The sequence below is a fragment of the Chthonomonas sp. genome (assembly GCF_035294165.1).
GTDB lineage: Bacteria > Armatimonadota > Chthonomonadetes > Chthonomonadales > Chthonomonadaceae > Chthonomonas.
Window position 1 is genome coordinate 57,672 of the sequence record NZ_DATGLN010000075.1, and the last position, 40,883, is coordinate 98,554.

Here is a 40,883-nt window from a genome sequence, read left to right on the forward strand (position 1 = left end):
GGACGGGAGTGGATGCGGGAGGATGGGGCAATTTTTGTGAGCATTGACGATGGGGAGCAGGATGTTCTCCGCAAAGTAATGGGGGCGATTTTCGGAGACGAAAACTTTGTCAACAACATCATCTGGCAAAAAAAGTATGCGCCTCAAAACGATGCCAAGTGGCTTTCGGACAACCACGATTTTCTGCTTCTCTTTGCAAAAAGTAAAGAAGCATGGCGCCCTGGGCTCCTTCCAAGAACCGAGGCACAGGACAAACGCTACCAGAATCCCGATAATGACCCACGAGGTCCTTGGATGTCCGACAATTTATCTGTCAAGACCTATTCTCCTGAGTACGATTTCCCCATCACAACACCATCGGGAAGGGTGGTGAATCCCCCACCCGGAAGGTGTTGGTTTACATCTAAAGAAAAAATACAAGAACTCATCGCTGATAACCGGATCTGGTTTGGTCCCGATGGGAATGGCGTTCCCCGCTTGAAACGGTTTCTCTCGGAGACAAAACAAGGTATCACGCCACTCACCATCTGGAGCTACAACGAAGTCGGGCACAACCAGGAGGGCAAGCAAGAACTCAAAGGGATGCTCTCGGAATCGGACGAAGTATTTGGTACCCCGAAGCCCAGCCGCCTTCTTGGTCGTGTCATAACCATTGGCGCCAGCGGCGAGAACAATGCCCTTATCCTCGACTTCTTCGCCGGTTCGGGCACGACAGCGCACGCGGTCATCAACCTGAACCGCGAGGACGGCGGCAAGCGGAAGTACATCCTGGTCGAGATGGGCGAGTACTTCGATTCGGTGCTGGTGCCCCGCATCAAGAAGGTTGTCTATTCCAAGGACTGGAAGGATGGCAAGCCCGTCTCCCGCGAGGGCATCAGCCACATGTTCAAGTACATCCGCCTCGAGTCCTACGAGGACACGCTCAACAACCTGGAGCTCAGGCGCACCGAGGTCCAGCAGCGGCTTCTCGAAGACCACCCCGCCTTCCGCGAGGACTACATGCTCCGTTACATGCTGGACGTGGAAAGCCGCGGCAGCGCCTCGCTCCTGAACATCGAGCGCTTCGAGGACCCCTTCAGCTACAAGCTTGACATCGCCACCGGCACCGCCGGCGAGACCAAGCCCACGGTGGTGGACCTCGTCGAGACCTTCAACTACCTGATCGGCCTGCGGGTGAAGACCATCGACCAGATCGGCGGCGTGCGCGTGGTTACGGGCACGAACCCGCAGGGCGAGCGCGTGCTCATCCTCTGGCGCAATACGAAGGAGCTGGACAACGATAAGCTGGATGCGTGGTTCAAGAGACAGGGCTACAACACGAAGGATCAGGAGTACGACGTCATCTACGTGAACGGCGACAACAATTTGGAAAACCTCCGCCGCCCGGACCAGACCTGGAAGGTCCGGCTCATTGAGGAGGAATTCCAGCGGCTGATGTTTGACGTGGCTGATTTGTGACAAGGAGACCTGGAGACCAGGCGACATGGCGAAGATAGCCTCACACAAGGAGTTAACGGTTTGGAATAACGCTATGGATGCAGCGATGAAGATTTTCGAGATGACAAAGTCGTTTCCGGTCGAGGAAAAGTACAGCATGGTGGATCAGATGCGGCGCAGCTCGCGTTCCGTCGCGGCAAATCTCGCGGAGGCGTGGCGAAGGCGGCGATACGAGGCAGCCTTTACAGCAAAGCTTAACGACGCAGAGGCAGAAGCAACGGAAGTCCAAACATGGATCGAGTTAGCACAGCGTTGCGGATACATCGATCAGGAGACGGCAACGGAGTTGGATGAGACCTACGAACACATCATCGGACAGATCGTCACCATGATTCGTCAACCTGGAAAGTGGACATTGGATCGACGATCAGGAGGCGAACGCTGATGAGCCGAAGGAGCGCATCATCTGGTCGCCAAGTCTCCCAGTCTCCCGCTCTCAAATTCGAGCAGCGATTGGTGCTTCATCAGTGGCTGCTGGGCCTCTTCGGTATGTCGAGCTTCGAGCGCCTGGCCGCCAACCTGAAGGCCCCGGAGCTGGAGGGCTTCGACGAAAACAACGCCAGCCGCTTCTATCACGTTTTGAGACTGCGAGACTGGGGGACAGAGAGATGGGGAGACGGTGGGACAGGGCGAGGTGGAGACAGGGAGGGCCAGATCACCGGGTCGCCAAGTCGCCAGGTCTCCCCGTCCGACTTGCTGGCCTACGACCAGAACATCGTGCGCCATTGGAAGCAGATCACCGAGCGGCGGAACCACGGAGGACCGTTCCTCTACCCGAAGTACTTCCAGTACCTGGCGCTGCTCTTCACCGAGATCTACCTCGACCGGTACTTCCGCGACGCGGAGGGGTTGCTTGCCAACCTCAACGCCCACGTGGCGACCTTCAACGCCTCCGCGCCGGAAGCAAGCCATATCGGACCGTACACCGGGCAGGACCTCAACAAGCTGGCCTTCTGGATGGCGACCGGAAGCGGCAAGACGCTGCTCATGCACATCAACATCCTCCAGTACCAGCACTACCTGCAAGCTCATAACCGTGAGCGTGAGCTCAACCGGATCATCCTGCTCACCCCCAACGAAGGGCTCTCGCACCAGCATCTGGAGGAGTTCCAGCTTTCGGGGATCGAGGCCGAGCTCTTCTCGAAGGAGGGTCGGGGCCTCTTTACCGGCCGCGCCGTGGAGATCCTCGACATCCACAAGCTTCGCGACGAGATGGGCGAGAAGACCGTGGCCGTGGACGCCTTCGAGGGGAACAACCTGGTCCTGGTGGACGAAGGCCACCGCGGCACCAGCGGCGCGGAAACGGGCGCCTGGATGCAGAAGCGGAACCAGCTCTGCGAGAACGGCTTTTCGTTCGAGTACTCCGCGACTTTCGGACAGGCGATGAAGGCGAGTGGGAACCGCACACTGGAGCAGACCTACGCCAGGTGCATCCTCTTCGACTACTCGTACAAGTACTTTTACGCCGACGGCTACGGCAAGGACTATCGCATCCTGAACCTGGCCGAGGACTCAGACGAAGCCATCCGCCACCGGTATCTCACCGCCTGCCTACTTTCGTTTTACCAGCAGCTCAAACTCTATCGGGACAGGGCGCAGGAGTTCCGGCCGTTTCTCATCGAACGCCCGCTCTGGGTCTTTGTGGGTGGCAGTGTGAATGCGGTGCGATCCGAAAACAAACGCAAAGTCTCCGACGTCGTAGACATCCTTCTCTTCCTGGCAAGTTTCGTTCGAGAGCGTGGCGACAGCGTTTCAGTCATTGAGCAGCTCCTCCGGGGACGCTCCGGCTTACTCGATGCGCGCAAGCGGGACATCTTCGCCGGGGCGTTTCAGTATCTGAACACCCTTGGTCTCACGCCCGATCAGGTCTTCGACGACATCCTGCGCGTGCTCTTCAATGCGTCCACGACAGCCGCGCTGCACGTGGAGAATCTCAAGGGCACGGACGGCGAGGTCGCCCTTCGGCTGGGCGACAACGAGCCCTTCGGCGTGATCAACGTGGGCGACGCCTCGGCGCTCTGCAAGCTGTGCGAGGGACAGAGGGAGCTGATCGTCACGGAGAAGGCGTTCTCCGGTTCCCTCTTCCGCGCCCTCAACGATGAGGCATCCACGGTCAACATCCTGATCGGGTCCAAGAAGTTCACCGAAGGCTGGTCGAGCTGGCGGGTCAGCACCATGGGCCTGATGAATATCGGGCGGAACGAAGGCCCGCAGATCATTCAGCTCTTCGGTCGCGGCGTCCGGCTCAAGGGCAAGGATTTCTCGCTCAAGCGCAGTCGGAGGCTGGAGGGTGTAAGCGCACCCAGGAACATCGAGACCCTAGAGACGCTCAACATCTTCGGCATCCGCGCGGACTACATGCGCCAGTTCAAGGAGTACCTCGAGGACGAAGGCCTGCCGGCGAACGAGGACCGGATCGAGTTCGTGCTCCCCGTGATCAAGAACCTTGGGAGCAAGAAGCTGAAGATCGTGCGGCTCAAGGAGGGCGTCAATTTCAAAACAAATGGTCAAAAGCCGGTGCTCGACGGCGAACCACCGGAGTTTTTGAAAAAGCACCCGGTCGTTCTCGACTGGTATCCGAAGCTACAGGCCATGGCCAGCGGCGCTGGGAGTGCAAGCACGCAGGCGGCGGAACGCGATCGCTGTTCCTTCGAAGAATCGCATCTGGCGTTCCTCGACTTGGACGCCATCTATTTTGAGCTTCAGCAGTTCAAGAACGAGCGCTCCTGGCACAACCTGACTATTCCGCGTGACTGCGTTGCCTCTCTCCTGAAGCGGAAGGAGTGGTACACGCTGTACATCCCTGGTGAGGAGATGGAGTTCCGTTCGTTACAGCAGGTGTCGCGCTGGCAGGAGATTGCGACCGCCCTTTTGAAGAAGTATCTGGACCGCTATTACAAGTTCAGGAAGCAGGAGTTCGAGGGCAAGCATCTGGAGTATCAGGAGCTGTCCGAGCACGATCCCAACTTCGTGAGCGAGTACCGGTTGCTCATCGAGCGGTCGCGCGCGGACATCCTCCAGAAGCTGGAGGAGATCAAGGGGTTGATCGAAAGCGGAAGTCTCAAAGAAGCAGAGTTCTCCAGGCTGGCTTTTGAACAGGGCTCATTCAAGGCAATCGCTTTTGCTGGTCATCTCTACCAGCCGCTCATCTACGTTGGCGACAATCTCATCGAGGTCAAGCCCGTGGTGCTGGAGAACGAGGGCGAACGCGATTTTGTTCTGGATCTTCAGAAGTTCTGCGAATCGAGTAAGGGCAAGGACTTCCTCAAGGGAAAAGAGCTTTACCTCCTCCGCAACCTGAGTCGTGGACGCGGCATCGGATTTTTCGAGGCGGGTAACTTCTATCCCGACTTTATCCTCTGGCTCCTGGTGAATGGCAAGCAATATGTGAGCTTCATCGATCCCAAGGGGCTGCGAAATCTGGAAGGCCCGAACGACCCAAAGATCCGCTTCCATCAGACCATTAAGGAACTCGAGCAACGGTTGGGCGATCCGACAGTTATCCTAAACTCATTCATCATCTCCAGCACGCCCTACCAAACGGTTTCGTGGTGGAACTCCGGGATGACAGAAGAGAGCCTTGAGGCGTGCAACGTCCTCTTCCAGTGCAAGGCTCCAACCACATACATCGAGAAACTGCTGCAGAAGCTCCTGTCGCCGAATAATGTGGCAACGTCGGCATAGTTGCCGTTTGGGGGTGGGCGGTTATCAGCGCCAAAGCGAGCGCTCCCAAGGAAGCGGGCAGACCTGAAAGAAATACTTCATAGCGCACGGTTGCGCGAGGGGGCGCTCCGGCTTCAGTCTTAGCGAAGCGTTATATCCTGTGCGCGACGGACAGAACAGGCATCCTTCATCCTTCAAAAACCGGTGAGAGTTTCGTCTGCTTCCTCTTGAAACGCCTAGGAGGACGTTTCCGCAGGAGGCAGCAGCTCCTCCAAAGTCTCCTCTTCCAGGAGTTGCAGAGTGGCGGCCATCACCTCTTGCGTTTGTGCTTGCACCGTGTAGAACATCGCCTCGCGGAAGAGGCGCTGAGCCGGGTTAGAAAGCAGGTTGGCCGCTCCGCTGCTGGCCGCCACGGCGGCATGGGCGGCGCGGACGGCCAAGCGGATGGCATGGGCACGCAGGCGAACCGCTTTTTCAAAGAAATCCGGCTCGTTGTTGCGTGCGTTCCACTCCGCAATGGCACGACGGGTGCGGGCAAGCTCTTGGGTGAAATGGTCTGCGGATTGGTGAATGGCCGGTAGGGGGCGTTTTTCCGCCAGGCTGCAGAGCAGGCGCACGGCTCCCGCGGCGCAGCCTATGGGGAGCGCTGTGCCGCCCAAAACGCCCTTGCGGTCGTTGCAGCGCAGGGTCTCTCTATCGGAAAAGTGCAGGCGATGGGCTTCGGGCACGAAGAGGCCTTCAAGGGTGAGGGTAACCGTTGCCGAGGCGTTCATGGCGCAGAGGCGCAACGGCGGAGAAGCCTGATAACGGCCCCAATCCCCATCGGGTGGTGTAAGCCCCTCGAACAGTTCCGGAAACTCCTCTCGGTTCGCCGGCACCCACACGTAGACGAAGCGCTCGTCCGGCAAAGTGGCGCCGAAAACGACCTGGTTCATGAGGCCCCATCCGGTAACCCATGGGGCGGTACCGTAAAGGCGATAGCCGCCTGGCACAGGTTCCGCGCGTAGCACGGGAGGCCCGGGGCGACGTAGGTGGGCAAAGGAGACACCGCACAGCATCCGTCCCGCGGCAAGCTCCGGCACGAGGCGCTCTTTGAGGGCGGGGTTCGGCCCATTGGCGATCATGCGTGATGGGCCGTGATGTTGCGCCTGCACGAAGGTGGTAACGCCGCAGGCGGAGGCGAGTATCTCGGTGATGGCCCGCTGCGTCTCGCCCGAGACGTTGGATCCACCGTACTCTTTGGGCAACGCAATCCCCAAGAGGCCGGCTTCGGCTAGGGCACGAAAATTCTCTCGGTTGGGGCCGTCGGCCTGGTCGCTTCTCTCCGCGTTGGGCAACAGAACCTCTTCGGCAATTTGGCGTGCTTTGGCGATAAGCTGTTCTTCTTCGGGGGTGTGGTGGGCGCTTTCTGGGGTCGGCAAGCCCACCGCATCCTCTGTGTTATCTGCCGGGCCACAACTGCCGGAAGCCATCGCTTTTGTCTCCTCTCATCGTGCCATACTGCTATTTAAAGTTTACCTGCTCCAATGAAAAAAATCTCCTAGAGCGCAGGCCTCTCCTTATAGACTTTATGTGGCCTGAAAGCAAAAGAGATGCCTAAATTTACGAACCGTTTCTACTTTTTGGCCTCTGCGTTGGCAACGTCTTCGTATTCTGCCTTAAGCGTCTGGTCAATAAGATGAAGCCACCTCATCAAATAGGCTCCTTGCCGTCGGGTTTCTGGCGAGGGGTAGTGGTCGTAGACAACACGTACCTTCCCATTGGCATCTTTAAGGTAGGTCTCCCCATAAGACATTCTGTCTATGTAGAGAGTTGCTATTACTCCGCGCAGCAACCCCAGTTTCTGAGGGTCTATCAGTTTCAGGTCTGGTACAGGCCCGTTCCAATGGTTGGCTTCGGCCTGGTGATAGACCGTCATCGCTTTCGGCCCTGCCGTCTCCTTCAACATCGCCTTAATCAATTCCTGATCGCTTATGCGGGGAATGCCGGAGTGAGGGCTATCATCAAGGTAGGCAATGCCATAAAAAGGATTATGTGAGTAGACCCATGCCTCTTTCAACAACCACTCTATGCGTTTTTTAACCGGGTCTGCTATCCATGCTCTTCGAGCGGCCTCGTACTGTTCGTAACTGACATTCTGTGGTTCCGGCCGCATAATGTATTTGTACCACAGCAGCATTCCGAGTTTGAAGGCGGAGGTAGGGTCTTTTTTCGGGTCGAAATCGGTGGCTTCCAGCTTTTGCAGTTCGGCATCCCAGTATTTTGGGCTGCACTGCATGAGGCCTATCCAGGCATAGATCGAGTTGGGATGGGTTTGGAGGTAGCTTTGAAAGAGCTTTTCGGCAGCATCGAAGGCATGTTTCTCTTCGAGGATTTTGAAGGCTTTGCGTAAGGTCCTATCCTGCATCATGGGATAGAGACGCACGCAACCAAGGCAGGCCACATCATCAAATGTCCCACCAAAAAATTTGCCTGGCAGGCCGATTTTATTGCCATTGGGCAGTATAATAGTGCCTGTCCAATCGGGCTTGTAATGTTTGAGGAGTTCTGCTGTGCTATTTGGTGTGTTGGTTTGGCGTAGTGTGGGCGCTTGGCCGCCCAATAGCCTCAGGGCGAGGAGCAGGCACAGTGCTATAACCGCAAACGATTTTATGTGTAGCAGGTTTCGCCTTGCTTTCATGGTTTATCTCCTTAATTCGTGGAAACCTCGGCAGGCCTAAGGCCTGCCGAGGAAAAAAAGCAGTTCAATGGAAATGCATGACTTTTTGGACGTGGTATCCTGCCACAGGAATGTTGAGAACCACGCCTGGAATATCTACTATTTGGGCGTACCAGGTTGCCTCTCCGGAATATCCATGCGCATCGTAGACGGGGCAGGTGCCACCCTCTTCATGCCAAACCAGACCAACCCAGATTTCAACATATGTATGAGGATCGATATTAACTTCTACAGTTGATTCTTGCGTATAGTCCTCCTCCTGACTGAAATTGAGATTGATGGCTGTTTGTAATGCCAATTTCTCAAGCGGACCTAACTGAAAGTTGATCGAGCCGCCGTTTGTGAGCTTCAGGTCAACAGTATTTTTGTATGTCTGCTTTTGTGCCTGGTCGGATTGCCGGTTGTCGAAAAAGCTAATAAGCTTCCAATCATTTTTAATATCCTGTGGCTGCCAACCTAGTGGTTCCCCATCTAAAATATCCTGAGTGATCGGATGGCATACCGTCTTTTTGGGGTCTCGTATCCATTCGCTTTTGTCGCCGTATTTGAAGTGGAAATTCACGTAGACGTTGCCGGTAGCGCTGGCCTGTTCGCCGTTGGAATCCGGCGTCGAATCCGTAAGGCGCACGAATGCATGGGTTGTTACCGTGCTCATCGAGTTGCTTTGAACGTCGTGTTCGAAATATTCAATGCCCTTTGGCCCGATGGCATCCTCAAAGAAAAGTATAGGCTGTCCAGGTGGAAAGTCCGCGGCGGTTTGCAAGTGATCCGGACTTGCATTGAAAAAACCATCCTGATTAATGTTGAGCAGAGTTTCAATCCATTCATATGTGCTGTTGGCACCCCAGCCGCCCACGGGCGACGCCGTGTAAGTGATAGTAACTCTGTTTTGCTTTATGAGGCTGGCAGGAAACGGTGTCCAGTCCGGCTTCACGGTGTTTTGAACCAGCTTGAAGCTGTTGGGGCAGGGGTCGCCATCGTTTTCGGGCAGATCGGGCACCCGAGTCGGTACGTTGTTAATAAGCTCACGATGATAGGTGGCCCCTAAGCTGGTGCTTACATACACCCCACGTGTGTCCGGCTGAACCCTTACATTGAAGTTCAAGAACCCACCACACCCCACAGGGGTTACGCTGGGAGACCAGGAGGCTTGAATCTGCCCCGAAAGCGGGATTTCGAACTTGGCTATGCCCGCTGAACCATCAAGATGCACCAGGTGCTCCCCCTGCCGGTAGCCGCTGACAGCGGTATCGGTATCGTTTGTCACCAAATCGTCGCCCCATCCGTCGTTCACATCGCCTTGGCCATTTGGCCCTGCACTATAATCCGCGTGACAATCCTCTAAAACCCATAGGTCTTTAGGGGCGTTCGGAAGCGGAAGCCCCGTCATGGGGTCTTCCCAAATAAACATTCCGTAGAGAATTCCTTTAGTCGAGTATTGGGCGTTGAGATTAGGCCCTGAGCTGCCCGTGCTAAAGAAGTAGCTTCCGGAAGCCGAGAAGATATAGCCCATGCCAAGAGGGTCTATTCTATAGGGGAAGGAATAAGGCGGTGGCCAGGGGGCTTTATCCGTCATAGGGGTGGGATTGCTTGCCGGAATGATAGATGAGTCGATCTCACCTACGGGGAGATAATAGGGACCAACCCATGCTCCAAAAGGCGATCCAGGCGGGTAGGGGCCGGGAGGTGGATATTGGGCTAGCGCATGAGGGGAGACGGAGAGGTAAACCAGGATGAACAAAGCTGCGATCGTGCCCTTAAACCAGAAGGTGACTACGGGGGGTGGGCAGCATAACACCCTGCAACTGTGACTTCTTACCGTTTAGGTAATAGGCGTTCATGAGGATGTATCTCCTTTGTTTTACAGAATAGGTAGCTTCTACGGTAGAAGCTACAAACCTATTATAACATAGTGTCTTATTTGCGTCAACACTTTTTTTGCCTTCTTAAAGTTCAGCTTTTGACAGAGGGAGATGTAGCGAAGCAGAGTGTATGTAAAGCATCTAAGAATCTGGAGCAAGCAGACGAAGGCGGTGGATACGACGGGCTTTAAGGCCGGGCACCTGCTGACCAAGCGCCTCGACCACCTCGTTGGGGCGCACGTTGCCCGTCTCCCCCATGCCGAGGCGCATGATAAGCACAAACTGGTTGTTCCGAAAACTCTCCGGCTTAAGCTGAAGCGTATGAAGGTAGGGCCTTATGTCTACGGTGCGCGACTTTCCCTCGCGCTCGCGTGCGATCGTCACCTGGGGTTGGGCGAGTAGGTGGGCAATTGCCCGCTCTATCGTTTCGAGGGGTATCGGTTCCGGGGTGCTGCAAACCACCTCGTAATCGGCACGGTCTAGCTCGCCGAAAAGGTTGCGCTCCTGTTGCTCTTCCGAAACGGGAAAGCACCGAATAATCCGAATGCCGGGCGGAAGAACGGCATTAAGCCGCTCTTGCACCTCTTGCGGTGGAATAAGCTCTGTTAGCTCCAAGGCCACCCGCTCCTCGGCTCCGGTAACGCCCACGCCTAAGGCGGAGGCAAACGAGAGCCGTTCCCGCGGATTAAAACCGCCGGAGAACGCAATGGGCAGGCCCGAGCGCCGAATGGCCCTCTCGAATGTGCGCAGGATGTCGAGGTGGCCTAGCCAGCGGACAGGCTCCTCTTTGGTAAAAAAGAGAATATAACGTGGCATAAAGCTGACCCATGAAAAAGAGCGGAGGCAAAACGCTTCCGCCCTTCTTTACCAGATGTAACCGGTTGGTGCTAGCTCTTATTTGTTTTCGATTCGTGGTCTTTCTTGTAGGCGGCCTCCGCCTTGGCAAGCTGCTCCTTTGGGCTGAGCTTGGCGAACGCGCCAGGGCAGCCGCCACAGCAGAAGTGAACCCGATAATGGCCCACAACCACCGGCTTGCCGGCCTGCATCTTCGGGTCTACCTTATCGCCCGTGATGGGGCAAGTCCACACATCCACAATGGCCGGCTTTTTGGGGGCGGGCTTTTTCGCCGGAGCCTTTTTGGCCGGCGGGGCTGCAACTGCTACGGAGACGCTAAGGGCAGCGAGCAAGGTTGAGAACAAGGCTGTTTTCTTCATAACGAACTCTTGACCTCCTTTGTCGGTTTTGCCCATGGAGCAAAAACCAACATGATGGATTAAGGATTTAGAACCTTCTTCCGCTTGCAGACAGAGGCAAGCGAAAATATGTGCCACAACAACAGTTTACCGTAAAACCATGTTGTGGCACAACCATTTCAAATTACGGTTTGGACAATGCCTACGTTACAGGTAAGGGCTTCAGCCCGCCGCAGGAAAGGGAGGTACCCGCAGGGGAGGCTTGTGCCCACCCTTCAAGCAGACCAGGCGGAGCGTTCCCTGGCTCTACGGAGTGTAAGCTTGACAAGCGGACGCTCGAAACGTTATAATAAAAGCTCGGTAGAGGTAAGCCGAGATAGCTCAGTTGGTAGAGCAGCGGACTGAAAATCCGCGTGTCACAGGTTCGATCCCTGTTCTCGGCACTTTCCTCCTTACCATCTGGACTTTTCGCTTTGTGTGGTTCAGGGTTCGACTCGAAACGAGTCGAACCCGTATTTCTTGCATGGTAATTTCCGCTGCTTTTGGGGAATAACTCTTCTAGAACCGCAGATTGTTGAATTGTGTTGTAGGAGAGACCCTCTATGGCAAACCTCGCGATCGAGGTGCGATGCGCGCGTTTGGGAGAGCTTTTGGTTGAAACCGGCCTCATCAATACCCAACAGCTTCAAAAAGCCCTGCAGGTGCAGCAAGAGACCGGCAAGTTCCTCGGTGAAACCCTTGTTTCGCTTGGGTTCATCTCGCCCAACGATCTCGGCCCGTGTTTAAAAGCGATAACGGGCTTTCCTTTTATCCACTTAGGTGAGACCTATGTAGACCTAGGCGTTGCCCATGCCCTTTCCGATGCAGTGGCCAGACGCATGAAAGCGCTCCCTTTTCAGAAAAAGCAGGAGGGCATCTGTGTGGCGCTGGCCGATCCCCTCGATGTGAGCGCTCTAGACGAGCTGCGGCGACGCTTTAATCAACGCATCCTCCCCTACCTAGCCCTCGAATCGGACCTCCTAGAGGCCATAGAACGCGTCTATCGGCAGCGCCCAAGGGCGGCCTCAGTACTGCAAGAGATGGATGGCCAGACGCCCGAGGCGGAGTTGAGCACGGACGAGCTGCTCGGGATGGCTGAGGACGCCCCCATTGTGCGCTTGGTGAACGGCCTTATTCAAGACGCCATCGCGGGCGGCGTAAGCGATATCCATATCGAGCCGCAGGAGACCACGGTGCGGGTGCGGTTTCGCCAAGATGGATTGCTTTATGACCAGATGACCTTGCCACGAGGGCACTACGCGGCCGTGATCTCGCGCATTAAAATTTTGGCCCATATGAACATCGCGGAGAGGCGGCGCCCTCAAGATGGTAGGTTTGTGATGCACGGAGAGAACGGCGAAGTTTATGACCTACGCATCAGCACCATCCCTGTTATCTACGGCGAAAAGGTGGTGATGCGTCTGCTAAAAAAGACCGGTATCCTCACCAGCCCCGACAAACTAGGGCTTTTGCCGGAACAGCGGGCCATTTTCGATAAGATGACGCGCCAGGCCTACGGCATTCTTCTGGTCACCGGCCCCACCGGCTCAGGAAAGACCACGACACTCTACTCTATTCTCAATCGCATTAACCAAACGGAGCGCAACATCAGCACCATTGAAGACCCGGTGGAGTACCATCTTAACGGCGTCAACCAAATGCAGGTGATGCCCCAAATCGGTATCACCTTTGCCAGTGGGCTGCGCGCTTTGATGCGCCAAGACCCCGATGTGATTATGGTGGGCGAGATACGGGATAAAGAGACGGCGGAGACGGCCATTCAGGCCGCTCTCACCGGCCATCTTGTGCTTTCCACCTTGCATACGAACGACGCGCCCGGAGCCATCGTTCGGCTTCAGAACATGGGCATCGAGCCGTTTCTTATCAGCTCGGCACTTATTGGGGTGATAGGCCAAAGGCTCGTGCGCACCGTTTGCCCGCATTGTCGAGAGCTGTTTCCTCCTCCGCCCGGCCTACTGGATTCTTTGGGGATTCGTTTGCCCAACGGCTTTCGACCGGTGCTGGCGCGGGGGGCAGGCTGTCCACGTTGTGGAGGGCGCGGCATGAGAGGGCGCACGGCTCTGTTCGAGCTAATGCCTATGAGCGAAACATTGCGCCAAATGGCGCTTCAACAGCGGCCCGGTAGCGACCTGCAGCGGCAGGCCAAACTCGAAGGCATGATCACCATGCGAGAGGCCGGCTTACGGCGGGTTGTTGAGGGCATTACCACTCCGGACGAGCTAAGTCGCGTTCTGACGGTAGAGCATGGAGAGGGAAACTAGAGAATTGAAGGTAGGGGTATAGGCCTGGTGCCTACTCTATCCCTCCTGCCCTATTTGGGCATGGTTTGAATAACGGTTTAAGTACTGGCAATATGTCTCAACTGCTCCCATCGTACTAAAGGCACAGAGAGCGCGATCTTTACGATGTCGGGGTCGAATTGGGAGCCGCTACATCGCTCTATCTCCTCAAGAGCGCTTGCTAGGGAGCAGGCACTACGATAGGGCCGATTGCTTGTCATGGCGTCGAGTGCATCGGCAATGGCAAAAATTCGGGAGCCAAGCGGAATCGCCTCACCGCGCAGCCCGTGAGGATAGCCGTTGCCATCCCAAGCTTCGTGGTGATGGAGAACGATGCGGGCGGCACCCCGCAGGCTCTCGATACGCGCACACATGTTGTAACCGATGATGGAGTGCGTCTGCATTCTCAGGCGCTCCTCGGAGGTCAGCTTCGTTGGCTTTAGCAGAATCTGATCTGGAATGCCGATCTTGCCGATGTCGTGCAACAAAGCCCCACGCTCAATGTGGTACATTTCCGTTTTCGGAACGGCCATTCTTTCTGCAAGCTCGATGGTGTAGGCGGTAACACGCAGAGAGTGCTCCTCCGTTTCGACGTCCCGCAATGCCAAAGCGGTGAGCATGGCATCGAGTACCGCTTCACCGGAGGCCTGCAACATCGTCCGATAGCGCTTCGTGCGACGACGAGCGAGCGCCTCTTGAGTGAGGTTTCGCTCGACGACCTCACCTAGCTCCTCCAGAGGTTGCGATAGAATGAATAGATCGTCCGCCCCGTTGTGGAGAGCCTGTTGGGCCAGGTGCAGGTGGGCCGGTTCTATCAACAAAATAAAGGGAAGATGGGGCCACCGTCTTTTGAACTCGAGAATCAGTTCCTGTGAACGAGGTGGCTTTTCCTCTTTCCCTATAAAGAGGTCGAACGATTGGCCGGCCAGCAACTCAAACGCTCGGTGTGCTGTTGCCGCGCAGATCACCTGGTAGCCTTCGGCGGCGAGCTGCACGGCCAAAGCCTCACGCAGTTGGTCGTTCGGCTCTACAAGCAGAACGTTTACCTCTAGTCGGTCCTGGGCCTCATCTATGCGTAAGGCAATGTCTCGCTCGGCGGAAACATCGAGAGCCGGCGCTATAAGATACTGCTGAGCGTTCGAGCGTCGCATGGTCTCGCCTTCTATTCGCTTTGGGAGTCCTCGCTGTAGTGGCTTTCGTTCTCAATGATAGCGCGTAGCGTATCGGAATGGCGCCAGAGGCGGCCGCCGCCCAGACGCCTTGCCCTCTGCAGGGCTGCACAGGCTCTGGCGGTGAGGCTATCAGCATCGGGTGCATCGAGCGAGATAGAGGCTACGCCTACGCTAAAAGAGAGCCAGGGATGGTCTTCTGCGCCTGCTTGCGCGGTCATAATCTTTCGCAAGCGTTCTCCGAGAGCGGTTGCCTCCTCTTCATTCATTAGCGGGCAGACGAGCGCGAACACAGGTGTGTCGGTAATTGTTGGCAGACTCAGGGTATAGACGAGATCATAGTCGCGCGTCTCCTGGCGAATGCAGCGAACAATAGCCTGCCCAATAAGGTTTTTGCCGGTTTCACCCAGAAACTCCATCGTCGGTGAGGCATCCGGTGCGATGCATATCAGGGAGAGCGGCTGGTTTTTGCGCATCACCATCTCGATCATCGCATGAAGATAGACGTAACCGGCTTGTGTCGTTACCGCCCCTGTGGTCTGGTCGGCGGGCAATAAAATATCGAGACGTTTTGGCGATGGAGTCGCTTCGTTACCTAAACGCGCCTCCGGAATGGCCGTATGCGGCTCCTCCCACTCAATTTCCATCTTGCTGCGTGCTCCAATAAGCATTTTTGGGTGCTCGCCTAGCTCCTTCTCCAAAGAACGAAAGTAGGGACATATAAGCAGGGAGCGATGGGTCGAACACTAGAGATTATCGGAGAAAGCGGCTGAATTCTTTCGAGGAAATGAGAAAAAACGGTAGGAATATGGGGAGCACAGAGAAACAGGACGAAAATGAGGCAGGGCTGCGCCGGAGGCAAGCTGCCGTCCTTAGGCGATTTATGGCTCGGATTCCATGGAATCGGTAAGGGCGGGGGTGGGGAGGCGAGGCCGCTTCTCCGGCGGCAGGAGGCGTTCAAGGGTGTCGTCTACCGTGATAATGCCTAGAAGGCGCTCCTCTTCGTCCACAACCGGAACGGCGAGAAGGTTGTAACGTCCGAGAATCTGGGCGACTTCATCGGCATGGTCATCCACGTGCACGCGGATGACGTTCGACTCCATAATCTCGGAGACGGGCGTTTCTGGAGGGGCAATAACGAGATCGCGGAGCGAGAGAACGCCCACAAGGCGGTTTTCGGCGTCCACAACATAGATGTAGTAGATGGTTTCGGCTTTAGGAGCCAGTTCGCGCAGATACTGGATGGTCTGTTCACAGGTGAGGTGAGAGTGTATGGCGACATACTCGGTGGTCATCAGGCCGCCGGCGGTGTCATCGTCGTAGGCAAGCAGCTCTTTAACATCGCGAGCCTCTTCCGGTTCCATCTGGTCGAGCAGCTCATCGCTGCGCGCTTCGGGCAGATCGCCGAGAACATCGGCGGCCTCATCCGGCTCCATCTCCTCGAGGATGTCGGTGGCCTTTTCATCGTCAAGCTGTTGCATAATCTGCACCTGCACTTCCGGCTCCGCCTCGGCGATGGCATCGGCGGCCGTTTCGGTGTCGAGGCTCTCGATCACCTCGGCGCCTTGTTGCGGCGTCAGTTGCTCCACAATGTCGGCGATGTCGGCGGGGTGAAGGCGTGCGATCTTATCGTGAGAGACCTTCAGGCGGATCGTGCCCCCTTGCGTGCTTCTCTCTAGAGTCTGCACGTCGTCCCACGCGATAAGGTTGGAGCGCAGCGGATGGCCGAGAAGTCGAAAGAGCGCTTCGATAGGCACGCTAATAACGCCTAGGCGCCTCAGCAGAGCACGAAAGCTGGCATCTACGCCGACCACACAGTACTCGGTCCCACAAACCGCCAATCGCACGTCGCTAACACGCACCACCCTTCGGTCGTGAATATCCACAATCTGCCGATCAAGCACATCTCTGCGCAGGAAAAGCACCTGCGACTCGTCGGGTTGATAGAGAGGGATGGCTTCTAGGGGGCGTCGGAGAAAGACGTCGCCTAAAATACGACCGCTTCCTTGAGGCCCGGCAGGGTCTTCATTAAAGGTGATCTCCGCGAAAGGAATGGACAGCTCGTCGGACTTGCGTTTAATAAGGACGCCGCGCACCACCGGCAAACGGCCTCCGAGTTCGGCAACCAGGTCGCTCACTCTGCCGATGGGGGTTTTATCGGGAGCGAGTACGCGCTTTCCTAAAAGTTGAGTAAGGTATTTCATGGCAGTTAGGGTAGGCTAGGGAGTCTGATGTGTTTTCATTGGAGATGTAGCGAGAGAGACCGCTGCGGGAGGCAGGCCGGCTGCCGCTTGAATGCGCGCGATCTGCTCGGGAGTAACCGCCTCTTCAAAGGCGCGAAATCCGGCCAGACAAAAACCGTGCTTCACGGCAAGTTTGCTGATCTCGTCCACCTGCTGTACGCTCACCTCTTTGCCGAGGGTGAAACTTTCGTAGCGTCCCTCAAGCGCAAGCATCATGGTTTCGGACATACAGGCGTAGGCGGTATTTGGTGGAAAGCCGAAATTAAACTCTTCCTGAGGCCTATTGGGATAGGGTAAGCGCATCTCACCGGGCACCTGCACAATTCCCCCTTCGATCACCAGCACATCTTGTCGTTCTTTGGCCACACGTACAGAGACATCGCGCGGGCGCGACACATCGCACACCACCGCGCCTCGTTTGAGATGTTCCGGCAAGATGATGGCATCTGTAGCGCTGGTAACTGTAATGATGACGTCGGCATCGCGCAGGCCTGTGGCCACATCGGTGAAAACGCGCAACTTCGCCTGCGATTGGGACTTAAGGCGTTCGGCGAGCCGTTCAAGACGGGAAAGATCGCGCCCAACGAGGGCGACTTCCGGAGCTTCCCGGGCCAATATCTCGGCGCAAGTGGAGCCGATGGAGCCGGTGGCCCCCACAACGGCCACCACCGCGTTATCTATGCGGTGCCCCATGAGACGGGCACCCTCTTTAACGCCTTCAATAGCCGTTGCCACCGTGTAAGAGTTCCCCGTGGTGATGGCCAAATTTGGAAGCCGTTTGGCGAGGCTTATGCCGCCGTCTCCTACAACCGATGTAAAAGCTCCAAGCCCCATAATGCCGGCCCCCAGTTCGAGAGCAATACGCCCGCACTGCTCCAGCTTTTCGAGAACCTGATCGTACGGGAGGGTGATCATCTGATGTGGCGTGAGAGGGCATCCGATAAACCAGCCTTCCAACTCTTTCCCCGTTAGCGACCGCACGCCTTTTACCTCGCAGACCACCATGGGGTTTTGACGGGTTAGGAACCATTCTATAAGGCGCACGGGCAGGAAGCGCGCGATGGGATATTTCCGCGCCACATCGCGGCGGGCATCAATAGGGTGAATAACAAAGGCGAAACGTTCCATAATCACATCGCTTGGGCGCAGGCCTCGGGTTGTGGGTTAAGCACCTGCACGTTCGGCTTCCAATCCAGCTCCTTCAGTTTCTGCAGATAGTCCTGCGGAGTTAGCTCTTCAGGGCGTTTCTGTAGTAAAGTTACGAGCACGGCCTCCATAACGTTCGTGCCGAAAGAGCGTCCGTCGAACACCGGGGTGGTTGTGATCAGGCGATGCACTCCTCTTCGTTTTAGTTCTTCTACGTCGGAGGGGGTTGTAGTGTTCGTGATAACGGTTTTGCCGGCAAGTTGTTGTGGCATGTACTTGCTGATATAGAGATAATCGCCTGCGATGATATCGGCCTCTTGAAAAAATCGAGGGAATTTGGGCGTATTCTGGTGCTGTTTTTCACCGGTAGGGTAGAACCACTGGAAGGGGCAGCGCACCACAATGGGCAGAATAAGGCGTGCAAGGCGTTGAAGGGTTGTCCAAGAGCGAATGGGGATAGGCAGTCCAAGGCCAAAAAGAATATCGCCAAACACGATGGAGCGGGCACGCTGTGCCAGCGCCTCTGCCATTCCAAAGCGGTCTACCGCGCTCATCAGCAGCACAGAGCTTTCGGAGAAATTCACCACCCTGTTTTCGTCGAGCCAAGCGATGGTCTCTCGTTCAAGGGTATGTTTAAGGCCGCTTCCGTCCACGAAAGGCGTTTTTTTGGCGCCGGCCATCAGCGAGAGCGGCTCGCGAAACACGTAACGGCGATTGCCGGCGTAGAGATAGATGTCGCAGCCCCCTACGCCGAAGGCATCCACCGTGCCGTCTAGCTCCTGCACGAGACGACGAAAACGCTGTTTATCACCATCGGTACCTATGCGCTCGATAGAAAACTCTTCCCCGAAGAACCGAGCGATCACCTTTTTGTCGCGTCGTGAGGAGCCTAGACTAATGCTGACCACGCGTTTCACGACGTTCTCCTTTTGTAGTTAGGCTAGTAAGCACGAACACGGTTGTGCGCTCCAACAATGCTGAGGGCTATCCTCAGCCAGAGCATTAGGCTCAGCAAGCCTGCGAGATGGCCTCCGGATAGGTAGAGCGCCATACCGATAAGCCCTAAGGCTGCTGCCAACCAAGCCAATTTCTCCACCTGATCGCCGCGCTTATAGCGGGTAACGCGACGCACCGTTTCTCCCACCAACATGCCGTGAAAGAAGGCCATGAAAATGGCAAAAAAGCCGAGGTGGACGCTTATCAGCAGGCCTTCGGCAAGGAGAAGCAACCATGCAGCCACGTAGCTAACCGTTGTTCCGGCAACAAACGCCAGGGCGAGCTCCTGGGGTTGCAGTTGAAGGCGGGCGGTTCGGCTTGGCTTTGCGCACTGTTTGCAGAGCATGCCGGCGGGGTATACCACAGAACAGTGAGGGCATATCGGCACACCGCAGCGCGCGCACCGTAGGGAGGTTATCTCATGATGGCGGCAGTGACACCGCAGCGGCATCTCGGCATCGGGCACGCCTCAGTGCCCTCCTTTGGGTTTGTGGAAGCTGGCATCGGGCGTGTTGCCTTGGGCATCGTGGCCTAGAGAGGTGAGCTGATCGTTGAGACCGGTAACCATCTGGGCAACGGCCACACCGAGCTGCGCCGCCGTAATGGGGGTACGGTCGGCCTGAAGCAGGGGCGAGTCGGGGCCGATCTCGCGATGCTGCACCAGATAGCGCAGCGAGGCGTAGGCCGGATTTGTGGGAGGTACGGCAATGGACACATTCGTGGGGAGCGCCTCCGACTTCGCGGTATCTTTGGCATTTGCCGGAGCGCGAGTAATACCGTTGGCCACATAGTTGCCGATGCGGCAAAGCACCGAGGCCAATATGTAGCGCGTCACGGGGCGGTTCTGCCATCGGCGTTCTTTTAGGGTCTGCACCACGCTTTCCGGCACCGGCTTACTGGGGGCAGCGTGCCAGGTGTTGTCTTGAAGAGCTTTTGCCAAACGAGCAAGCGCGATGGCCACATCTATGCGTGTGACCTTCTGTTCCCCGTGAAAGCGCCCGTCCGATTCAAGCGAAAGCAGATGGTTTTCCAACGCTTGTTGCACATAGGCTGCAGCCCAGTGGTTGGGGCGCACATCGGGCGGCAGACAGAGAGCAGGTGTTGCACCGAGGAGTAGCAAGAGAAGCAAAAATCTGTTCATGCGGGGCCGTCTCCTTCACGTGTCAGGCGCTGCGGCGGATAGCCGCCATGTTTTCCAAAGCCCTTCCGGTTCCGATCACCACGCAGGTAAGAGGGTCTTCTGCTACGCGAACAGGTAGGCCGGTAACAGAGGAGATGAGTTGGTCGAGGCCACGCAGCAGGGCACCTCCTCCGGTAAGCATGATGCCGCGTTCGATGATGTCGGCAGAAAGCTCTGGTGGTGTTTTTTCCAGCACACGTTTCACCTTTTCTACGATGGCGCTAACCGGCTCGGCCAGTGCCTCCCGAATCTCTTCGGAGGTAACCTGAATCGTTTTCGGCAGCCCGGCCACCAGGTCGCGACCTCGTACCTCCATGCTCAGCTCTTGTTGAAGTGGGTAGGCCGAGCCGATCCGCATTTTGATCTCCTCTGCGGTACGCTCGCCGATCATGAGGTTGTAGACGTTACGAATGTAGCGCATAATCACCTCATCCATGCGGTTGCCGGCAATGCGTAGGCTTTCGCTGTGGACGATGCTTCCGAGAGAGATAACGGCCACATCGGTGGTTCCACCGCCGATGTCCACCACCATATTGCCGCCCGGGGAGGAGATGGGCAGGCCGGCGCCTATGGCTGCCGCCATAGGCTCTTCTATGGGGTAGGCTTCGCGGGCACCGGCCTCTTCTGCCGCCTGTAAAACCGCTCGCTTCTCCACGCTGGTTACTTGGGAGGGCACGCAGATAAGCACACGTGGGCGAAAGTTGAGCAGCCAACGTTTTCCGAGCACGCGATCAAAAAGGTAGCGAAGCATGGCTTGGGTGATGGTATAGTCGGCAATAACACCGTCGCTCATGGGGCGAATCGGCACGATATTGCCCGGAGTGCGCCCTAGCATCTCGCTGGCCTCGGCGCCCACCGCCAACACCTTGCGGTTTTGGGCAGAAACCGCCACCACGGAAGGCTCTCGAAGCACGATGCCCTTCCCTTTCTGATAGACCAGCGTATTGGCGGTGCCCAGGTCAATTCCAAGCATGGGAAACAAATTAAACACTCTCGTAACTCCGCGCTTGTTCTTCGGGGACGCGCGCGATGTCGGCGCCAAGCCCCCTTAGATTTTCTACAAGGTTCTCATAGCCTCTGTCAAGATGTTCGAGATCGGAGACCACGGTAACGCCCCGCGCCACAAGCCCGGCGATCACCAAGGCGGCGCCGCCACGAAGGTCGGTACAGCAAACAGGAGCACCGTTCAGTTGGGGAACCCCGGTAACGATGGCTGTTGGGCCTTCCACCCGAATGTCGGCGCCCATACGTTGCAGCTCGGTGGTATAGCGGAAGCGGCTTTCGTAGACCGTTTCGGTAATTACCGAGACCCCATCGGCAATGGTAAGCAAAGCGACGAAGGGTTGCTGCATATCGGTAGGAAAGCCCGGGTGCGGCATGGTCTTAATGTCGGTAGCATGGATTTTGCCCACTCGGCGTACGCGAATTCCCCCATCCACAGGGGTTACTTCGGCGCCGGCCTCCGCCAGTTTGTTTAGTACGGCGCGGCAGTGGTCTGGCACGGCATTATGAATATACACATCGCCGCCTGTGGCTGCCGCTGCTATGGCGTAGGTGCCTGCTTGGAGCCTATCGGGAATGATGGAGAACTCGGTAGGGTGCAAACGATCAACGCCATCAATGACAATGGTCGAGGTGCCCATTCCGCTGATTTTGGCGCCGCATGCGTTGAGAAATTCGGCGAGGTTTACCACCTCCGGCTCTTGAGCGCAGTTTTGGATGACGGTACGGCCCTGCGCACAGCAGGCGGCCATCATAAGGTGTTGGGTGGCACCGGCAGAAGGAAATTCAAGATAGAGATTCGTGCCCACGAGGTGTCGGCACGTTCCCACGTAGATACCGTGTTCCAGGGTAAGGCGAGCGCCGAGTTGCTCCAGCCCCTTAACATGGAAATTCACCGGCCTCGCCCCGATGTTGCAACCTCCGGGCATCGCCACTGCGGCCTCGTTGAACCGGGTGAGAAGCACCCCAAGCAGGTTGAAGGAGGCGCGCATTTGGCGCACCAACTCGTGAGGCGCTTGGGAGGTGGTGAGTTGGGTGGCGTCTATTTCCAGTGTGTTGTCGGGTAAGAACTGGGCCTTGGCCCCAAGATGCCGAAGAATTTCGAGCATCTTATCTACATCCGTAATGCGAGGGACGTTTTTCAGGCGGGTTTTCCCCGGCACCAGCAACGCCGCGGGAATGATGGCCAGCGCGTCGTTTTTGCTTCCGCCGATGTATACCTCACCTGAAAGGGGGGAACCGCCCCGAATAACTAGCTTTTCCACAGATAAGCAGCCTCTCTAATAAGTGCGTTTGTTGAAGCCCAAAAATTTAGGGAGCGCGGGAAAGGCCCATAGATAGGTCAATAGCCTTTCGCTTCGTAAGCAAATTACAGTATACCCCACAGCTTTCCCATAGTTTAGTGGGTTCGTTGGGAACAACAGACCGTTGGCATGAAGCGTCTATTCCGAATTCTTACAAAATCCGTTATAATTGTAGGAACTCCTTTTCTACTCCTGCCGTCTCAAAAGAAGATTTAGGTAGTGGTTATATGACGCATCAGGACGAAGTGGTTTATGAAGACATCGCGCTTCATCCGCTCTATCGTCATCGTGAACAGGCCCTGCTCCACGCGCTTCTACAATCCATAGATTACGGCGTGTTGGTGAGCGGGCTTGACCGACAAGATATCGTGGCGAATAGACGCCTCGGTGAGCTTTTCTCTATTCCACCCCGCCTGGTGGTGGAGAGCGACCCGGACACGGTGCGCGCCTGGGCGCGATCACGGGTACGCCATCCGGCGCGGTTCGAGGTGATGATTCAGCGTGCCTATGCCGACCCCTACTTTACCGGCGAAGATGAGGTTGAGTTGCGTGAGACCCCGCCGCGTTTCCTCCGGCGGTTTACTGCACCGGTGCTGGATGCCCAGGGGAACCCTGTTGCCCGCCTTTGGACATTTCTGGATATTTCAGAGACCAAACGGCTGCAAGCGCAGGTGCGTCGCCGGCTGCACAAAACCACGCAAATTCTCCAAGAGACGAGGCGCCGCCTGCTAGAGGCCGAGAAACTGCGTGTGGTAGGAACCCTATCGGCAAGCGTGGCGCACGACATTCGCAACATTCTCTCCACCATGCGAATGGAGATCGAACAGTTGCCCTCTGAAAATGCCACTGCGCTCATCGAGCAGTTCCATCGGTTTGAGGTGCTGGCCCAACGACTGCTCGCCATGACCCATGCCGATGGGTGCTACCGGGAACAGGTCTCGCTTAACGATCGCATTCGGCATGTCGCGCCGCTTCTCGCCGCTCAGGCCGATTCCTGCAACGTAAACCTCTGCTATGATCTACAGGAGGGCTTGCCGGCCGTTCTTGGTGACCCAGTTCAGATAGATAGGCTGCTTATCAACCTATGTCTGAACGCCTTTCAGGCCATGGCCGCAGCAGGGGGCACCCTCACGTTGCGAACCTGTAGCAAGGGCGAGAAGGTCTATTTGGAGGTGCGCGATACGGGGCCGGGCATCGCGCCGGAGATAAAAAAGCAGATTTTTATGCCGTTTTTTACCACGCGCTCTGGAGGAACAGGGCTTGGGTTGTACAACTGCAAGCGCATTGTATGTGAACATAACGGGCACATCACGGTGCGCAGCCGGCCGGGCAAGGGGGCCTGCTTTATCGTGATGCTGCCGGCTGCTGAGGGCGAAAATGGCTAGAATCTTGGTGATTGATGACGATTCGTTTTTGCTGCGCTCCCTCGAAAAGCTTATGCTTAGCGAAGGGTTCTTCTGCCAGTGCGCTTCAAGCGCTAGGGAGGCGCTGCACATTCTGGAAGGCGAGCCGTTCGACCTCGTTGTGCTCGACGTGGGGCTGCCGGATATGGACGGTTTTTCTTTATGCCGTCGCATTCGCCTGAAGCATCGTATGCCGGTGCTCTTTCTCTCGGCACGTGGCGAAAGCGCCGACCGTGTGGTGGGACTGGAGGTTGGAGCCGATGACTACATCGTTAAACCTTTCACCCCACGCGAGTTTGTGGCCAGGGTGCGTGCCCAACTGCGTCGCGCAAACGAGTACAGCCGCCCGGTGGAAGCGCGAAACGAGATTCGCATTGGCGACCTGGTCATGGATTTCGATCGGCACGACGCCTTCATCTCGGGAAAGCGTGCTCAACTCACCGAGCGAGAGTTTGAACTGCTAGCCCTCTTGGCGCGCAACGTGGATAAGGTACTCTCTTCGGAATGGATTTTTGAGAACGTTTGGGGGTTTCAGAGTGAAACAGGCCCCAAAACGTTGGCCGTTTATGTGCGCCGTTTGCGCTGCAAAATCGAGGCCGACCCCGATCACCCCAAATACCTGCTCACGGTAAGAGGGTTCGGCTATCAGTTGGTGTTTCCATCCTAACTTCCGTTGACGTGCCTTTGGGCGTTCTAGCCTACCAGCCTTTCAGTCGCTTTAACTGCGTGTAGGCCTCGTTGATCTCCTGCATTCTTCGTGTGGCAGCCTGTCTATCCGTCGGGCTAAGGTGGGCTGGCCTGTCCGGATGGCAAGATCGCGCCAGCTCTCGATGTTGGCGGGCGGCCTCTTCACGTGTGCAGTTTGGGCGTAAGTTCAACACTTTACAGCAGTCCGTTAGAGCGTCCCCACTTCCATAAGAAGGCGGTGGTCCCGATTGGGTATGCCGTCGTTGCTGCTGTTGGGAGGAGCCGCCAGAAGGCTGTGTTGTGGAAACGGCCTTATGCCACCCCGTTACAAACCGTTTTGCGCTTTCGTAAGAGCTGGTTAAAAACTCAAAAACAGCTCCATCTGCAAACTCGAACCGCACACATCCATATTGAACGATGTGAACTCGATAGTTATCGGTGCTCCTGAAGTGCCGATCGGGCGATCCATCGCGATTAACATATTTCCAAGTTACCCTTGAAACAATAGCATCCTTTGGCAGCAAGCCCTCTTCAGGATACTCTTCGGCCCTACAGATCACCTTGATCTGCCCATATTCGTAGGCTCGATAGTGTTTCGATTCGAAAAGATAAAGCTTATCCGGCAGGAAGCAGAGTGTGTGACCTCTGTTGGTTTTCAGGGTGAACACCTCCTGCGATTGACTTGGCGTAATATGCACCATTAGGCCAAAGGGCGAACGACGACCGAGATAGGCGGGCTGACGCAATACCCGTGTAGTCATACCGGCATTTCTTTTCCAATCTCCATGGTAGTGGCGACCGCAGATGTACCAGATATTGTCGGTTTCTAAGAGTATCATGAGAGCCGCATGCAGACGCTGCCAGCGTTTATGCGACAGGTCATTCAAGAAGTAACATAGGTGAAAGGCGTGCTCGCGGCGTTCCCAAGATGAGGTGATAAGATACAGGTAGACAAACAAAGGCAGCGCAGCCAACATAACGAGCAGGTTTATAGATAGGGCCAAAAGCAGGCACAAGACACCGATGATAACGAGGCCCTGAGTCCAATACAGCGGCTGAGTTACGGCCTTGTTCAGGCGTTCGAGCGTGTCGGTAAACCCTCTATCGGGGGAGAGAGTACCCTGATGGGCGTTTGCGAGCGGTGGCGAGTAGAAGGGTGTAAGCCCTTGAAAACGTACCCAAGCGGCTTGTGTTTCCCTTATTGCGCTCTGCGGCTTCGTCTGCAACGGTTTCGCCTCCTTTAGGTTGAAAGTCGGTCACTGATAATAATAACTTTTTTGGGTGGTTAAGCGGAAACGATTTCTTTGGTAGGCCCTTACCTCTTGACAACTGAAGGAGAGGTAGAGTATTATCATATCGGAAAATCTCGATACGATAGAAGTCGAAATGAACGATCTTCTGCTTTTTGCCAAGGCGATTTCAGACCCCATTCGGCTTCGCATTCTCTATGCGTTGCAGGAGGGGGAACTATGCGTTTGCGAGCTGGCCGATGCGTTGGAGCTGCGCCAGTCCACGCTTTCCACGCACCTACAGATCATCCGTCAGGCCGGGCTTGTGCAGACACGGCGTGAGGGCAAGTGGGTCTACTACGCTTTGGAGCCGGAAGCGCGTCCACTGCTTGATGTGCTGTTTTCTGCCTATCGCAACTCTTTGGAAGCGGATAGGCGGTTAAAGCGGGATGCCGAACGCATTCAGCAGCGACTTGCCATGCGCGAGTGTGGCTGCTGTGTGTTGGGGTTTTATCAGTTGGAAAGGAAAGGAGGTGAAGAGAGATGAAACCGATCGGGATTGTTGTAACCGTAAGCGCTCTTCTTGCGATGCCTATGCCCTTCGCAGTAGCACAACCACGAGCAACGCACAAGATGGAGGTGCGCCATAGGAAGGCACCACAGGTTCAGGTGACAAAAGCGGTGAGGCAAAAGGGCTCTCATTGTCCACCAACCTGCCCGCAATGCTGCCCGCCGTGCCCGGAGTGCCCCTAGGTAGCTAGCAATAGGCGAGTAAGCAGGCGCTCTGTTTTAGAGCAAGTTGGCAGAGCAAGCTTGTCTTGCTCGCCCTCTATTGCTTTCATTCGTCCTCACGGATAGCAATGCAGAAACCAGAGAGCTAGGTGCTCAAGGTAACCTTATTGGCTGCTGAGGAGGGTGGGGCTGCAGAAACTGCCAACTTCGCGGTTTTAGAGCAAGCTAGCAGAATGAGCCTATCTTGTTCGCCCCCTATCCCATCCTTTCCCCCGGTTCGGGAGAAAGGGGGCGGTTGTGTTGAGTTCGCGAAGGAAAGGTTATCATAAGAGACTGTCTGTAGGGGTAGGCCTTGTGCCTCCCCTTCCATAGCCTACCTTCTGTATGTAAAACAGGCCGCAAAGGCACCGTTCGCTAGGCTAGGACGCTCACCGCGAGGTGCCCCTAAGGGCGTTCATGCTTTCGATGTGATAGTTTCCTTGGCCATAGGCGCAATGGGATTTTTTCGTGGTTTTTGACGGTATATTGATATATCGCACTTACCAAGGGCTGCATTGCCTTTAAGCTCTTTTTCGACTCAATAGCAACTCTATTTCATGCAGGTTCGCTCGTGATGTCTGAGGGCCTATCTTAGGGACGACTCGGTTGCCTTCTACGGCGCCGGTCGGCGAAGATGAGACCTCCTCGTGTTCTCGCCCGAGTGGCATCCGCTCGACAAGAAGGTTGTATGTAGGAGGTAGACGCAAACCGTGAAACACTGGATCATCGAGACCCACGCCGGGCAGAGTGTTCTAATCCACTACTGCCGCTATGCAGAAAACGGTATCGGTAAAGAGGTGCTACGCCAAGATATCGGCGGTGGCTATGTGCGCTGCGATCTGTGCGGAGAAAAGTTCCTTCCCCCCACCCAACCGCATCATCCCCGCCTTATTCTGAAACTGCAGCCTCTCCTGGAAGACTCGATTGCGGAAGAGGAGGTTGCCTCATTCTGAGTATTCAACTCTCACTTACTGTGTGCGGATAATTTTTGCGGCTGCGCATGTGTTTCTCTCGAAAAGAGCGACTCTCTTAGAGGGAAAGGAACGGGCTTTTGTGCCAAAATGAAGCGGTTCGCTCATAACACCCTAACACCGTTGAGAAGGAGATGTTTATGGAGACAACCACGCCCGTCGTGGTAAATGGCTCAAGCTGGAATCAGTTCATCAAGTTTTGCATTGTGGGCGCCTCAAGCACCGTAATAGATGCCGGTCTGTTCAATCTGCTACATCTGGCTTTTGGCCTCCATCCTTATTTTGCCCGCACCCTTTCATTCTCTGTGGCCGTCATCAACGGCTTTATATGGAACAGCCTATGGACTTTTCGCGGCCTCGGCAGCGGCTCGCGCCACGCGCAGTTCGTAAAGTTCGCCGCCATCAATGTTGTAGGACTTTTTCTCAATCTCCTCATCATGAGTGTGGTCTACTATCTGTTGAGCGGTCATCTGCCTCGCGCTCACGATCATGCCCCGTTGCGAATTAATATCGCGCTAGGAGCCGCCATTGTGGTGGTGGCCTTTTGGAACTTCGGCGCCAATAAATACTGGACGTTTCGAGGCGTGCGTCAGTAGTCTACCGGACGCAGATAGTAGTCGTTGATGGAGGTTGAGGAGATCATGGCCGTAGTTGGCAAGTGCCGTTTCCAGTGGGTAGAGTCCAGCCGTCCTTTCACCAACTTCACCTCCTCCTCGGTAAACCCCATTTCCAGCAGGCGGGCGGGCGGGTAGCCACGCAGCAGGAAATAGAGAATGCGGTCGGCTTTCTGGTAGGAGATGCCGAAATCGCCTTCGTCCGTCTGCCCCACAATAAGGTCGGCCGAGGCCGGCTTATTCACGATGACCTCAGGCACACCCACATAACGCGCAAGTTGCCAAACTTGGGTTTTGTAGAGGTCGCCTAGCGGGTTGATAGGCGGAGAATCGTCGGCATGCCAGGTAAAGTAACCCAGCAGGCGCTCGCTTTTATTGCCGGTTCCCACCGGCAGGGTTCCCAATTTCTGGCTTTGGTCGAAGAGCACGATCATGCGCATGCGCGCCATCACATTGCCCCGACGCCGTGGGTCGGCATCGGGAGCATATTTTAAATAGCCATCCACCGCATCGGTAATAGGGATGGTCTCCATGCAGATGCCGGTCACTTCGGCTACAAGCGCTGCATGTTCGAGGCTCTCCTGCGAAGAGGTTTTGTAAGGCATGCGAATGCCGAGCACGTTTTTGGGGCCAAGCGCCTTTGCCAATAAGAAGGCCACCAACGACGAGTCGACCCCACCCGAAATTCCCACAACTGCCTGGTGAAACCCACGGCGTCGGACGATCTCATCTTGGAGAAAGGCAACCAGCCAATCGGCCAACAGCGGTGCGTTGATCTGCAGAATGTCTTCCGTCTCTGCTGTCAGAGGTTTGGCACAGATAATAGGTAGTCGTTGACGTTCCTGCTGCATAGGCATCTACTCCCTGTGCACCCGTTGTGCGGCCACATCTAACTCCGCAACCACATCGCCAAGATTGGCTTCGAGGTCGGCCAAAAGAGGTGAGGTGGCACGGGCAATGGCGACATCTTCTCTGTCTATGGTGGCCGTCACGATGCACTCATCTCGGTCGGAGCCGATAACCAAACACTGCCCCCAAGGGTCTACCACCTGTGAAGAGCCGGTAAAACCCTTGCCTCCCTCAAACCCCACCAGTCCTGCATAGACCACCCAAATGCCATGTTCAGAGGCGATGGCGGGAAGGAGAATGTTGTAATGGGCGATATTGCCCACATTCTTGCCGGTGAACTCACGCCCGGGCGAGGCGCTGGGAATGTAGAGAATCTGCGCTCCCTTGAGAGCTACAATGGTTGAGGAGACCGAGTGCCAAATATCTTCACAAATGAGTATGGCGGCACGCCCAAAACGGGTATCGAAAGCGCGAAAGGTGCGGCCACGAGAGACAAAGCGCTTTTCGTCGAAGACACCGTAGGTAGGCAGAAAGAACTTTCGGTGCACATGCTTTAGTCCCGGCTCAACGGCAGAAGAGGGCGCTGCCAAGGTGGCGTAGAGAGCGCTGTTGTAGTAGCGCCCGTCCCATAGCTCATAGAAGCCCAGCACAATGTCGAGGCAAGCTTCCGAGCGATGAACCCGTTCGCGGTAGAGCCGTAGCAGATCGGCATACACGGTTTCGGCAGGGCGTGCTACCTCCCGCACGCCCCCCTCTAAAAAGTAGCCGGAGAGCACCGTTTCCGGCAGAACAAGCACATCGGTGTGTGGCAGCTCCTCCTCCAACTGCGAGAAGAGGTCGGCCACCCGCTGCAAATTCGTCTCGTAGTGCCCTTTGGTGGGTTTGATCTGCGCTATCGCCAAATGTAGCTTGGTCACCGTATTATGCCTCTCACTCATTTTACCTTGCGTTTTCATTGCCGGTTCCTTCTAGCTAATATACAACGGCAGAAACATGACTCTGTGGCACTCTGCTCCGATTAGCAGGAGGGTGCAAGGGGATGAGGCCGTCAAACGAAGCGACGCGTTAGTAAATAAGATATCCTCGTCTTAAATAGGGCGAGTTACGCCTGATGGGGATGGGCTGTATGGGTAGGCACAAGGCCTACCCTTCTGTTTGTTGCGCGGATCGGAAGTGAAGTGGTTTCAAGAGAGGGCTCCGCGCCATTGCATGAGAGAATATGTTATTATAGATGCTAACTTCGTCGGAACTGGGTTATTTGTAACCCTTGTTTTGAGCGTAAGTTGACGTGGCACCGGCGTTTCGGCGTCAATGCCGACGGTGCTGCGCACTGCGCCTTTCTCAAGGCCGACGCCCTCCCCCTCAAGGCCGACGCCCTCCCCCTCAAGGCCGACGCCCTCCCCCTCAGTGAGGATTGAAACGAGAAGAGGACGCCGGGGAAGAAAAAATGCGTGGCTCTTGCACGAGGGTTGAGGGGCAAGGTGGAAGCAGGTATCTTTCGGTCTCCGGTCATAGACCTTCAGATCGTTCGTCCCTCTATTTCAAGCAAGTGTGTGCAAGAGCCACGCCACGCGAGCCTTAGGTTAAGTTCCCTTCTACTCGCAAAATGGGAGCGACTGCTCCCATCTTCCGAGCTGTTAGGAGTTAGGAGTCGTGCTGTCCAGAGTTACCGTCGGAGTTTCGGTGAGGTAGAAGTTGGCGGTGGTATTGAACTGATAGGGCGTTGGGTCGAAGCCACTTCCGCTAGCAGGCGGCGTTACGAACGGCCCGAGCGCCTTCACCACATCGTTAATGGTTTGAAACTTGGGGCCGGTGGTAGAAAAGGTGCGTTCAAAGGCGATGTTGTTTGCTGCATGCCCATTGGCCCCCACAACCGATTCGGGGGTTCCACTAAGCCCTGTAACGGTGGTAAGCCCCAGATCGGCTGCGATAACACGGCCGAGGGTGCGGTGCTCGCTCTCCACACCAAGAATCTGGCCTGCCAAAACCTTTAGGGCGCTGGTGGAGAGGTCGCGAATGCCGATAAGGTAGGCTGCAATAAAGGCATCCTCGAGGGTGATCAGGGTATTAACAACCGTCTGCGCATTCTGCTGGCCGTTAGCGGTTGTGAACATGCCGGTGGGGAAATAGAATGTGAGCGCAAGCGGCTGCGCACCGGCACCTACAAGCACCTGGTAGTGTATGGCCTCCTGCTCACGGCCGGCCACGAGATAGGCCTGGTCATTCGCATTTCCATTAAGGCCGTTGGTGTAGATGGCCGATTTGATGATATTGTCGTACATAACGGTAGCTAGCGCTTCGGCCGTGGCCGCCGCGTTGATGATGGTTGCATCTTGATTGGTTGAAGAAGAGCTGCTTCCTCCACACCCCGAAAGCAAAAGGCCCGCCGTGGCACCCAAACCAAGTGTTCCTACTCCCGCCATAAAGCGGCGTCGAGAAACAGCTTTTTGAAGCTCGTTCATAAAACAGTATTTCCTCCCTTAATCTGTTCAGAATATGGTTCGCGCCATGCTCTGAGCTTGTGCAGGAATGGGTTAACCGTGCCGATTTTTTCCTGCTACTATCATCTTAACCTATGAAGATTACAGGGAGGTTTCCAGAAGATTTCATGAAGGTTACAATTTTGACCTAACCCAACCGGAAAGGGTTTGGAGGTTGTTTTCGGGCTTTATTTGCATCCGGCAGAGCCGAGTCCGGGCTGCAAAAGTGCTGTCGTTTCGAGTGGCTTCCCCGAAGAAGGAGAAATATTCAGCCCTTTGGTCGCCATCCTTGCCTAAAAAGCCCATACCTTTTCGATGATATATGGGGTATACCTTTATATGCTAGGTATCATATAAAAGGAGACATTCGCGATGCTCACCCTAACAGTAACTCCCGACGAGAAGCAAACCGGCCAGCTCACCCTAGAGCATCTGCAGGCCGCACGAGAGGCGATTCTGACAGAGGGGTTTGTTGTGCTGGAAGATGTGGTAGATAAAGCCCATTTGACGATTCTAAGAGAGAAGATGCTAGAGGATTTGCGATGGCTGCAGGCCCGACAGGACGCCCCCTACAACTGGAATCGGGGAAATATTCAACAAGACCCGCCGCCGTTCCCACCCTATCTTTTTCGGGATGTTTTGGTGAACGATCTCGTTATCGCTGTGACAAGGGCAGTGCTCGGCCCGAAGCCGCGCAATGTGTTCTACAGCGGCAACACGGCCTTGCCAAGCCCGTACCGTCAGCCGGTTCATCTTGACATGCCTCAACTCTATAAGGAGGATGGCAGTGTATCGGCCCCCTATGCGCTTGTCATTAACGTGCCGGTCGTCACCATGAACCCCGAAAACGGCAGCACGGAGATTTGGCCGGGGACGCATGTTTACGCGGAGGTAGATAACAACTGGCCTAACTTAGAGGTACCGGAGGCGGTGCTTGCACGTCAAAGAGAGATCACTCCTCCGCTGCAACCCACGGTAGAAGAAGGTTCCGTTTTGATCCGAGATATACGCTTATGGCATGCAGGAATGCCGAATCGAACGCACACACCGCGCCCGATGATCGCCATGATCCATGCCGCCTCTTGGTATCACTCTATAGGCAGCAACCTACGTTTTCCAAAGGGCACAGAGGCCTTTTTCGCGCATCCAGAGTTAGTTACCGAAGCCGCCTTCGTTGAGGAGCCTATAGACTACCTAAATCAGCCTCATGGCTTTGCCTATCAGCCCGATGCGGAATAGACGGCACAGCTCACCTCCTACCCAATTCCCTTTAATAGGCTTTTCTAGGTATGATCTTGTAACATTTTCAGAGAGCGGATAAGTTGCTGTGAAGTTTATGAAAGCGGCGGTTTTGGAAGACATCGGCCGCCTTGAAGTCCGTGAGGTGCCCATACCGGAGGTCAGCGACGATTCGGCGCTTATGCGGGTTGAGGCGGTTAGCATCTGTGGTTCGGATATGCGCATTCTTCACCATGGAAACCCACGTGTTAAGCCACCGACCATTATCGGCCATGAGACGGCAGGAGTGATCGTAAAGGTAGGGCGCAACGTAAAACGGGTGAAGGAGGGCGACCGTGTGGCGCTTGGGGCCGATGTGCCCTGTGGGCAGTGCCGTTGGTGCAAAGCCGGGTTAGGCAACAACTGCTCCATTAACTATGCCGTTGGTTACCAAATTCCGGGCGCCTTTGCCGAGTACATGCTACTGCCGAAACTGCTTTTGGAGGAGGGGCCGGTGACGCCCTTCTCTGAGCGCCTATCGTTTGAGGAGGCGGCGCTTGCCGAGCCACTGGCCTGTGCCATTAACGGCTTAGAACTGGTGAATATGAGGCCGGGGAAAAGTGTGGTCATCATCGGGCTAGGGCCTATCGGCTGCATGATGATCGATCTCGCACGTCATTTTGGCGCCTCGAAGGTCATCGGAGTTCAGCGCAGCCGGGCGCGGCTGGAGATGGCCAAGTTCTACCAGGCCGATGTTTATATTGCTGCGGAGGAGGAGGATGTCATCGCTCGTTGCCGAGAGGAGACGGAGGGAGAAGGCCCCGATATTGTTATTACTACCAGCGGTTCGGTAGAGGCGCACGAACAGGCTGTAGAGATGGTGGCGCATCGGGGCTATGTAAATCTGTTTGGGGGCCTGCCCAAAAGCGCCCGTCCTATGCAGCTCTACTCGAATACCATCCACTACAAAGAGTGTTTTCTCACCGGCTCGCACGGCAGTGTGCCGCGCCAGCATGAGAGGGCTGTGCGGTTGCTGGAGGAGGGGGTGGTGCGCGTGAAACCGCTCATCACGCATCGCTTCCCCCTGGCGCAGATACATGAGGCCTTTGAGGTGATGGAGAGCCGCCGGGGCATGAAGGTTACGCTCTATCCGCACGGTCTACCCAAGGGAGATTGAAGTGTCGTCCGACACCAACAACACAGGGCGACACCAGGCGCCCGAAGCTGCTTTAAGGTGAATGGGCAGCGCCATGAACAACTGTGGGCTGGGCAAGTTGCAGACCTCCGGTGGCAAGCGCAGCTCCTCCACAATCCAGATGCCGGCCTTCAAAAGGATGGCGTGCACGGCCTTATCGTTTTCCGCATCCCAACCCCCGATGCCCCAGTGGTCAATGCCTATACCACGCACTTTTTGTGCCACCAGCCATTCCGCCGTGGAGGGCACGATTTTGGGTGCTTCGTAGAGCCATCGCTGGCTGCGCTCCCGAATATCGCCCCAACCGGTGGCAAGCAATACGATGCTATCGGGCAGCAGGGGATGGGGCAAAGCGGCGGCCAATTTCGCCTCGGTGATCGGCTCTTTAGGCTGCAGAGGGCGCAGATCGGCGATATAGGCAGGGCCTACAAATCGCTCAAGAGGGATGGCGTCGATGGAGGCGCCATCGGCAAGGCGATGGAGAGGAGCATCTATGTGGCTACCGGTGTGGGCCGCGAAAGTGAATAGCTCGAGCTGCCAGTCGTCTTGGGGGTGTTGAAGTTTCATCTCAAAGCGAATAGGCGGATGCGCCGGGCAGTTGGGCCCTCCGTCGGAAATGGGCTGTGAGAGGTCAATAATCTTCACGGTGTTTCTCCTAAAGAGGTGCTGTTTGGTTGGTTAAGTGGGGCCACCTCGTCCACATAGATGGTACCGTTATGCCCCACCCGATACACGATGCGGGCCGGCCGATTGAGTTGCAGCTTGTCGAAAGCGATGACCTTACCGGCCTGATAGAGATGGCCGTGAAAGCGCACCACCACCAGAGGCGGCTGCGGGGTACCCAACAGCGAGCTGCCGGCGGGCACCAGGGTAACCACAACGGCCGTGCCGGTTTGTGGGCGGACACCCTGCAGGTTTTGGCGAGTAAAACCGCGCAATAGGGGGTCGGCAAACAGAAAAGAGAGCAGGGTGATGCTGCCGACTATCAGGATTACAGCACGCACAATGCGTTGCTGTTTAGATAGGGACGGTCTGCTTTTCTGAACGGTGACAGGTCTTTCTCTTCCTAGAGGCAGCATAATTAATATTCTACACTGTATCTCTTTCGCGAGCGATGCCCGTGCGTATCGGCTAGAGATGAGAGGAGTTAAAGGAATTTTAGAGAAACTAACTGTACATCCTACGACGTTCCGATCTGTAAGCTGTATGCAGACACACATAAAACGGATGTTTCATGGGCAGTTAGATGAAGCGTAATTCTGGCTTTGCTAGGGCGTGGTTCTTATTAGGATGTCTGTTGTTCGCCATCTTAAGGACGGGCGCCGCAGCGCCACCGCCTTTTCTCCACATCGAGAACAACGCTCTCTACCTTGGAGACCTCCCGTTTCGCAACATAGGCGTTACTATCCCCGACCTCTTTGATCGCTTTTTGAGCGGCCACGAGGCCTCAGCAGAAAAGGCTCTGGCCGATGCCGAAACGGTGGGGGCACGTTTTGTGCGGTGTGCCGCCATTCCTTCTAGCCAAACTTTATTTTCCCGCTATCGTTCCGACCCCAAAGGCTATTTCGCCGCTTTCGATGCCATGCAGGCCGCTCTGCAAAAACATCATCTGTTGCTGGTGCCCTCATTGCTATGGGATGGGCAGACCTTAGTACGGGCGACCCAAGAGCCAAACGGGGGTCTGCGTGCGCTTTTTACTGCAGGCACACCAGCCTATCAATTGGCAAAGGCCTACATCACGGCTATGGTGTCGCGCTATGCCAACGACCCCTATATCCTCTTTTGGGAGATCGGCAGCGACCTCGATAGAAAGGCCGATATACTCTCCCCAAACGATCCCGTCGCCTACAGCTCCGACCTGCTGAGCGCCTTTTTAGGCCAGATGGCTCAACAAATTCATAGGTTAGATAAGCGCCATCTGGTCTGTTCCGGCAACGGAATGCCGCGCCCCGACGCCTGGAACCTTTACGAATCGCGCCGGCAAGGCGTCACTCAACCGGCAGGCTCTCCGCAGCCGCTCGATACATTGCCGCAATTTCGCGAGATGATGGCGCTGCGCAACCCTACCGGCATTGACATCCTCAGTGTGCACCTGGTGCCCCCTGGCGAGGCCACACCTCTCTGGTTAACTCGTGATGACACGCAGGCGCTTACCCTGCCGTGGGTGCAGCGCATCGCCCTCGACCTACATCGGCCGCTGTTTGTAGGTGCCTTTGGTCAAGCGGTTCAAAACAAAGGGGTGGAACAGAACGCTCCTTGGATGCTCAACCTGATGCAGAGGCTGCAAATAACGGATGCACCGCTCGCGGCGGTGCAAAATTGGGAGTCGGACCCACCCACAGACTTTACCCTTTCGTTGCAAGCCACGCCGAGGCTTGCTGTGGCTTTAAAAACCGCCAACGCCTTTATCGCCGACACGGTGATACGTCATGTGCTGGTGGCTTTGCCGCCACAACTGTTTGCCACCGAGACCGCCGTGGCGAACGACCGTCTGCACACGCTTGCCACCCTGCTGCAAACGCTTTCGCTCCCCTTGCTACAGGCGATGCGCCTACCGCCTAACGGCAAACAGGGCTCACTAATCAATCGCACCGGCACGAGCCTTCTTCTCCCTTATGAACAAAGCCTTCGTTTTCGCGTGGCCGATCTCGCTCTGTTAGCTCAAACCGGTTTTCTCTCCTCAAAAGAGCTAGAAGGGTGGATTCGGCTGCTGGCAAGGCTGCAAAACGGCAGCAGTCCGCTTCACTTCCCCGAGGGCCTCACCGTTCCCGCCTACAGCATACCGGACTGGATCGCCCCCGATGGAACGGCATGTTGGTTTCCCGATGCCAAGGGGGATAACGATCAGGGCACGGGGGCCTTTGGGCACTTACCGCCGGCAGATGGCGCCTTTTGGTTTCTGCTGTTGGTGCAAGCAGATATAACCCAGCATGGCGACCCGAACCTCTTGCGGGTGCGTTTTCGCACGGCACAAGGCTCCCTACCTCTATGGCAGGTCTGTGAGAACGCCTTTAACTCCATAGCGGCCGATGGCGCAACTGGCCTTGTCGCTGTGGGAGGCACATCGCAGGAAGCGCGTGCCGACTGGGTCTTCGCCGACCGGGTGCAGAAGGCCGGTTTTTGCCTTATGCCATCGCTCTTGCGGCTGCAAGCGGCTCAGATTCTTTCAACCCTCTTTAGCGCCATTGACGATGCGGTGCGTGCAAGAGACTATCAAAGCCTTGCAGACCGCATTCGGGCCTCGCTTATCTCCACCTTCTACGTTCCCTTGGGGCAGGTGAACGGTAAAGATGTGGGACTTTTGCTTTCGGCCACCAAGCAGGGGCGACGGGAGGATATTTGGGCTTCTGCTTACGCCCTCGTGTTGCAGGCTCTACCGAGTGACATCGGAAACGCCGTTTCACGACATCTTGACCAACTCTATAGGGCGGGTGGTCTCACTTTGCAGGGCTATGTGCGTGCGTTGCCGCCGTCCGGCAGTTACGGAGGCTATTGGGAGGCCTCCACCGATGCGCCGGATACAGGTGAAAACGGCGGGTATTGGGGATTTCCGGTAGGCTGGCTGGCCGTTGCAATAGCCCAGACCGATCGACCGGCAGCCATACAACTTCTTCAGCAGTATGCCGATTCGCTTGAAAAAGAGTTGTCGGCCGGGGCGCCGTGGGAATGGCGCAATGGGAAGACCCTCTTTGGTGCGCATTGTCTGCTCTCCGCCGCCTACCCGGCGGAGAGCGTGCTAGAGGCTTTAACAGGCTTTCTGAGCGAGTAACTGTACGAGACTGCGGCCGTATTGCCGCCAATCCTCCTCTGCAGATTCGACAGTTTGTATAAAGTAGGTTTGCCTTTCTAGTAAAAAAGACACAAAGCTGAGCATGAGAAACGGCCATGAGCGTTGTAGAGCGCAAACAATTGGTAGCTTCGGCCCCTAAAAGTAACAGACAGGAAAACTGGACGGCTTGGTTCAAGCGTCTCGACGATGCAAGTCGCTTCCTCATAGCCAATGAGGTTCTCAATCTCTTTCCCCTTCATGCCTCTTTTGTTTTGGAGGTAGCGCTTAGGGATAGAGATGAGCTTGTACGTAGTTGTGCGGTAGATGCCATTGGCGAAGCCGAGATGAAGGCATTTGTGCCCCAGTTGCTGCGCTTGCTGCATAAAGACCCCAGTGAACTTGTGCGCGCCGGTGCGGCCGAGAGTTTGGGGCTTATCGGTGACCTGCAAGCGGTTCCTCACTTAATACAGGCCTTAGAAGACCGCGCTGCTGTGGTACGCCTTTGGGCTGCTGGTTCGCTCGGCTACTTCGCCTCTTCCTCAGAAATCCGCTTGGCCTTACACAAGCTTCTGACCAAGGAGCGTTACGGAAATGGGCGTGTGGCAGCCTACACTTCCTTAGTGCTTCAAGGCGAGGAACGGTATTTTACGCATGTGTTAAGAGGGCTAAGGAGTCATAGCTTTCATGCCCGTTGTGCGGCAGCAAACAGCTTGCCTGAAGTCATTCGGCCTTGGAATGCCTCACGATGTTTTGAGGTGCTTGCTCATGCAATAACGAAAGAGCGCTATCGGGGTGCGAGATGTACGTTTTATAGGACCTTGTGTGATCTCTCCGAGTGTTATGAGGAGGGTTTAGTTTTACTAGAGGCAGCCTACCGCAGGGGCGATGTGGACGCGGGCTTGTATTTGTGTGAGGCGAAGTGGGAGCGAGGGGATAAGGCGGGTGCGCTAGAGATAGTTCGGGAACTGAAAATGAGTACGGTTGGGGGTAAGGCAGACTGGATGACAAGCGCTCAAGGGGAGTGGGCTTTGTCGTTGTTGGAGTTGCCCGCGGGGGATGAGTGTAAGGAGGTTTTGAAGGAAGAACAAGCCAGAGAATGAGAGGTTACACCTTAATCCCATGAATGCCTTTGGGAACGTGGTAGCCCGAAGAGGCAGCAGCAGTGACCCCTACCGATTTGCCGGCAGGAGCGGGTATCTAATGGCGGAGATGCTGAGCTAACGTATGTAGGATCGCGGTACTACGATGCCCAGGGTGGCCGTTCCATCACACGAGATACCTACTTAGACCAGAAGTCTTATCATAGCCCAAGTAATTGGGCTAGGTTGTATCATTAGCGGAACTATCCAAACTGGCATAGGGGTGTGGCAGTTTGCGAACGATCTTGACCGCCTGACTCGACCAAAGCATTAGAGGCACAGAGGAACAGAAAGGGTTTTTTTCTATCTCTGTCCCTCTGGCATAGCTAGGAAACAACTTTCTTCTCATGGGGGTAGAGTATGCCGAATCCTTTCATTTTTCTATCAGTATTGGAGTTTCTTTTGCTTTTACTATCTCTTGCATCCATATCCTGCATCATCTATCAATACGTTCGTCATCAACAACCTTACACGTTTTTATCTTTGTTGGGTGATGTGAGCTTTGCTCTTTTTCTGCTGATGATTCCTCTTGATTACCTTCAACAAACGGGTTGGTTTTCCCAGGAATGGCGCCAGGTTATTGAGCAACTCTACCATATTAGTGAGACACTGTTTTTTCTGTTTGCCCTGCCTTTTAGTGGATATATGCCGTTTGGGCGTAAACGGTTGCAGCAGAGGGTGCAAGCTAAACAAAAAGGAGAGGAAAATCAAGGTACTCAGTCAAATCGGTAAGACACTCGTTCTGGAGGTCTTACACAAGGGAGCGAGCCAACCGACGGAAATTCGTATCTCCATTCCCAAATAGCATTGGCTCTGCAGTGGCTGCGGTGAATTCAGCTTGCAGGTTCTAGGGGGTATCGTAATGGCGGGGATGCTAGGTTAATGTTTGTAGGGCACTGTACTAAGATGCCCAGGTTGGCCGTTTCATCACGCGGGATACCTACTTAGACCAAAAGCCCTACCTCTACTGCGAGCACGAGCCGGTAAATAGGCTAGACCCTAGTGGGCACAGTCCTGGCGCTCCTGGCCCCCACTGTCGCAATACCACGGAGGACATTGTACTCGATTTCGACTTCAACCATGATGACTGGAGGCAGATTGCTCGAGGAGTAAGAGCGATAGCGGACATTGAAATGAATATCGGGAGGCTTCCTGGTAGTGCTGGGTTAGGAGCTTCTTACGACAAGTGGGAAACACCTGTCTGGAGTGACTGGGGTGAAATCGAACCGGGCTTTTACGGTCCTAAGCCCATTCCCTGGGTGGGTGTTATTGGTTTTACGTTTGGTGGCTTAACAATAGGAGGTGCTATCGCAAAATTTATCGTAGCACCGATTATAGATCGTTTGTAAGCTATCAAACACAAAGTAGATAATTGATGTACCACTAGGCTAGGCTACGCTACGCACGCCTGTCTAGCCTAGTGGACTTTCCTTCTTCTGTAGGTGTAGGAGGTCAAACGTGCAACAGTTTCCTAAGGAGATACATTCAAACCCACAGACAAAATCGCAACAGGTTAAATGGCATCAATTAGCCCCTGAGACCTATCGGCAACGTTTCATTTTGCACACCATATGGGCTTTTGTGAGTTTAGCCACATTGGGAGAAAGCCTTCAACATGCTCTAATCCATCGCTTCTTCCTCTGGGATGGGTTCAAGATGGGATGGGCTATTATTATCCTTTTCCTGTATCTGCGGCTGCTTCGGAACCTCTGTTGTAATACCCAACTGCGCAAGCGGGTGCTTTCCGATACCCCTATTCCCACGATACCCAAGCAGGCCACGAAGCTGGTCGCTTCTCAATCGCTTTTGCGCCCTGCTTCCCCTCATGCTCCTGAGGTGCTTCTAAGACCTACAGACGAAGCTTCCGAACACTTGGTACGCGGGAGTGCGCGTCCGCCCGATATGCAGGTAAATGAGGAACAGGCTTTCCAATAGTTTGTGAACATTGGGCACTTTCGAGTAGGAAGCCTTTTAATTTCTTGCGGATGCGCCTGTTGGGGAGGATAAACGTAAAAATCGGGTAAAAGACGAATATAGAGGGCTACAGCCAGCTGCTAGAGGCAACTCGGCTGTAGCTGACTTCTCTTCACTTTTTGGAGTTTCAAGTCAGATACCCCTGGCTAAAGCACAGGGGCTTGTGCCTGGTTGGAAGCGTGTGCCTCCGACCGACACAATAGGGCGTCTGAACTTTCGCCCCGTGCCTTGAGGTTTCTCGCCGCATTGAAATCAGCATTCGCCTCAAAGC

35 protein-coding genes and 1 tRNA gene (1 of these 36 only partly in view) are annotated in these 40,883 nt (G+C 55.5%); 16 read left to right on the forward strand and 20 right to left on the reverse strand.

Annotated features, from left to right (window positions below; translation table 11 throughout):
- The 3 genes in view from VKV29_RS03945 to VKV29_RS03955 are tightly spaced (at most 25 nt apart) and all read left to right on the forward strand, a layout consistent with a single transcriptional unit that may run on beyond the window.
- Positions 1-1,458, forward strand: partial view of a DUF559 domain-containing protein gene (locus VKV29_RS03945; protein ID WP_324200001.1) — the final stretch only. It extends 2,064 nt beyond the left edge of the window; only the last 1,458 of its 3,522 coding nucleotides appear in the window; its start codon lies beyond the left edge, outside the window; its stop codon occupies positions 1,456-1,458.
- A 25-nt stretch (positions 1,459-1,483) separates the two neighbouring features.
- On the forward strand, positions 1,484-1,882 hold the full coding sequence (locus tag VKV29_RS03950; protein ID WP_324200002.1) for a four helix bundle protein: 399 nt from the start codon (positions 1,484-1,486) through the stop codon (positions 1,880-1,882).
- A complete protein-coding gene (locus VKV29_RS03955) occupies positions 1,882-5,181 on the forward strand; it encodes a DEAD/DEAH box helicase family protein (RefSeq protein ID WP_324200003.1) in 3,300 nt (1,099 codons plus the stop codon). The genes VKV29_RS03950 and VKV29_RS03955 overlap by 1 nt, the downstream gene beginning before the upstream one ends.
- A gap of 215 nt (positions 5,182-5,396) precedes the next feature.
- Here VKV29_RS03955 and VKV29_RS03960 read toward each other — a convergent pair whose 3' ends face one another.
- From VKV29_RS03960 to VKV29_RS03980, 5 genes are all read right to left on the reverse strand, one after another.
- Positions 5,397-6,632, reverse strand: a complete 1,236-nt coding sequence (locus tag VKV29_RS03960; protein WP_324200004.1) for an acyl-CoA dehydrogenase family protein — start codon at positions 6,630-6,632, stop codon at positions 5,397-5,399.
- 143 nt (positions 6,633-6,775) lie between these two features.
- Positions 6,776-7,840, reverse strand: a complete 1,065-nt coding sequence (locus tag VKV29_RS03965; RefSeq protein WP_324200005.1) for a hypothetical protein — start codon at positions 7,838-7,840, stop codon at positions 6,776-6,778.
- 64 nt (positions 7,841-7,904) lie between these two features.
- A complete protein-coding gene (locus VKV29_RS03970; protein ID WP_324200006.1) occupies positions 7,905-9,455 on the reverse strand; it encodes a hypothetical protein in 1,551 nt (516 codons plus the stop codon).
- 427 nt (positions 9,456-9,882) lie between these two features.
- On the reverse strand, positions 9,883-10,557 hold the full coding sequence (locus VKV29_RS03975) for a TIGR03936 family radical SAM-associated protein (protein WP_324200007.1): 675 nt from the start codon (positions 10,555-10,557) through the stop codon (positions 9,883-9,885).
- 71 nt (positions 10,558-10,628) lie between these two features.
- The gene (locus VKV29_RS03980; RefSeq protein WP_324200008.1) at positions 10,629-10,955 is read right to left on the reverse strand and encodes a hypothetical protein; all 327 of its coding nucleotides are present in this window, start codon (positions 10,953-10,955) and stop codon (positions 10,629-10,631) included.
- A 349-nt stretch (positions 10,956-11,304) separates the two neighbouring features.
- Between VKV29_RS03980 and VKV29_RS03985 the strand changes: the two genes are divergently transcribed.
- Together VKV29_RS03985 and VKV29_RS03990 are read left to right on the forward strand one after the other, a co-directional pair.
- Positions 11,305-11,377 (forward strand) — tRNA-Phe (locus tag VKV29_RS03985).
- Between the two features lie 159 nt (positions 11,378-11,536).
- Complete coding sequence (locus VKV29_RS03990) at positions 11,537-13,255, forward strand: GspE/PulE family protein (RefSeq protein ID WP_324200009.1); 1,719 nt, start codon at positions 11,537-11,539, stop codon at positions 13,253-13,255.
- A gap of 77 nt (positions 13,256-13,332) precedes the next feature.
- On the opposite strand, the gene VKV29_RS03995 is transcribed toward VKV29_RS03990, so the two are convergent.
- The 9 genes from VKV29_RS03995 to murA all read right to left on the reverse strand — a co-directional run bounded on the left by VKV29_RS03995 (position 13,333) and on the right by murA (position 22,274).
- Entirely contained in the window at positions 13,333-14,424 is a 1,092-nt protein-coding gene (locus tag VKV29_RS03995; RefSeq protein ID WP_324200010.1) for an HD-GYP domain-containing protein, read from the reverse strand.
- An 11-nt stretch (positions 14,425-14,435) separates the two neighbouring features.
- Positions 14,436-15,089, reverse strand: a complete 654-nt coding sequence (locus VKV29_RS04000) for a hypothetical protein (RefSeq protein WP_324200011.1) — start codon at positions 15,087-15,089, stop codon at positions 14,436-14,438.
- A gap of 234 nt (positions 15,090-15,323) precedes the next feature.
- Positions 15,324-16,646, reverse strand: coding sequence for a magnesium transporter (locus tag VKV29_RS04005; protein WP_324200012.1), 1,323 nt, complete (start codon positions 16,644-16,646; stop codon positions 15,324-15,326).
- Between the two features lie 15 nt (positions 16,647-16,661).
- Positions 16,662-17,813, reverse strand: a complete 1,152-nt coding sequence (locus tag VKV29_RS04010) for a shikimate dehydrogenase (RefSeq protein ID WP_324200013.1) — start codon at positions 17,811-17,813, stop codon at positions 16,662-16,664.
- A 2-nt stretch (positions 17,814-17,815) separates the two neighbouring features.
- A complete protein-coding gene (locus VKV29_RS04015) occupies positions 17,816-18,748 on the reverse strand; it encodes a quinate 5-dehydrogenase (protein ID WP_324200014.1) in 933 nt (310 codons plus the stop codon).
- A 23-nt stretch (positions 18,749-18,771) separates the two neighbouring features.
- Positions 18,772-19,293 carry a hypothetical protein gene (locus VKV29_RS04020; protein ID WP_324200015.1) on the reverse strand — a complete coding sequence of 174 codons (522 nt, stop codon included), beginning with the start codon at positions 19,291-19,293 and terminating at the stop codon, positions 18,772-18,774.
- A gap of 3 nt (positions 19,294-19,296) precedes the next feature.
- The gene (locus tag VKV29_RS04025) at positions 19,297-19,968 is read right to left on the reverse strand and encodes an S-layer homology domain-containing protein (RefSeq protein ID WP_324200016.1); all 672 of its coding nucleotides are present in this window, start codon (positions 19,966-19,968) and stop codon (positions 19,297-19,299) included.
- Between the two features lie 22 nt (positions 19,969-19,990).
- Positions 19,991-20,980: a rod shape-determining protein gene (locus VKV29_RS04030; protein ID WP_324200034.1), complete on the reverse strand. Its 990-nt coding sequence runs from the start codon at positions 20,978-20,980 to the stop codon at positions 19,991-19,993.
- A gap of 10 nt (positions 20,981-20,990) precedes the next feature.
- A complete protein-coding gene (gene murA, locus VKV29_RS04035) occupies positions 20,991-22,274 on the reverse strand; it encodes a UDP-N-acetylglucosamine 1-carboxyvinyltransferase (protein WP_324200017.1) in 1,284 nt (427 codons plus the stop codon).
- Positions 22,275-22,540: 266 nt separating this feature from the next.
- Here murA and VKV29_RS04040 point away from each other — a divergent pair, with 266 nt between their 5' ends.
- Together VKV29_RS04040 and VKV29_RS04045 are read left to right on the forward strand one after the other, a co-directional pair.
- Positions 22,541-23,698 carry a two-component system sensor histidine kinase NtrB gene (locus tag VKV29_RS04040; protein WP_324200018.1) on the forward strand — a complete coding sequence of 386 codons (1,158 nt, stop codon included), beginning with the start codon at positions 22,541-22,543 and terminating at the stop codon, positions 23,696-23,698.
- Positions 23,691-24,383 carry a response regulator transcription factor gene (locus VKV29_RS04045; RefSeq protein WP_324200019.1) on the forward strand — a complete coding sequence of 231 codons (693 nt, stop codon included), beginning with the start codon at positions 23,691-23,693 and terminating at the stop codon, positions 24,381-24,383. The genes VKV29_RS04040 and VKV29_RS04045 overlap by 8 nt, the downstream gene beginning before the upstream one ends.
- 31 nt (positions 24,384-24,414) lie before the next feature.
- On the opposite strand, the gene VKV29_RS04050 is transcribed toward VKV29_RS04045, so the two are convergent.
- On the reverse strand, positions 24,415-25,629 hold the full coding sequence (locus VKV29_RS04050; RefSeq protein ID WP_324200020.1) for a J domain-containing protein: 1,215 nt from the start codon (positions 25,627-25,629) through the stop codon (positions 24,415-24,417).
- A gap of 160 nt (positions 25,630-25,789) precedes the next feature.
- Here VKV29_RS04050 and VKV29_RS04055 point away from each other — a divergent pair, with 160 nt between their 5' ends.
- The 3 genes from VKV29_RS04055 (at position 25,790) to VKV29_RS04065 (ending at position 27,970) form a co-directional block, all read left to right on the forward strand.
- The gene (locus tag VKV29_RS04055) at positions 25,790-26,179 is read left to right on the forward strand and encodes a metalloregulator ArsR/SmtB family transcription factor (RefSeq protein ID WP_324200021.1); all 390 of its coding nucleotides are present in this window, start codon (positions 25,790-25,792) and stop codon (positions 26,177-26,179) included.
- Positions 26,180-27,113: 934 nt separating this feature from the next.
- Positions 27,114-27,356 (forward strand): hypothetical protein, encoded by a 243-nt coding sequence (locus tag VKV29_RS04060; protein ID WP_324200022.1) that lies wholly within the window; start codon positions 27,114-27,116, stop codon positions 27,354-27,356.
- A 158-nt stretch (positions 27,357-27,514) separates the two neighbouring features.
- Positions 27,515-27,970, forward strand: coding sequence for a GtrA family protein (locus VKV29_RS04065; RefSeq protein ID WP_324200023.1), 456 nt, complete (start codon positions 27,515-27,517; stop codon positions 27,968-27,970).
- On the opposite strand, the gene VKV29_RS04070 is transcribed toward VKV29_RS04065, so the two are convergent.
- The 3 genes from VKV29_RS04070 to VKV29_RS04080 all read right to left on the reverse strand — a co-directional run bounded on the left by VKV29_RS04070 (position 27,964) and on the right by VKV29_RS04080 (position 31,299).
- Positions 27,964-28,839, reverse strand: a complete 876-nt coding sequence (locus tag VKV29_RS04070) for an NAD+ synthase (RefSeq protein ID WP_324200024.1) — start codon at positions 28,837-28,839, stop codon at positions 27,964-27,966. The two genes, VKV29_RS04065 and VKV29_RS04070, sit on opposite strands and share 7 nt — an antisense overlap.
- A 6-nt stretch (positions 28,840-28,845) precedes the next feature.
- Positions 28,846-29,793 carry a nitrilase-related carbon-nitrogen hydrolase gene (locus VKV29_RS04075; protein WP_324200025.1) on the reverse strand — a complete coding sequence of 316 codons (948 nt, stop codon included), beginning with the start codon at positions 29,791-29,793 and terminating at the stop codon, positions 28,846-28,848.
- Positions 29,794-30,474: 681 nt separating this feature from the next.
- The gene (locus tag VKV29_RS04080) at positions 30,475-31,299 is read right to left on the reverse strand and encodes a ferritin-like domain-containing protein (RefSeq protein ID WP_324200026.1); all 825 of its coding nucleotides are present in this window, start codon (positions 31,297-31,299) and stop codon (positions 30,475-30,477) included.
- Between the two features lie 390 nt (positions 31,300-31,689).
- On the opposite strand from VKV29_RS04080, the gene VKV29_RS04085 reads away from it, so the two are divergent.
- Together VKV29_RS04085 and VKV29_RS04090 are read left to right on the forward strand one after the other, a co-directional pair.
- Positions 31,690-32,556 (forward strand): phytanoyl-CoA dioxygenase family protein, encoded by an 867-nt coding sequence (locus VKV29_RS04085; RefSeq protein WP_324200027.1) that lies wholly within the window; start codon positions 31,690-31,692, stop codon positions 32,554-32,556.
- A gap of 97 nt (positions 32,557-32,653) precedes the next feature.
- Positions 32,654-33,712, forward strand: coding sequence for an alcohol dehydrogenase catalytic domain-containing protein (locus VKV29_RS04090; protein ID WP_324200035.1), 1,059 nt, complete (start codon positions 32,654-32,656; stop codon positions 33,710-33,712).
- Here VKV29_RS04090 and VKV29_RS04095 read toward each other — a convergent pair.
- Together VKV29_RS04095 and VKV29_RS04100 are read right to left on the reverse strand one after the other, a co-directional pair.
- On the reverse strand, positions 33,695-34,375 hold the full coding sequence (locus tag VKV29_RS04095) for a cyclase family protein (RefSeq protein ID WP_324200028.1): 681 nt from the start codon (positions 34,373-34,375) through the stop codon (positions 33,695-33,697). The genes VKV29_RS04090 and VKV29_RS04095 overlap by 18 nt on opposite strands.
- A complete protein-coding gene (locus tag VKV29_RS04100) occupies positions 34,372-34,734 on the reverse strand; it encodes a hypothetical protein (RefSeq protein ID WP_324200029.1) in 363 nt (120 codons plus the stop codon). The genes VKV29_RS04095 and VKV29_RS04100 overlap by 4 nt, the downstream gene beginning before the upstream one ends.
- A gap of 242 nt (positions 34,735-34,976) precedes the next feature.
- Here VKV29_RS04100 and VKV29_RS04105 point away from each other — a divergent pair, with 242 nt between their 5' ends.
- The 4 genes from VKV29_RS04105 (at position 34,977) to VKV29_RS04120 (ending at position 40,573) form a co-directional block, all read left to right on the forward strand.
- Positions 34,977-37,499, forward strand: coding sequence for a hypothetical protein (locus VKV29_RS04105; protein WP_324200030.1), 2,523 nt, complete (start codon positions 34,977-34,979; stop codon positions 37,497-37,499).
- A gap of 116 nt (positions 37,500-37,615) precedes the next feature.
- Positions 37,616-38,599: a HEAT repeat domain-containing protein gene (locus tag VKV29_RS04110; protein ID WP_324200031.1), complete on the forward strand. Its 984-nt coding sequence runs from the start codon at positions 37,616-37,618 to the stop codon at positions 38,597-38,599.
- A 399-nt stretch (positions 38,600-38,998) separates the two neighbouring features.
- Complete coding sequence (locus VKV29_RS04115) at positions 38,999-39,370, forward strand: hypothetical protein (protein WP_324200032.1); 372 nt, start codon at positions 38,999-39,001, stop codon at positions 39,368-39,370.
- Between the two features lie 726 nt (positions 39,371-40,096).
- Positions 40,097-40,573: a hypothetical protein gene (locus VKV29_RS04120; RefSeq protein WP_324200033.1), complete on the forward strand. Its 477-nt coding sequence runs from the start codon at positions 40,097-40,099 to the stop codon at positions 40,571-40,573.
- The last annotated feature ends 310 nt before the right edge of the window (positions 40,574-40,883 follow it).

Bases quoted from the DNA above. Each gene is read 5' to 3' on its own strand.
- VKV29_RS03975 (WP_324200007.1), bottom strand. From the start codon at position 10,557: ATGCCACGTTATATTCTCTTTTTTACCAAAGAGGAGCCTGTCCGCTGG.
- VKV29_RS04075 (WP_324200025.1), bottom strand. From the start codon at position 29,793: ATGAAAACGCAAGGTAAAATGAGTGAGAGGCATAATACGGTGACCAAG.
- VKV29_RS04005 (WP_324200012.1), bottom strand. From the start codon at position 16,646: ATGAAATACCTTACTCAACTTTTAGGAAAGCGCGTACTCGCTCCCGAT.
- VKV29_RS04110 (WP_324200031.1), top strand. From the start codon at position 37,616: ATGAGCGTTGTAGAGCGCAAACAATTGGTAGCTTCGGCCCCTAAAAGT.
- VKV29_RS03965 (WP_324200005.1), bottom strand. From the start codon at position 7,840: ATGAAAGCAAGGCGAAACCTGCTACACATAAAATCGTTTGCGGTTATA.
- VKV29_RS03970 (WP_324200006.1), bottom strand. From the start codon at position 9,455: ATGACGGATAAAGCCCCCTGGCCACCGCCTTATTCCTTCCCCTATAGA.
- VKV29_RS04000 (WP_324200011.1), bottom strand. From the start codon at position 15,089: ATGGAAATTGAGTGGGAGGAGCCGCATACGGCCATTCCGGAGGCGCGT.
- VKV29_RS04010 (WP_324200013.1), bottom strand. From the start codon at position 17,813: ATGGAACGTTTCGCCTTTGTTATTCACCCTATTGATGCCCGCCGCGAT.
- VKV29_RS04040 (WP_324200018.1), top strand. From the start codon at position 22,541: ATGACGCATCAGGACGAAGTGGTTTATGAAGACATCGCGCTTCATCCG.
- VKV29_RS03990 (WP_324200009.1), top strand. From the start codon at position 11,537: ATGGCAAACCTCGCGATCGAGGTGCGATGCGCGCGTTTGGGAGAGCTT.
- VKV29_RS04025 (WP_324200016.1), bottom strand. From the start codon at position 19,968: ATGAACAGATTTTTGCTTCTCTTGCTACTCCTCGGTGCAACACCTGCT.
- VKV29_RS04070 (WP_324200024.1), bottom strand. From the start codon at position 28,839: ATGCAGCAGGAACGTCAACGACTACCTATTATCTGTGCCAAACCTCTG.
- VKV29_RS03955 (WP_324200003.1), top strand. From the start codon at position 1,882: ATGAGCCGAAGGAGCGCATCATCTGGTCGCCAAGTCTCCCAGTCTCCC.
- VKV29_RS04045 (WP_324200019.1), top strand. From the start codon at position 23,691: ATGGCTAGAATCTTGGTGATTGATGACGATTCGTTTTTGCTGCGCTCC.
- VKV29_RS03950 (WP_324200002.1), top strand. From the start codon at position 1,484: ATGGCGAAGATAGCCTCACACAAGGAGTTAACGGTTTGGAATAACGCT.
- VKV29_RS04090 (WP_324200035.1), top strand. From the start codon at position 32,654: ATGAAAGCGGCGGTTTTGGAAGACATCGGCCGCCTTGAAGTCCGTGAG.
- VKV29_RS04065 (WP_324200023.1), top strand. From the start codon at position 27,515: ATGGAGACAACCACGCCCGTCGTGGTAAATGGCTCAAGCTGGAATCAG.
- VKV29_RS03980 (WP_324200008.1), bottom strand. From the start codon at position 10,955: ATGAAGAAAACAGCCTTGTTCTCAACCTTGCTCGCTGCCCTTAGCGTC.
- VKV29_RS03995 (WP_324200010.1), bottom strand. From the start codon at position 14,424: ATGCGACGCTCGAACGCTCAGCAGTATCTTATAGCGCCGGCTCTCGAT.
- VKV29_RS03960 (WP_324200004.1), bottom strand. From the start codon at position 6,632: ATGGCTTCCGGCAGTTGTGGCCCGGCAGATAACACAGAGGATGCGGTG.
- VKV29_RS04030 (WP_324200034.1), bottom strand. From the start codon at position 20,980: ATGCTTGGAATTGACCTGGGCACCGCCAATACGCTGGTCTATCAGAAA.
- VKV29_RS04115 (WP_324200032.1), top strand. From the start codon at position 38,999: ATGCCGAATCCTTTCATTTTTCTATCAGTATTGGAGTTTCTTTTGCTT.
- VKV29_RS04085 (WP_324200027.1), top strand. From the start codon at position 31,690: ATGCTCACCCTAACAGTAACTCCCGACGAGAAGCAAACCGGCCAGCTC.
- VKV29_RS04080 (WP_324200026.1), bottom strand. From the start codon at position 31,299: ATGAACGAGCTTCAAAAAGCTGTTTCTCGACGCCGCTTTATGGCGGGA.
- VKV29_RS04105 (WP_324200030.1), top strand. From the start codon at position 34,977: ATGAAGCGTAATTCTGGCTTTGCTAGGGCGTGGTTCTTATTAGGATGT.
- VKV29_RS04055 (WP_324200021.1), top strand. From the start codon at position 25,790: ATGAACGATCTTCTGCTTTTTGCCAAGGCGATTTCAGACCCCATTCGG.